General features: G+C 72.4%; 51 protein-coding genes and 1 riboswitch (2 of these 52 only partly in view). Of the genes, 23 read left to right on the plus strand and 28 right to left on the minus strand.

Annotated features, from left to right (window positions below):
- From ACIPAE_RS14775 to ACIPAE_RS14860, 18 genes are all read right to left on the minus strand, one after another.
- Positions 1-1,166 carry the 5' portion of an FAD-dependent oxidoreductase gene (locus ACIPAE_RS14775; protein WP_329370293.1) on the minus strand. Its footprint begins 91 nt before the window's first position, so only the first 1,166 of its 1,257 coding nucleotides appear in the window; its start codon is at positions 1,164-1,166; its stop codon lies off the left edge, out of view.
- Between the two features lie 280 nt (positions 1,167-1,446).
- Positions 1,447-2,361: a TIGR01777 family oxidoreductase gene (locus tag ACIPAE_RS14780; protein WP_329370295.1), complete on the minus strand. Its 915-nt coding sequence runs from the start codon at positions 2,359-2,361 to the stop codon at positions 1,447-1,449.
- A gap of 22 nt (positions 2,362-2,383) precedes the next feature.
- Positions 2,384-2,896 (minus strand): DUF4240 domain-containing protein, encoded by a 513-nt coding sequence (locus ACIPAE_RS14785; protein ID WP_329374368.1) that lies wholly within the window; start codon positions 2,894-2,896, stop codon positions 2,384-2,386.
- Positions 2,897-3,157: 261 nt separating this feature from the next.
- Positions 3,158-4,192: a GNAT family N-acetyltransferase gene (locus tag ACIPAE_RS14790; protein ID WP_366412254.1), complete on the minus strand. Its 1,035-nt coding sequence runs from the start codon at positions 4,190-4,192 to the stop codon at positions 3,158-3,160.
- A gap of 187 nt (positions 4,193-4,379) precedes the next feature.
- Positions 4,380-7,064: a pyruvate dehydrogenase (acetyl-transferring), homodimeric type gene (aceE, locus tag ACIPAE_RS14795; protein WP_329370299.1), complete on the minus strand. Its 2,685-nt coding sequence runs from the start codon at positions 7,062-7,064 to the stop codon at positions 4,380-4,382.
- Positions 7,065-7,327: 263 nt separating this feature from the next.
- Positions 7,328-7,966, minus strand: coding sequence for a GntR family transcriptional regulator (locus ACIPAE_RS14800; RefSeq protein WP_329370301.1), 639 nt, complete (start codon positions 7,964-7,966; stop codon positions 7,328-7,330).
- 196 nt (positions 7,967-8,162) lie between these two features.
- Positions 8,163-9,971, minus strand: coding sequence for a 2-oxoglutarate dehydrogenase, E2 component, dihydrolipoamide succinyltransferase (sucB, locus tag ACIPAE_RS14805; protein ID WP_402445337.1), 1,809 nt, complete (start codon positions 9,969-9,971; stop codon positions 8,163-8,165).
- A gap of 50 nt (positions 9,972-10,021) precedes the next feature.
- Positions 10,022-11,410: a dihydrolipoyl dehydrogenase gene (gene lpdA, locus ACIPAE_RS14810; RefSeq protein ID WP_329370305.1), complete on the minus strand. Its 1,389-nt coding sequence runs from the start codon at positions 11,408-11,410 to the stop codon at positions 10,022-10,024.
- A 247-nt stretch (positions 11,411-11,657) separates the two neighbouring features.
- Entirely contained in the window at positions 11,658-13,172 is a 1,515-nt protein-coding gene (locus ACIPAE_RS14815) for a leucyl aminopeptidase (protein ID WP_329370306.1), read from the minus strand.
- 325 nt (positions 13,173-13,497) lie between these two features.
- Positions 13,498-14,310: an adenosylcobinamide-GDP ribazoletransferase gene (locus tag ACIPAE_RS14820; RefSeq protein ID WP_329370308.1), complete on the minus strand. Its 813-nt coding sequence runs from the start codon at positions 14,308-14,310 to the stop codon at positions 13,498-13,500.
- A 42-nt stretch (positions 14,311-14,352) separates the two neighbouring features.
- Complete coding sequence (locus ACIPAE_RS14825) at positions 14,353-14,934, minus strand: exonuclease domain-containing protein (protein WP_402445339.1); 582 nt, start codon at positions 14,932-14,934, stop codon at positions 14,353-14,355.
- Positions 14,935-15,074: 140 nt separating this feature from the next.
- A complete protein-coding gene (locus ACIPAE_RS14830; protein WP_402445341.1) occupies positions 15,075-15,716 on the minus strand; it encodes a DUF1707 domain-containing protein in 642 nt (213 codons plus the stop codon).
- Between the two features lie 78 nt (positions 15,717-15,794).
- Complete coding sequence (locus tag ACIPAE_RS14835) at positions 15,795-16,679, minus strand: hypothetical protein (protein ID WP_402445343.1); 885 nt, start codon at positions 16,677-16,679, stop codon at positions 15,795-15,797.
- 151 nt (positions 16,680-16,830) lie between these two features.
- On the minus strand, positions 16,831-18,321 hold the full coding sequence (locus ACIPAE_RS14840; protein ID WP_366413446.1) for an arabinofuranosidase catalytic domain-containing protein: 1,491 nt from the start codon (positions 18,319-18,321) through the stop codon (positions 16,831-16,833).
- 235 nt (positions 18,322-18,556) lie between these two features.
- Positions 18,557-19,273 carry a response regulator transcription factor gene (locus ACIPAE_RS14845; RefSeq protein ID WP_329370318.1) on the minus strand — a complete coding sequence of 239 codons (717 nt, stop codon included), beginning with the start codon at positions 19,271-19,273 and terminating at the stop codon, positions 18,557-18,559.
- A gap of 9 nt (positions 19,274-19,282) precedes the next feature.
- Positions 19,283-20,725 (minus strand): sensor histidine kinase, encoded by a 1,443-nt coding sequence (locus ACIPAE_RS14850; RefSeq protein ID WP_402445345.1) that lies wholly within the window; start codon positions 20,723-20,725, stop codon positions 19,283-19,285.
- A 245-nt stretch (positions 20,726-20,970) separates the two neighbouring features.
- Positions 20,971-21,249, minus strand: coding sequence for a hypothetical protein (locus ACIPAE_RS14855; protein WP_402445347.1), 279 nt, complete (start codon positions 21,247-21,249; stop codon positions 20,971-20,973).
- 31 nt (positions 21,250-21,280) lie between these two features.
- Positions 21,281-22,075: a PspA/IM30 family protein gene (locus ACIPAE_RS14860; protein WP_329370320.1), complete on the minus strand. Its 795-nt coding sequence runs from the start codon at positions 22,073-22,075 to the stop codon at positions 21,281-21,283.
- Between the two features lie 195 nt (positions 22,076-22,270).
- Here ACIPAE_RS14860 and ACIPAE_RS14865 point away from each other — a divergent pair, with 195 nt between their 5' ends.
- The 3 genes from ACIPAE_RS14865 to ACIPAE_RS14875 all read left to right on the plus strand — a co-directional run bounded on the left by ACIPAE_RS14865 (position 22,271) and on the right by ACIPAE_RS14875 (position 25,102).
- Positions 22,271-22,861, plus strand: a complete 591-nt coding sequence (locus ACIPAE_RS14865) for a DUF3043 domain-containing protein (protein ID WP_329370322.1) — start codon at positions 22,271-22,273, stop codon at positions 22,859-22,861.
- Positions 22,862-23,130: 269 nt separating this feature from the next.
- Positions 23,131-23,862 (plus strand): class I SAM-dependent methyltransferase, encoded by a 732-nt coding sequence (locus ACIPAE_RS14870; protein ID WP_329374370.1) that lies wholly within the window; start codon positions 23,131-23,133, stop codon positions 23,860-23,862.
- 118 nt (positions 23,863-23,980) lie between these two features.
- Positions 23,981-25,102 (plus strand): S1C family serine protease, encoded by a 1,122-nt coding sequence (locus ACIPAE_RS14875; protein WP_402445350.1) that lies wholly within the window; start codon positions 23,981-23,983, stop codon positions 25,100-25,102.
- A gap of 134 nt (positions 25,103-25,236) precedes the next feature.
- Here ACIPAE_RS14875 and ACIPAE_RS14880 read toward each other — a convergent pair whose 3' ends face one another.
- Positions 25,237-25,467: a hypothetical protein gene (locus tag ACIPAE_RS14880; protein ID WP_328463108.1), complete on the minus strand. Its 231-nt coding sequence runs from the start codon at positions 25,465-25,467 to the stop codon at positions 25,237-25,239.
- Between the two features lie 211 nt (positions 25,468-25,678).
- Between ACIPAE_RS14880 and ACIPAE_RS14885 the strand changes: the two genes are divergently transcribed.
- Together ACIPAE_RS14885 and ACIPAE_RS14890 are read left to right on the plus strand one after the other, a co-directional pair.
- Entirely contained in the window at positions 25,679-26,902 is a 1,224-nt protein-coding gene (locus tag ACIPAE_RS14885) for a bifunctional adenosylcobinamide kinase/adenosylcobinamide-phosphate guanylyltransferase (protein WP_402445352.1), read from the plus strand.
- Positions 26,903-27,475: 573 nt separating this feature from the next.
- Positions 27,476-28,537 carry a nicotinate-nucleotide--dimethylbenzimidazole phosphoribosyltransferase gene (locus ACIPAE_RS14890; protein ID WP_402445354.1) on the plus strand — a complete coding sequence of 354 codons (1,062 nt, stop codon included), beginning with the start codon at positions 27,476-27,478 and terminating at the stop codon, positions 28,535-28,537.
- 81 nt (positions 28,538-28,618) lie between these two features.
- On the opposite strand, the gene ACIPAE_RS14895 is transcribed toward ACIPAE_RS14890, so the two are convergent.
- Positions 28,619-29,494, minus strand: a complete 876-nt coding sequence (locus ACIPAE_RS14895; protein ID WP_329370330.1) for a GNAT family N-acetyltransferase — start codon at positions 29,492-29,494, stop codon at positions 28,619-28,621.
- A 9-nt stretch (positions 29,495-29,503) separates the two neighbouring features.
- Positions 29,504-29,980, minus strand: coding sequence for a hypothetical protein (locus ACIPAE_RS14900; protein WP_402445357.1), 477 nt, complete (start codon positions 29,978-29,980; stop codon positions 29,504-29,506).
- A gap of 79 nt (positions 29,981-30,059) precedes the next feature.
- On the opposite strand from ACIPAE_RS14900, the gene ACIPAE_RS14905 reads away from it, so the two are divergent.
- Complete coding sequence (locus ACIPAE_RS14905) at positions 30,060-30,614, plus strand: PadR family transcriptional regulator (protein ID WP_402445358.1); 555 nt, start codon at positions 30,060-30,062, stop codon at positions 30,612-30,614.
- A gap of 204 nt (positions 30,615-30,818) precedes the next feature.
- Here the strand turns inward: ACIPAE_RS14905 and nadA are convergent, their stop codons facing one another.
- Entirely contained in the window at positions 30,819-32,012 is a 1,194-nt protein-coding gene (gene nadA, locus ACIPAE_RS14910) for a quinolinate synthase NadA (RefSeq protein ID WP_402445361.1), read from the minus strand.
- Between the two features lie 249 nt (positions 32,013-32,261).
- On the opposite strand from nadA, the gene ACIPAE_RS14915 reads away from it, so the two are divergent.
- Complete coding sequence (locus ACIPAE_RS14915) at positions 32,262-32,615, plus strand: iron-sulfur cluster assembly accessory protein (protein WP_328463099.1); 354 nt, start codon at positions 32,262-32,264, stop codon at positions 32,613-32,615.
- Positions 32,616-32,732: 117 nt separating this feature from the next.
- On the opposite strand, the gene ACIPAE_RS14920 is transcribed toward ACIPAE_RS14915, so the two are convergent.
- Together ACIPAE_RS14920 and ACIPAE_RS14925 are read right to left on the minus strand one after the other, a co-directional pair.
- The gene (locus tag ACIPAE_RS14920; RefSeq protein ID WP_402445363.1) at positions 32,733-34,304 is read right to left on the minus strand and encodes a hypothetical protein; all 1,572 of its coding nucleotides are present in this window, start codon (positions 34,302-34,304) and stop codon (positions 32,733-32,735) included.
- Positions 34,305-34,448: 144 nt separating this feature from the next.
- Entirely contained in the window at positions 34,449-34,649 is a 201-nt protein-coding gene (locus ACIPAE_RS14925; RefSeq protein WP_402445365.1) for a hypothetical protein, read from the minus strand.
- Positions 34,650-34,842: 193 nt separating this feature from the next.
- Here ACIPAE_RS14925 and ACIPAE_RS14930 point away from each other — a divergent pair, with 193 nt between their 5' ends.
- Positions 34,843-35,820, plus strand: coding sequence for a carbohydrate kinase family protein (locus tag ACIPAE_RS14930; RefSeq protein WP_329370339.1), 978 nt, complete (start codon positions 34,843-34,845; stop codon positions 35,818-35,820).
- 61 nt (positions 35,821-35,881) lie between these two features.
- Here ACIPAE_RS14930 and ACIPAE_RS14935 read toward each other — a convergent pair whose 3' ends face one another.
- Complete coding sequence (locus tag ACIPAE_RS14935) at positions 35,882-37,387, minus strand: aminotransferase class V-fold PLP-dependent enzyme (protein WP_366413435.1); 1,506 nt, start codon at positions 37,385-37,387, stop codon at positions 35,882-35,884.
- Positions 37,388-37,690: 303 nt separating this feature from the next.
- Here ACIPAE_RS14935 and ACIPAE_RS14940 point away from each other — a divergent pair, with 303 nt between their 5' ends.
- From ACIPAE_RS14940 to ACIPAE_RS14955, 4 genes are all read left to right on the plus strand, one after another.
- Positions 37,691-38,683, plus strand: coding sequence for a cytochrome c oxidase subunit II (locus tag ACIPAE_RS14940; protein ID WP_329370343.1), 993 nt, complete (start codon positions 37,691-37,693; stop codon positions 38,681-38,683).
- A complete protein-coding gene (gene ctaD, locus ACIPAE_RS14945) occupies positions 38,680-40,425 on the plus strand; it encodes a cytochrome c oxidase subunit I (RefSeq protein ID WP_328463090.1) in 1,746 nt (581 codons plus the stop codon). Before ACIPAE_RS14940 ends, ctaD begins: the two co-directional genes overlap by 4 nt.
- Positions 40,422-40,820 (plus strand): cytochrome c oxidase subunit 4, encoded by a 399-nt coding sequence (locus ACIPAE_RS14950; protein ID WP_328463088.1) that lies wholly within the window; start codon positions 40,422-40,424, stop codon positions 40,818-40,820. The genes ctaD and ACIPAE_RS14950 overlap by 4 nt, the downstream gene beginning before the upstream one ends.
- 136 nt (positions 40,821-40,956) lie before the next feature.
- Positions 40,957-42,297, plus strand: a complete 1,341-nt coding sequence (locus tag ACIPAE_RS14955) for an Ig-like domain-containing protein (RefSeq protein WP_329370345.1) — start codon at positions 40,957-40,959, stop codon at positions 42,295-42,297.
- Positions 42,298-42,368: 71 nt separating this feature from the next.
- On the opposite strand, the gene ACIPAE_RS14960 is transcribed toward ACIPAE_RS14955, so the two are convergent.
- Positions 42,369-42,788, minus strand: coding sequence for a hypothetical protein (locus tag ACIPAE_RS14960; RefSeq protein ID WP_329370347.1), 420 nt, complete (start codon positions 42,786-42,788; stop codon positions 42,369-42,371).
- Between the two features lie 177 nt (positions 42,789-42,965).
- Between ACIPAE_RS14960 and ACIPAE_RS14965 the strand changes: the two genes are divergently transcribed.
- The 6 genes from ACIPAE_RS14965 (at position 42,966) to ACIPAE_RS14990 (ending at position 50,307) form a co-directional block, all read left to right on the plus strand.
- A complete protein-coding gene (locus ACIPAE_RS14965; protein WP_328463083.1) occupies positions 42,966-43,586 on the plus strand; it encodes a heme-copper oxidase subunit III in 621 nt (206 codons plus the stop codon).
- Between the two features lie 108 nt (positions 43,587-43,694).
- Positions 43,695-44,504 (plus strand): cytochrome c, encoded by an 810-nt coding sequence (locus ACIPAE_RS14970; protein WP_329370349.1) that lies wholly within the window; start codon positions 43,695-43,697, stop codon positions 44,502-44,504.
- Entirely contained in the window at positions 44,501-45,565 is a 1,065-nt protein-coding gene (locus ACIPAE_RS14975; RefSeq protein WP_329370351.1) for a Rieske 2Fe-2S domain-containing protein, read from the plus strand. Before ACIPAE_RS14970 ends, ACIPAE_RS14975 begins: the two co-directional genes overlap by 4 nt.
- Complete coding sequence (locus ACIPAE_RS14980; RefSeq protein WP_402445369.1) at positions 45,562-47,199, plus strand: cytochrome bc complex cytochrome b subunit; 1,638 nt, start codon at positions 45,562-45,564, stop codon at positions 47,197-47,199. The genes ACIPAE_RS14975 and ACIPAE_RS14980 overlap by 4 nt, the downstream gene beginning before the upstream one ends.
- 172 nt (positions 47,200-47,371) lie before the next feature.
- Positions 47,372-48,439 (plus strand): anthranilate phosphoribosyltransferase, encoded by a 1,068-nt coding sequence (gene trpD, locus ACIPAE_RS14985; protein ID WP_328463075.1) that lies wholly within the window; start codon positions 47,372-47,374, stop codon positions 48,437-48,439.
- A gap of 158 nt (positions 48,440-48,597) precedes the next feature.
- A riboswitch (SAM riboswitch) is annotated at positions 48,598-48,715 on the plus strand.
- A gap of 272 nt (positions 48,716-48,987) precedes the next feature.
- Positions 48,988-50,307, plus strand: a complete 1,320-nt coding sequence (locus tag ACIPAE_RS14990; RefSeq protein WP_366413448.1) for an aminotransferase class V-fold PLP-dependent enzyme — start codon at positions 48,988-48,990, stop codon at positions 50,305-50,307.
- A gap of 152 nt (positions 50,308-50,459) precedes the next feature.
- Here the strand turns inward: ACIPAE_RS14990 and ACIPAE_RS14995 are convergent, their stop codons facing one another.
- Both ACIPAE_RS14995 and ACIPAE_RS15000 read right to left on the minus strand, forming a co-directional pair.
- Positions 50,460-50,741 carry an Lrp/AsnC ligand binding domain-containing protein gene (locus ACIPAE_RS14995; RefSeq protein WP_328463073.1) on the minus strand — a complete coding sequence of 94 codons (282 nt, stop codon included), beginning with the start codon at positions 50,739-50,741 and terminating at the stop codon, positions 50,460-50,462.
- Positions 50,738-51,517 carry a rhomboid family intramembrane serine protease gene (locus ACIPAE_RS15000; protein ID WP_402445372.1) on the minus strand — a complete coding sequence of 260 codons (780 nt, stop codon included), beginning with the start codon at positions 51,515-51,517 and terminating at the stop codon, positions 50,738-50,740. Before ACIPAE_RS15000 ends, ACIPAE_RS14995 begins: the two co-directional genes overlap by 4 nt.
- A 167-nt stretch (positions 51,518-51,684) precedes the next feature.
- Here ACIPAE_RS15000 and ACIPAE_RS15005 point away from each other — a divergent pair, with 167 nt between their 5' ends.
- The 5 genes from ACIPAE_RS15005 to ACIPAE_RS15025 all read left to right on the plus strand — a co-directional run.
- Complete coding sequence (locus ACIPAE_RS15005; RefSeq protein WP_328463069.1) at positions 51,685-51,945, plus strand: hypothetical protein; 261 nt, start codon at positions 51,685-51,687, stop codon at positions 51,943-51,945.
- Positions 51,946-52,320: 375 nt separating this feature from the next.
- The gene (locus ACIPAE_RS15010) at positions 52,321-53,619 is read left to right on the plus strand and encodes an NYN domain-containing protein (RefSeq protein WP_366413447.1); all 1,299 of its coding nucleotides are present in this window, start codon (positions 52,321-52,323) and stop codon (positions 53,617-53,619) included.
- 356 nt (positions 53,620-53,975) lie between these two features.
- A complete protein-coding gene (locus ACIPAE_RS15015) occupies positions 53,976-55,010 on the plus strand; it encodes an NlpC/P60 family protein (RefSeq protein ID WP_329370357.1) in 1,035 nt (344 codons plus the stop codon).
- 278 nt (positions 55,011-55,288) lie between these two features.
- Complete coding sequence (locus ACIPAE_RS15020) at positions 55,289-56,335, plus strand: NlpC/P60 family protein (RefSeq protein WP_402445374.1); 1,047 nt, start codon at positions 55,289-55,291, stop codon at positions 56,333-56,335.
- Positions 56,336-56,487: 152 nt separating this feature from the next.
- On the plus strand, positions 56,488-57,671 hold the 5' portion of the coding sequence (locus ACIPAE_RS15025) for a hypothetical protein (RefSeq protein ID WP_402445376.1). 58 nt of this gene lie beyond the right edge of the window; the window shows 1,184 of its 1,242 coding nt (coding positions 1-1,184); it begins with the start codon at positions 56,488-56,490; its stop codon lies off the right edge, out of view.

Below are 57,671 nucleotides of genomic sequence, written 5' to 3' on the forward strand. Positions count from 1 at the left end.
CGGTGGTCGCCGCAGACGTAGAGGCCGGCGAGGAGGCGGACGGGGCGGCGCAGGTCGTGGGGCGGCGGCATGGCGGGGACGGAGTGGGGCGTGGTGCGCAGCGAGAGGAGGTCCCAGCGGTCGGTGGAGGTGTCGTAGAGGTCGGCGAGGTGGGAGCGGATGGTCTTGTCGTCGGAGCCGTCCGGCGGGGGGCCGAGGACGACGGAGGTGACGAGGGTGCGGCCGGTGGGCGCGCGGGTGGGGTCGATGGCGGTGGCGGCGTAGGTGTGGGAGACCGGCCCGAGGCGGTCGGCGTCGAGGACGAGCACGGGTTCGCGCAGGGGCGCGGCGGGCGCGGCGTGGTGGACCACGGTGACCGGGTGGAAGCCGGGCACGCGCAGGCCCGGCAGGAGCGCGGCGGCCGCGTGGGCGTCGGTGGCGACGACCACGCCGCGGCAGGGGAGTTCGGCGCCGTCGGTGGTGTGCACGGCGTTCGCGGCGACATGGGCGGCGCGGACCCCGAACCGTATGGTGCCGGGCGGGAGCGTGGCCGCCAGCCGCTCGGGCAGGCGGGCGGCGCCGCCGACCGGCAGGCAGGCGCGGCCGCGGGCGAACCCGCGCAGCACGATGTCGGCGACCCGGCTGGACGTGCCGAGTTCGGCGTCGCACAGCAGCGCGGCGAGCAGCGGCCGCAGGAAGTGCTCGACGGTGCGGGGCGCGAAGCCGCGGCCGGCCAGCGCGAGGGCGGCGGTGCTCTCGGGGCGCGCGGTGATGCGGTGGGTGGGGGTGGCGGCGAGCCGGTCCAGCGCGGTGCCGAGCCGGGCCCGGTCGCGGGCGGAGCCGAGCGGTGCGCGCGCGCCGCGCGGGCCCCCGACCCGGTAGGCGTGCCCGCCGGAGCGGACGAGCGCGCCGGGGGCGAGATGGGCCAGTGGCAGGCCGCGCAGGCCGCTGGCGCGGCGCAGCTCGGGGTAGGCGGTGTTGAGCAGTTGGGGCCCGTGGTCGAGCCGGAAGCCGTCGACGGTGTCGGTGGCCATCCGCCCGCCGACGCGTTCGGTGGACTCCAGGACGGTGACGCTCAGGCCCCCTTCGGTCAGATGGTGTGCGGCGGCCAGGCCCGCCGGGCCCGCGCCGATGACGATCACATCCGTGGCGGCGGCCACGCCTTTCGGGCGTGCTGGTGAGAGCACGATGCCCCTCCCGAGGTCGGGTCCGGTCCCCGCTGGCGTCTGCGCGACGGGCGTGGCGGACCGGAGCGACGAGCGGGGGCCCTGATCCGTTGACGCACCGTCATATACCCACTGCGGCCAGGTGGTCGGCAGGTGGGCTCGGCTCGCGCGAAACGCTGCTAAAGGTCATGCCCTCATCAAAGGCAAAGGATGCGGGGCGGACCGGTCCGATCCGGCCCTTTCCGGTGCGTTTTCCGGCCGCGGGCCCGCCCGGACGGCGCCGGGGCCCTCGGGCCGCCCCTCAGACCCGGTTGCGCGGCGGCAGCGCCGCCTTGATCGCGTCGTCGAGGTCGGGGTGCGCGAAGGAGAACCCGGCGTCCAGCAGCCGCTTGGGGCGCACCCGCTGACTGCCCGTCACATCGCCGGCGAACTCGCCCAGCACCGCGCGCAGCGCGAACGACGGCACCGGCAGCACCGTCGGGCGGTGCAGCACCCGCCCCATCGCCTTGGTGACCTCGCTGTTGGTACGGGGCTCCGGGCCGGTCAGGTTCACCGGCCCCGACAGCTCCTCGTTGTCGATGGCGTACCGCAGCGCCGCGACCTCGTCCCGCAGCGAGATGAAGCTCCAGTACTGCCGCCCGCTGCCGAGCCGCCCGCCCAGCCCGGCCCGGAAGAACGGGAACAGCGCCCCCCACGCGCCGCCCTGCGGGGAGACCACCAGGCCGGTACGGGCGTGCACCGTACGGATGCCGGCCGCGCGCGCCGGGTCGGCCGCGGCCTCCCACGCCTGGACCAGGTCGGCGAGGAACCCCTCGCCCGCCGGGCTGTCCTCGTCCACGAAACGGTCCCCGGTGTCGCCGTAGAAGCCGATCGCGCTGCCGGCCACCAGCACCCGCGGCTTCGGGTCGAGCGCGGCCATCGCCTTCGCGATCGTGGCGGTGCCGTCCACCCGGCTGTCGAGGAGGACCTTCTTGCGCTTGTCGCTCCAGCGCCGCTCCGCGACCGGCGCGCCCGCCAGGTGCACGACCGCCTCGCAGCCGGCCAGCCCGTCGGGGTCCACGGTGCCCGCGGACGGGTCCCAGCGGACCTCTCCCGGGCCGTGCGGGCCGCGCCGGACCAGCGCGACGACCTCGTGGCCGTCGGCCGCCAGCGAGGCGGTGAGGGCGGAGCCGATCAGCCCGGAGGCGCCGGTGACTGCGATACGCATGCGGGCCATTGTGCCCGGTCGGGCCGCCGGCCTACCCGAAGCGCGCCCACAACTGGGGGAAGCGGGCCGCCATCGCCTGGTCGTCGTCGAACTCCGGGCGCTCGCCCTCCGGGCCGTCCTGCCGCGGCAGCTCCAGATCCGGCAGCCGCACACCCGTCAACTGCTCGTACGCCTCGTCGGCGGCGTACCCCAGGTCCTCGGCGTCGCCGTCCGCCTCCGGGTCGAACTCCGGTACCAGGAAGGCCAGGTCGTCGGGGGAGTGCAGGGCGCCCTCGAAGACGTGCCGGCCCTGGCCGATCAGCCAGCAGCGGAAGAAGTCGAACGCGTCCTCGTCGGCGCCGCCAAGCATGATGTCGGCGGCGCCCCACAGGTCCCACGAGAAGGCCCGGTTGAAGCGGGTCTCGAAGTGCCGGGCGAAGTCCAGCACGGCGTCCGGATCGAGCCCGGCCAGCCGCTCGACCATCAGGTCGGCGTGCTCCTCCGGATCGTCGTCCGACGCCTCGCGGGTGCTGTCGACGATCTCCCAGAACTCCGTCTCGTCCATCACGCGTACAGCTTCCCGCCCCAGGGTGCCCTGTGCAACGCGACCCCCCAGGGTGCTTGGTTGCTGTTCGGTTGCGGGACCGTCCGCCGATGGGTGGCTGGTCGCGAGGTCCCCCGCGCCCCTTGGCGGATGCCCCCTTTTTCGCGGAAGGAGCCGCGCGGAACCAGAGGCGCGGGGAACCAGGGGCGCGGGGAACCGCGCGACCGGCCCACCACCGGCCGCGAGGTCCCCCGACGTACAGAACCGCACCACCCCGGGGGGTTACGCCGGCAGCGTGAGCTGATACGCCACGGTGCGCCGTAGGGGGCGGAAGCCCAGCGCCGCGTTCACCGCCAGCATGTGGCGGTTGTCGTCGGCGGTGTTGGTGACGACCTCGGTCACCTCGGGGTGCGCGTCCAGCAGGTGCCGCAGCATCGCCGACTTCAGCCACAGGCCGAGCCCGTGACCGCGGTGGGCGGCCACCACGGCCGTGTCGAGCTGCTTCGCGCGGGCACGGGCGCTGCTCGCGTCCCCGGCCCCGCCGTCGCCACCCTCGTCCGCCTCGGCCGGCAGCGTCAGCTTCGTGTACCCGGCCACCGAACCGTCGGCCTCGCTGATCGCCGCGTGGTTCAGCAGCCGCTCACCGCGCCGGGCCGCCAACTCCGCGGTCATCCGCACCCGCTCGGCGTCCCAGCGGGTCCTGCTGACCTCCAGGCCGCCGCTCGGCATGTCCGCCAGGGCCGCCCGGGCCGCCGCGAAGGACTCCGCGAGGGCATCCGGCGGCGCGCCCTCCCAGGCCGCCAGCCGGTAGCCGGGGTGCGGCACGTCCGGCAGCTTCACGATCCGCTCCGGGATCTCGGCCAGCACCAGCCGCTGCCAGGTCAGCCGCAGCGCGGGTACGAACTCCCGGGTGGCGAGGAAGCTCTCCCCCGGGGTGCCGGCCAGCACTTCCGTCGACAGCCGGCGGCAGTCCTCCTCGGTCGCCGCGGCCACCACCGTGGCCAGCAGCCGCGACCCCATGCCCATCCTGCGGTGCGCGGGATGGACCGTCAGTTCCACCGACGCGAGGCGGCCACCGCCCTCGGCGGCCGGCAGCCGGAGCTTCGCCGTGGCCACGCCCTCGTCGTTCGCGCCGTGCACCAGCCACAGGGCTAAGCGACTGCCGGGACCGACGGTGGTCAGCGAGGCCCGCACATGGGCCAGGGTCGGCAGCGGGTCTCCCGGGCGGTCGTGAGCGAGCGCCGCGGACCGCACCCGGTGCCACGCGCGGACGTCGTCAGCGGTGGGGGAGGTCAGCCGCCGTTGTTTGGTAGGCATCCGGGGGAACTTAACCGGTTGGTGTAGCAGCCCGCAATCCCTTCCGGCGGGTACATTCCGCACGTCACGACGGCCGCCCCTCGGAACACGCCGTTCCGAGGGGCGGCCGCCGGACACGCCGCGTCAGGACCCGCGGCGGGGACTGCGTGAAGGCCCCGCCGCGAGCCCTGTCAGGACACTCGGTGCCTCAGAGCCCGTAGCGCTCCGCGGCCTCCTTCACCGTCTCCGGTTTGACCTCGCCGCGCCGGGCGAGCGCGGCCAGCGCCTGCACGGTGAGCGACTGCGGGTCCACGCCGAAGTGCCGGCGGGCCGCGTCACGCGTGTCGGACAGGCCGAACCCGTCGGTGCCCACCGACGTCCAGTCCTGCTCGACCCACTGCGCGATCTGGTCCGGCACCGCCCGCATCCAGTCGCTGACGGCCACCACCGGACCCGGCGCACCGGCCAGCGTCCGCGTCACGTACGGCACCCGGTCCTCGCCGCGCAGCCGCGCCGCGTCGCACTCCAGCGCCTCACGCCGCAACTGCGTCCAGGACGGCGCCGACCACACGTCCGCGGCCACACCCCAGTCCTCGGCGAGCAGCCGCTGCGCCTCCAGCGCCCAGTGGATCGCGGTGCCCGACGCCAGCAACTGCGCGCGGGGCGCGTCGGCGGCGGCCGGTGCCGCCTGCTGATAGCGGTACAGGCCCTTGATGATGCCCTCTTCCACACCCTCGGGCATGGCGGGCTGCACCTTCGGCTCGTTGTACACCGTCAGGTAGTAGAAGACGTCCTGGTCCTCGCCCTCGACGGCCGGACCGTACATCCGCCGCAGGCCCTCGCGGACGATCACCGCGACCTCGTACGCGAACGCCGGGTCGTAGGAGAGCGCCGCCGGATTGGTGGAGGCGAGCAGGTGGGAGTGGCCGTCGGCGTGCTGCAGGCCCTCGCCGGTCATGGTGGTGCGGCCGGCGGTGGCGCCGATCACGAAGCCGCGGCCCAGCTGGTCGGCGAGCGCCCAGAACTGGTCGGCGGTGCGCTGGAACCCGAACATCGAGTAGAAGATGTAGAACGGGATCATCGGCTCGCCGTGCGTGGCGTACGACGTGGCCGCGGCGGTGAAGTCGGCGAGCGAACCGGCCTCGGTGATCCCCTCGTTGAGGATCTGGCCGTCCTTCGCCTCCTTGTAGTACAGCAGTTGGTCGCGGTCGACCGGGTCGTACGTCTGCCCCTTGGGGGAGTACAGCCCGGCGGACGGGAAGAGCGACTCCATGCCGAAGGTGCGGGCCTCGTCGGGCACGACCGGCACCCAGCGGCGCCCGGTCTCCTTCTCCCGCATCAGGTCCTTCACCAGCCGGACGAACGCCATGGTGGTGGCGATCTCCTGGGTGCCGGAGCCCTTCTCCAGGGACTTGTACGCCTTCTCCGGCGGCAGCGGCAGCGGCGCCGCCACGACCTTGCGGGCCGGCGCCGGCCCGCCCAGCGCCGCCCGGCGCTCGCGCAGGTAGCGCATCTCGGGGGAGTCCTCGCCCGGGTGCCAGTACGGCACCACGTCGGCGTCCAGCGCGCTGTCCGGTATGGGCAGCTCCAGCAGGTCGCGCATGGTGCGGAACTGCGCGCCGGTGAGCTTCTTCATCTGGTGGTTGGCGTTGCGGGACTCGAAGCCCGCGCCGAGCGTGTAGCCCTTCACGGTCTGCGCGAGGATCACCGTGGGGGCGCCCTTGTGCTCCAGCGCCGCGCGGTAGGCCGCGTACACCTTGCGCGGCTCGTGGCCGGCGCGCGAGGTCTGGAAGAGCTCCAGCAGCTTCGCGTCGGTCAGCCGCCCGCCGATCGCGCGCAGCGAGGCGTCCGCGCCGAAGAAGTGCTCGCGCAGGTAGGCCGCGTCGCTGGTGGCGTAGGTCTGGAACTGGGCGTCCGGGGTGTCCCGCAGCCGCCGGATCAGCGCGCCGTCGGTGTCCTGGGCCAGCACCTCGTCCCAGGCCGCGCCCCACAGCGCCTTCACCACGTGCCAGCCGGCCGCGCGGAACTGCGCCTCCAGCTCCTGCACGATCTTGAAGTTCGGGCGGACCGGGCCGTCCAGCCGCTGGAGGTTGCAGTTGATGACGTAGGTCAGGTTGTCCAGGCCCTCGCGGGCGGCGAGCGCCAGGGCGGCGGTCGACTCCGGCTCGTCCATCTCGCCGTCGCCGAGGAAGGCCCACACGTGCGAGGCCGAGGTGTCCTTGATGCCGCGGTGCTCCAGGTAGCGGTTGAAGCGCGCCTGGTAGATCGCCGAGAGCGGGCCGAGGCCCATCGACACGGTCGGGAACTCCCACAGCCACGGCAGCCGCCGCGGGTGCGGGTACGACGGCAGGCCGTCGCCGCCGGCCTCCTGCCGGAAGCGGTCCAGGTGGGCCTCGGTCAGCCGCCCGTCGAGGAACGCGCGGGCGTAGATGCCGGGCGAGGCGTGGCCCTGGATGTAGAGCTGGTCGCCGCTGCCGGCGCCCTCCTTGCCGTGGAAGAAGTGCTGGAAGCCGGTCTCGTAGAGCCAGGCGGCCGAGGCGAAGGTGGCGATGTGGCCGCCGAGGCCGAGCTTGCTGCCGCGGGTGACCATCGCCGCCGCGTTCCAGCGGTTCCAGGCGGTGATCCGCGCCTCCATCGCCTCGTCGCCCGGGTACGCGGGCTCGGCGGCGGTGGGGATGGTGTTGATGTACTCGGTCTCCAGCGGCGTCGGCAGCGCGAGGCCGCTTTCGCTACCGCTCTCCAGGGTGCGGCGCATCAGGTACGCCGCCCTGTGCGGACCCGCGGCCTTGGCGACCGCGTCCAGGGACGCGCGCCATTCCGCGGTCTCCTCCGGGTCGACGTCGGGGATCTGGTCGAGCTGACTCGGCCGGGTACGGCCTACGGCGTCAGGCATGGGTGTGTGCCGCCTTCCAGACAACGGAGGGAGGGGGTGGGAAGTGTGAGTCGGGCACGACAGGTTGCTCCCCACTGACCGACGTTACGCTTCGATCGATGATCGATCAATGGCCCGCGGGCAAGTAACTGGAGGTCGGCACGGGGTGCCAGCCTTTAAGGCACCCAGTGACAGGCGGGCTTCGCCTTGGAAACGGTGGCGGAACGGGCACGGACCCGAGCCTACCGAAGGGCGGCGGGGCTCCCCGCGGCCCTTCGGCAGCCCTACACCTGCGGGGCGCAGCTCAGCACGTGGGACTTGATCAGCTCGCCGATCCGGGGGTCGCGGGCCGTGAACGCGTCGACCAGCTCCTGGTGCTCGTCGGCGTACGCGCGCGGCGCCGGGCTCAGCCACCGCATCGACAGCGTGGTCCACACCTCGATCCCGAGCGACTCCCAGACGTGCAGCAGCACGCCGTTGTCGGCCGCGCGGACCAGTTCGTGGTGGAAGGCGACGGTGTGCCGCACCTGCGCCTCGTCGTCGAGGGCGGTGTCGGCCGCCCGGAGCGCGGCCACCTCGCGCTCCAGCGCGCTCGGGTCCTCCGCGAGGGTGCCGGCCGCCAGCTCCGCCGCGACCTGCTCCAGGCCGGCCCGCACCGGGTAGCTCTCCTTGACGTCCGCCGCGGTGAGCCCGCGCACGCGCACGCCCTTGTTCGGCGCCGACTCGATCAGCCGCAGCGTCTCCAGCTCGCGCAGCGCCTCGCGTACCGGCGTCTGGCTGACCTGGAGCTCGACCGCGATCCGCCGTTCCACGATCCGCTCGCCCGGCTTCCAGCGCCCGCTGACGATGCCGTCGAGGATGTGCTCGCGGATCTGCTCGCGCAGGCTGTGCACGACCAGATGAGGGGCGGCGGCTTGGGCCATGGGGGCGCGCTCCTTCACTGTTGCGTGCCTATGACGATACGACGCGGCGGTGCAGCTGCCGCCCGCCGGGACGTATCCGGCTCCTACGCGGCGGCCGGGACCTGCCTGGACAGCGGCGGGACGCGCCGGCGCCCCCGCACCCGGTGGACGGGGCGGGGGCGCCGTTGACGCGGTACCGCTCAGGCGCGGGAGGCGCTCACAGGCCGAGCTCGACCTCGAACTCGCCCGCCTCCAGGATCTCCTTGACCGCCGTCAGGTAACGGGCCGCGTCGGCACCGTCCACCAGCCGGTGGTCGTAGGACAGCGCCAGGTACGTCATGTCCCGGACGCCGATGACCGTGCCCTCGGCGGTCTCCACGACCACCGGGCGCTTGACGGTCGCGCCGATGCCGAGGATCGCGGCCTGGTTCGGAGGCACGATGACCGTGTCGAACAGCGCGCCGCGCGAACCGGTGTTGCTGATCGTGAAGGTCGCGCCCGCCAGGTCGTCCGGGGTGATCTTGCTGGCCCGGACGTTGCCCGCCAGCTCGGCGGTCTTCTTGGCGATGCCCGCGATGTTCAGGTCGCCGGCGCCCTTGATGACCGGGGTCATCAGGCCCTTCTCGGAGTCCACCGCGATACCGATGTTCTCGGTGTCGAAGTAGGTGATCGTGCCCTCGTCTTCGTTGATGCGGGCGTTGATCACCGGGTGGGCCTTGAGCGCCTGGGCGGCGGCCTTGACGAAGAACGGCATCGGGGAGAGCTTCACGCCCTCGCGTGCCGCGAAGGACTCCTTGGCCAGCCCGCGCAGCCGCATGACCCGGGTGACGTCCACCTCGACCACGCTGGTCAGCTGCGCCTGCGAGTGCAGGGCCTTCATCATGTTGTCGCCGATGACCTTGCGCATCCGGGTCATCTTGACCGTCTGGCCGCGCAGCGGCGAGACCTCGACGGACTTCGCCGCCTTGGGCGCGGCCGCCGCCGGGGTCGCGGCGGCCTTGGCCGCCTCGGCCGCGGTGAGCACGTCCTGCTTGCGGATACGGCCGCCGACGCCGGTGCCCCGCACCGCGCCGAGGTCCACGCCGCTCTCGGCGGCGAGCTTGCGGACCAGCGGGGTGACGTAGGCGCCGTCGCCGGCACCCGCGGCAGCCGCCGGAGCGGCGGGAGCGGGCTGGGCGGCCGGAGCCGGAGCCGGAGCCGGAGCCGGAGCCGGTGCGGGAGCCGGGGCCTGCGGGGCAGGCGCCGGAGCGGCCGGAGCCGGAGCGGCGGCCTGCGGAGCCGGCGCGGCCGGAGCCGGTGCCGGGGCAGGGGCGGCGGGAGCGGGAGCCGGGGCCGCGGGGGCCGGGGCGGGCGCGGCAGGCGCGGGAGCCGCCGCCGGAGCGGCACCGGCCGCACCGATGACCGCCAGCTTCGCGCCGACCTCGGCCGTCTCGTCCTCCTGGACCAGGATCTCCAGCAGGGTGCCGGACGCGGGCGACGGGATCTCGGTGTCGACCTTGTCCGTGGAGACCTCGAGCAGCGGCTCGTCGGCGTCCACGCTGTCGCCGACCGACTTCAGCCAGCGGGTGACGGTGCCCTCGGTGACGGACTCGCCCAGCGCGGGCAGCACCACGTCGGTGCCGGACGCGCCGGAACCACCCGCGGCCGCCTGCGCGGTCGGGGCGGGGGCGGGAGCCGCGGCCTCGGTGGAGGGGGTGGCGGCGGCCGGGGTCGGCGCGGGCGCCGGCTCCGGCTCCGGGGTGGGGGCCGGCTGCGCGGCGGGGGCCGCGGGCGCCGCGGGGGCGCCCGAGCCGTCGTCGATCACGGCCAGCTCGGCGCCGACCTCGACCGTCTCGTCCTCGGCGACCTTGATGGACGCCAGGACGCCGGACGCGGGAGAGGGGATCTCGGTGTCGACCTTGTCGGTCGAGACCTCGAGCAGGGGCTCGTCGGCCTCGACACGCTCGCCCTCGGCCTTCAGCCAGCGGGTGACGGTGCCCTCGGTCACGCTCTCGCCGAGCGCCGGCAGGGTTACGGAAACCGCCATGGTTGCGGTTGCTCCTAACGATCTGTGCGGATGGGTGGCGTGTTCGAGGGTCAGTCGTGCGAGTGCAGCGGCTTGCCGGCGAGCGCCAGGTGGGCCTCGCCGAGAGCTTCGCTCTGCGTCGGGTGGGCGTGGATGAGCTGCGCGACCTCGGCGGGCAGCGCCTCCCAGTTGTAGATGAGCTGCGCCTCGCCGACCTGCTCGCCCATCCGGTCGCCGACCATGTGGATGCCCACGACGGCGCCGTCGCGCACCTGGACGAGCTTGACCTCGCCCGCGGTCTTGAGGATCTTGCTCTTGCCGTTCCCGGCCAGGTTGTACTTGAGCGTGACGACCTTGTCCGCGCCGTACACCTCCTTGGCCTTCGCCTCGCTGATGCCCATCGAGGCGACCTCGGGGTGGCAGTACGTCACCCGCGGCACACCGTCGTAGTCGATCGGCACGGGCTTGAGGCCGGCCACCCGCTCGGCGACGAGGATGCCCTCGGCGAAGCCGACGTGCGCGAGCTGGAGGGTGGGCACCAGGTCGCCCACCGCGGAGATCGTCGGCACGTTGGTGCGCATGTACTCGTCGACCAGGACGTAGCCGCGGTCCATGGCGACGCCCTGCTCCTCGTAGCCGAGGTTCTGCGAGACCGGGCCGCGGCCGATCGCGACCAGCAGCACCTCCGCCTCGAAGGTCTTGCCGTCGGCCAGGGTGACCTTGACGCCGTTGTCGGTGTACTCGGCGCCCTGGAAGAAGGTGCCCAGGTTGAACTTGATGCCGCGCTTGCGGAAGGCCCGCTCCAGCAGCTTCGAGCTGTTCTCGTCCTCGACCGGCACCAGGTGGGGCAGGCCCTCGACGATCGTCACGTCGGTACCGAAGGACTTCCACGCCGAGGCGAACTCGACGCCGATCACGCCACCGCCCAGGATGATCGCCGACTGCGGCACCCGGTCCAGGACCAGGGCGTGGTCGGAGGAGATGACGCGGTTGCCGTCGATGGTCAGGCCCGGCAGCGAGCGCGGTACGGACCCGGTCGCCAGCACGATGTGCCGGCCCTGGATGCGCTGCCCGTTCACATCCACCGAGGTGGGGGAGGAGAGCCGGCCCTCGCCCTCGATGTACGTCACCTTGCGCGAGGCCACCAGGCCCTGCAGGCCCTTGTAGAGGCCGGAGATCACGTCGTCCTTGTACTTGTGGACGGCCGCGATGTCGATGCCCTCGAAGGTCGCCTTCACACCGAACTGCTCGCTCTCACGAGCCTGGTCGGCGATCTCGCCGGCGTGCAGCAGCGCCTTGGTGGGAATGCAGCCCTGGTGCAGACAGGTGCCCCCGAGCTTGTTCTTCTCGATCAGGGCGACGTCGAGTCCAAGCTGTGCGGCACGCAGGGCAGCCGCGTAACCGCCACTGCCACCGCCGAGGATCACTAGGTCGAAAACAGTGCTGGCGTCGTTCGCCACGTCACGTCCTCCATGCATGGGTTCGCCGGAGCCGGTCCACCTAGACCGGACGGCGGCTTTGGTTCGGCCGCTTTGTCTCAAAGGGGGCCCTGTCGTGCCGACCCACATCTTCGCACTTGTTGGCGGGCGGTGAGGCATCGGGCCATGCGGTGTGACGTAGCAGGTACGGCCCCGGGCAGATCACCCAGGGCCGTACGTGACACATCTCACCCGGTCGGCCTCGAATTGCCGCCACGGGTCCGACTTGTCAGAAGAGGTTGCCCTCTGCCGCCGTGCGGGCGAGGCCGACCAGGGTGCGGACGGCCGTGCCGGTGCCGCCCTTGGGGGTGTAGCCGAACGGCGCGCCCTCGTGGAAGGCGGGGCCGGCGATGTCCAGGTGCGCCCAGGTGATGCCCTCGCCGACGAACTCCCGCAGGAACAGCCCGGCGATCAGGCCGCCACCGGGCCGCACCCCCATGTTCGCGATGTCCGCGACCGGCGAGTCGAACGTCTTGCGCAGCTGCTGCGGCAGCGGCATCGGCCAGGAGTCCTCGCCCTCCGCCAGCGCCACGTCGTGCACGGCGGCCCGGAAGTCGTCGTCGTTGGCCATGATCCCGAACCGGCCGTCGCCGAGCGCCAGCACCATCGCCCCGGTCAGCGTCGCCACGTCCACGATCGCGTCCGGCGACTCCTCCGAGGCGCGGGCCAGCGCGTCGGCCAGCACCAGGCGGCCCTCGGCGTCGGTGTTCAGCACCTCGACGGTCTTGCCGCTGTACATCTTCAGCACGTCGCCCGGGCGGATCGCGTTGCCGCCGGGCATGTTCTCGGCCAGCGCCAGCCAGCCGGTCACGTTGACCGCCAGGCCGAGCTTCGCGGTCGCCAGCACCGCGCCGAACACGGCGGCCGCGCCGCTCATGTCGCACTTCATCGTCTCGTTGTGCCCCGGGGGCTTCAGCGAGATGCCGCCCGAGTCGTAGGTGATGCCCTTGCCGACGAAGGCGAGCGTGCGGGTCGCCTCGGGGTGGGTGTAGGCGACCTTGACCAGCCGGGGCGGCGTCGCCGAGCCCTGGCCGACGCCGAGGATGCCGCCGTAGCCGCCCTTGGTGAGCGCCTTCTCGTCCAGCACCTCGACCTTCAGGCCGAACTCCTTGCCCGCCTCCTGGGCGGCCGCGGCGAACGCCTTCGGGGTGAGGTCGTTCGGCGGGGTGTTGATCAGGTCGCGGGCCCGGTTGACCTCGGCCGCGACCGCGACGGCGCGCGCGGCGGCGGCCTTGTGCTCCTTGTCGCGCGGCTTCGCGCCGACCACGGCGACCTCGCCGAGCGGCCCGCGCGCGTCCTTCTTGCTGTCGGAGCGGTACGCGGTGAAGGCGTACGCGCCCAGCAGCGCACCGGTCGCGACGGCCTCGACGTCGGCGGCGGTGGCCGCCGGCAGCGCGAAGACGGCCTTCTTGGCGCCGGCCAGGGTGCGGGCGGCGACGCCCGCGGCCTTGCGCAGGGCCTCGGCGTCGTACGGCTCGTGGTTCCCGGCGGGCTCGCCGAGGCCGACCGCGAGCACCACGGGCGCCTTCACGCCGTCGGGCGCGGGCACCTTGGTCGACTCGCCCTCGGCGCCGGACGCGCCCAGGTTCTCAAGGACGGCGGCCAGTTTGCCGCCGAACGCGTCGTCCACGGCGTCCGCTCCCGGCGCCAGGCGCGGGCCTTTTGGGCCTTTGGTCACGCCTACGACGACGGCATCCGCGCGCAGCGCTGCGGCGGAAGAGGCGCTTAGTGTCAGAGCAGTCACGGTGGGTGGGGTCCTAACGGTCGAAGGGGTGCGGGCCGCCACGCCGGCGGAGCGGCCCTCCAACGAGCCTACGCTGCCGCGTTGCGGCTCAGTGGCCGGGCGGGCGGACGTGTCCGCACCCGTCCGGGCGCACCCGCGGGCCCGCGGTCCGCGACGGCGGCAACCGGGCGCCGGTACGGGGCGGTTGCCCCGCCGCGGCCTTACCGCCCGAAGCACGGCAGGGATACGACGCGGAGCCGGCGCGCGACACCCGTGCGATGCATCGGTGGCGGCATCGGTGGCGGGCCGTCAGGACGGCGGCCCGTGGCGGCCGGTGGGCCGGGGGTCAGCGCAGCGACAGCACCAGCAGGGCGGCGGTGACGGCGGTCTCGCACAGCGCCCCGAACACGTCGCCGGTCACCCCGCCGAACCGGGCCCGGCACCTGCGCAGCAGCACCTCGGCCGCGGTCACGGCGACGGCGACGGCGAGCAGGAGGCGCAGCCAGGTCAGACCGTGGAAGCCCGCGCCGGCGAGCGCGGCGAGGCCGGCGCACCCCGCGGCCACGGCCCACGCCGTCCGGGCCGGCAGCACCCCGGCGACGGCAGCCCCGAGGCCGCCCGGCCGGGCCGCCGGCACCCCACGCCGGGCCGCGAGCGTCATCGCGGCGCGCCCCGCCACCGCCCCGGCCACCGCGGACGTGAAACCGTAGACCCACCCGTGCCCGTAGCACGCGGCCAGCGCGGCGACCTGCGCGAGCAGCACCAGCGTCAAGGTCACCACGCCGAAGGGCCCGATGTCGGAGCGCTTCATGATGTCCAGCGCCTGCGCGGGCGGCTTGCCGCTGCCCAACCCGTCGGCGGTGTCGGCCAGTCCGTCGAGGTGCAGCCCCCTGGTCAGTACGGCCGGCACGGCGACCGCGCCCACCGCGGCCAGCAGCGCGCTCGCCCCGGCCGCGCGCAGTCCCGCGCCGACCGCGCCCGCGCCGGCCCCGATCGCCACGCCCACCAGCGGCGCCGCCGCCATCCCGCCGCGCGCGGCAGCCCGGTCCCAGCGGGTCACCCGCACCGGCACCACCGTCAACGTGCCGAACGCGAACCGCAGCGCGTCGCCCGGCCGCGCCCTCGCCTCTGCCTGCGGCCCCGCCGCTGCCTCGTCCACCGCGTGAGGCTACCGCTCCCGCCTCCGCGACCTGCGCGGACCTCAGCGGGGCAGGGCCGGCCAGGCCCCTCGGCCGACCAGGTCGAGGACGAGCGCGGCGAGGTTCCACGCGTCGTCCTCACCGCTGTGATGGCGTCCTTCGAGCGGCAGCCCGGCGATCTGGAGGGCGCCGCTCATGCCCGGTTTCCGGCGCAGCCCGTGGGCGGTCGTGAACACGGCCTTCGCGTTGGTGTGGGAGCGCTCGGTGGGATGGCCGAAGGGGTACGCCACCGCGTCGGCCTTGCTCTGCCGGGCGAACTGCCTGCGGTCGTACTCGCCCCAGCTCGCCCACGGGCGTTCCTCCGCCGCGTGCTCCGCCACGAGCAGCCGGCACGCCTCCGCGAAGGTGACGCCCCGCGCCACCTCGGCCTGCGTCAGGCCGGTCAGTTCGGTGCAGAACGGGCTCACCGCGGAACGGTGGGGCCGCACCAGGATGCGGTGCCGCGACACCCGGCGCCTCGCCAGGAGGTCGACCACGGTGAGGCCGATCTCGATGATCTCGCTCACCGAGCCGGGCGGCGGTTGCCCCTCCCAGCAGGTGGCTTCCACGTCGATCACGTTCAGCAGGGCGGATTCGGCTCCCATCCGGCGAGCGTAGGGCGCCGCACCGGCGGCGGGCACCCGGTTTTCACGGCGGGCCGTACCGGCGCTCGCGCATGGAGGAGGCGAGCAGGACCGCGGGGCGGGCCGGCGCCGTAGCTTCCTGCCGCGGGTACTTGCCGCGGCTACTTGCCGCTTCCGAACATCCGGCGCAGCAGGCCCGGCCGGCGGGGCGGTCGCGGCGGCTGGATCACCACGTTGCCGCCGGTCAACTTGCCGGTGATGACGATCTGGTGGGTGATGGGGATGCCCTGCGGGCGGTCCTGCGCGTGGCGGTGGCGCACCGAGCCGCCGCGGATGTCGATCTCGTCGGCGTCCACGGAGTAGCCGTCCGGGACGATCAGCCGCAGGTTGCCGCCGCGCAACTCGACGTCCACGTGGGTGACCGCTCCGCGCACCGTCGCGGTGGAGAAGTCCAGCACCACGTTGCCGCCGCGTACCTCCGCTTCCAGGCGACGCGGTGCCACCCACGGGCCCTCGTACCGCAGGCTCGCGCCGACCCGCCGCACCCGTACGACGTCCTTCGTCCGTACCGCCTCCGCCGGCGTCACCGACGTCTGCCCGGGCAGGTCCGCGACCAGCGGCGCGAGGTCCCCGTACGTCCGTGCCCCGAAGCAGCTCTCCAGCCGCTCCTCCAGCTCCTCCAGGCTCAACCGGCCGTCGCCCGCGGCGACGCGCAACACCTCCGCGACCCGCTCCCGGTCCTCATGCGAGACCCGCTGGTCCAGCTTTTCCCCACCCGCCCACGGCACCGGCTCCTGAGTCATGTCCGGCACCCTATGACAGCCCACCCGCCCGCGCAGCCACCCCCGACTCACAGGGAACGACCGCGCGGGAACCCGTACTCAGCCCGTGGGTTCGTCGCCCCCGATGAAGATCTGCTCGGCGGTCCCCGCGGTCAGTGCCCGCTGGAACCACGCGCGCAGGAGGTCCGGGTCGCCGCATGCGGTGACGCGTGAGCGGATGGCGTCGTCGAGGAGACCTCGGGTCTTCAGCAGGAGAAGCAAGTCCTCCACGCGGCCCTCCGCGCGGCCTTCGTCGCGGAGCTTCTCCGAGGTCTCGGAGCGGAAGAAGGAGAGGTCGACGGCCATGAGGTCCTTCCAGATGTGTGCTGCCGGGCTGCTGCCCAGTCCGAGTTCGGTGAGCTCCCTGAAGATCGAGGCGGTGGACTCGTCGACCGTCTTCAGGGCGGAAGCCAGTGCCTCCAGCATCATATCTGCTTGGGGATGCTCACCGTGAGTGATCGCGGAGAAAACGGCCAGGGGGATGTCCTTGGCGGCGGCCTCCTTGTCGGTGATGACCGGCACGTTGTGGGGGCCGAGGACCAGGGGGCGGACGGTGAGACTGCGCCAGTGGGAGATCCCGAAGTGGAAGGGCCCCTTGGCCCAGCGTGCCGTCTTCTCGTCCTGGCAGGTGACCAGAAGGACCGGTGGCTTGCGGTACTTGGCCTGCAGGTAGGCCAGGTAGTACGCCCAACTGGCGCCCTTGTCCGGGTCCTTGCGGCTCTGCGCCTCGATGGCGAGCAGGTAGCTCTGGCCGTCGGCGCAGTCGATCTGGAGGAGGGTGTCGAGGCGCCGTTCGAGCGGTTTGAGCTCGGTGACGTCGGTGGGCAGGAGGGAGACCGCGACCGGGTCGGAGAAGGGGAGTCCGAGGCGGCGGAAGGTCCGGGCGAAGATGCCGGCGTCCTCATGGAAGATCCGGTGCATCGCCTCATGCGATGAGGTGACCATAAGCACGGAGCGTAGGTGGTCGTTTACGTGCAGAAACGATCAGTCGGTGGCATCTCCGCTTGGCCGAGCGAACGGACAACGGCCGGCCCGGCGCGCGCCCCGTGATGAGGGGCGCGCGCCGGGCCGATGGAGCAAGGGCGTCGTCACACGCTCAGTTGAGCGTGAACTTCTGCGCCGCGGACCCGTTGCAGTCCCAGATCCGCAGCCTCGTGCCGTTGCCGGTCGCGCCGTTGGGGGAGTCGAGGCAGCGGCCGGACTGGGGGTTGAAGAGGGAGCCGTCGGACTGCTGCTGCCAGACCTGGCCGCCGACTCCGTTGCAGTCCCAGAGTTCGACCTCGGTGCCGTTGGCCGTGCCGTTGCCGATGATGTCGAGGCAGCGGCCGATCGTGCTGAGGGAGCCGTTGGTGTGGTGGGTCCAGTACTGGTCCTCCGCGTAGGACTGGCAGTTCCAGAGCTGGACCGCGGAGCCGTCGGTGCCGGTGTCGTCGGCCGCGACGTCGACGCACTGCCCGCCCGGCCCGGTGATCGTGCCCTGGGGGCCGTTGGGGATGTTCGTCTCGCCGGAGTAGCCGACGGAGACGACGTTCGCCTGGACCGCGTCCTCGGCGGCGTCGGTCGGGTAGCCGGAGACCATCACGCCCTCGAAGAACGTCCCCATGTTCCGGTTGCTGTTGTCGCCGCCGGTGCCCAGGATGATGCCGCCCTCCTGCTGCATCGGCATGTAGCCGCCTCTGGTCGGCAGCGATCCGTTCCACCATGTCGACAGGCCGCCGGACTGCGAGTTGCCGCCCTTCAGGGCGTACGTCGTCTGCCCGTTGTTCTTCAGCACGGCGGTGACGAAGGTGCTGTTGTTCCCGGCGTTGGCGGTGTTGGAACCGTTGTCGCCCTGGAACATGCCGTTCTCCATGTCCGCCTCGACCCAGGGGCCCGAACCGGTGCACGGTGCGAAGTAGCAGGTGGTCGCGATGGACACGGCGTCCATGTGGCCGTTGCCGGTGTCGGCCGCGGTGGACTCCGCGTTGCCGTAGTCGAAGCAGCAGTCGGAGCCGACGTGGGTGCCGCTGGCCACCATGTACGCGCCCTCGGGCTGGCCGTTGACCGCGGTGCCGGACGCGGCGCCGTTCGAGCGGTAGCCGACGCCCGGTGAGATCCAGATACCGTACACCTTGTGGCCGCCCGCGGTGACGGCGAGTTCGCTCGCGTCGGCGCCCCGGTCCGCGCTGCCCGCGGTGCCGGCCGGCCCCGGGTCGAGGTCGTTGTGCCGGGGCGACTGGTCGTAGACCTTGCTGATGCTGCACGTGGTGTCCGCGCAGAACGAGTCCTGCGTGGCGGCGTTCGCGTAACCGCCCTGCGCCAGCAGCCCGACGTCGGTCCTGGCCCCGTCGGAGGCCCGGGTCACCTGGTACAGCGGGCCGTCGTACGAGGCGTAGAGGGCGCGGGTGGTGCTGTGCGCGGCCACGCACGGGGTGCCCGCGGCGGCGTAGATGTCGCACGGCAGCGAGTCGGCGGCGTGCGCCGACGTGCCGGGCAGGCTGATCAGCAGGCCGACCACGAGCGCGAGCGCGGCGACGGCCGACAGCAGGATTCCGCGCAACCGGGGGACATGTCCTCGTCCCACGGCCGCGGTTGGGTCAGTGTGCATGGCGCGCTCCTGTGGTGGGGGGTGGTGGGAGCTTGCTTCAACTTGACGCTACGGCAGCCGATTTCAGCCGCGGTCCGGCTTCCGGCGGCTCGCTGGGAAGGTACGCGCGCTGATTGGTTGGGTCAACATTTGTTGCTTTCATTTTTCTGAGAGCGCGTTCACCTGTCCGAATCTGTGCGTTTCCCGGCGGCGGAATTCCGCCGCGGTGCCCTCCCGGCGGCAACGTTCCGCGAGGTCAGGGGCGTTGGGGGCGGACCAGGCCGGATTCGTAGGCGGCCACGACGAGTTGGGCACGGTCGTGGGCCGCGAGTTTGGCCATGGTGTGGTTGATATGGGTCTTCACGGTGAGCGGGCTGACCCCGAGGCGGGCGGCGATCGCGTCGTTGGGGAGGCCGCCGGCGACCTCGATGAGGACCTCGCGCTCGCGGGAGGTGAGGGTGTCCAGCCCCGGCACGGTGCGCGGTTCGTCGTCGACGCCGTGCTGCTGGGCGACGAACCGGGAGATCAGGCTCCTCGTGGCGGCGGGGGAGAGCAGCGCCTCACCCTTGGCCACGGTGCGGATCGCGCTGAGCAGCTCGTCCGGCTCGGCGCCCTTCCCGAGGAACCCGGAGGCGCCGGCGAGGATCGCCCGCACCACGTACTCGTCCGCCTCGAAGGTGGTCAGCACCAGCACCGCGGTCCTGGCGAGTTCGGGGTCGGCGAGGATCTCCCGGGTGGCCGCGATCCCGTCGGTGCCCGGCATCCGGATGTCCATCAGCACCACGTCCGGCCGCTCGGCCCGCACCAGCCGGACGGCCTCGGCCCCGTCCACCGCCTCGCCCACCACGACCATGTCCGGCTCGGACTCCACCAGCATGCGCAACGCGCCCCGCAGCAACGCCTGGTCGTCGGCGAGCAGCACCTTCACGACGCCGAGCGGGGGAACCTCACCGTTGCCAAGGGTCGTCGCCATACGGCCAGGTTACGGGGACGGCGTCGCCGAACCGTGCGGGGGCACCGTCAGCGGCAGCCGGACCGAGACGCGGAAGCCGCCGCCGGGCCGGGCGCCGGTGCGGCAGACCCCGCCGAGCGCGGAGGCGCGTTCGTGCATGCCGAGCAGGCCGTGGCCGCCTCCCGCTCCTCCCGCGCCGCCCCCCGCTCCTCCCGCGCCCGTGCCGCGCGCCGGAGCACCCGCGTCCGCGCCGCGCGCCGCAGCACCCGCGTCCGCGCCGCCCGCCGCCGTACGCACGCGCTCCGGCGCCCCGCCGCGCGCCTCCTCCGGCCCGCCGCGGTCCCGCGCCACGCCGGCGTCCTGCTCCGGCACCGCCCCGCCGAACAGCGGCGACGCCGGCCCGGCCGCGGCCCCGGGCGCGCCGTCGTCGTCCACCACGACCCGCAACTCCCCGCCGGCCCGGCTGATCCGCACCACCGCGCCCGCCTGCGGCCCGGCATGCTTCTGCACGTTGGTCAGCGACTCCTGGATCACCCGGTACGCGGTCAGGTCCACGGACGCGGGCAGCGCGGGCGGCTCCGCCCCGTCCGGCCCCTGGCCCTCGCACTCGACCGCGACCCGCAGCCCCGCCCGCCGGAAGCCGTCCAGCAACTGGTCCAGCACCGCCAGCCCCGGCGCCGGCTCCATCGGCGCCTCGGGCTCGCCGGACTGCCGCAGCAGCCCCACGGTGGTGCGCAGCTCGGCCAGCGCGGTCCGGCTCGCCTCGCGGACATGGGCGAGGGCCTGCTTGGCCTGGTCCGGGCGGGAGTCCATGACATGCGCGGCCACGCCCGCCTGGACGTTGACCAGCGCGATGTGGTGGGCGACGACGTCGTGCAGCTCGCGGGCGATCCGCATCCGCTCCTCGGCGACCCGCCGCCGCGCCTCCTGCTCCCGGCTGCGCTCGGCCCGCTCCGCGCGCTCCTCGATCGCGGTGATGTACGCCCGGCGGCTGCGCACCGCGTCACCGGCCGCGGCCGCCATCCCGGTCCACGCGAAGACCGCGAAGTTCGCCTGGCCGTACCAGGGGCCGTTGCCGAAGGACATCGCGAGCGCGGTCAGCCCGACGCAGACCGCGAGACCGGTCAGCCACGTGGTGTGCCGGTCGGTACGGGCCGCCACCGTGAACAGCGCCATCGCCGCCGCCAGGATCACCGGGACCCGGCCGTCGGCCGGGCGCAGCGCGGTGAACACGGCGCACAACGCGCAGGTGAAGGCGAGCACCGACCACGGCGCGCGGCGGCGCAGGCTCAGCGAGGCGCAGGCGGGCGCGGCCAGGCCGACGTCCACCGGGCTCAGCTGGTAGGTGTCCGCGCCCAGCACGCTGCCCAGCAGGATCACCACGAAGACGGCTGCCGCCAGCCCGGCGTCGGCCGTGGTCTGGTGGGCCCGCAGCCACTGCCACGGCGCGAGGACTCCCGATGGGTACTGCACGGTAAGCAACGGTAATACCCCCCGCGGGGTGCCCGGCCGTCTTGAGCTCCTTCCGCGGAGGGAGCCGCACACACGCAGGGGCGCGGGGAACCGCGCGCTCAGCCACGTCGCGGCCCCCGCGGGTCGTCACCGACCCGAAGGGGCTGTCGCTGTCGTGTCCGGACCACCGGCCGGGGGCCGGTTGCCCGCGCAGTTCCCCGCGCCCCTGCTGGGCACTGTTGTGACGGCGGACCTGCCCGGAGGGGCTATCCCGGGATGAGGCCGTCGTCGTTGAGCATGTCGCGGACCGTCTCCAGGGTGGCGTCCGGGGCCGGGAGGATCAGCTCCGAGGGCATCAGGGCGTCGTCGGGGAGAGGTTCACCGAAGCCGCGGACGCCGTCGAGGAGGGCGCTGAGGGTTCGGCGGAAAGCGGGCTCGTCGCCGGACTGGACGGCGGCGAGCAGTTCGGTGTCGAGCTTGTTGAGCGCGGTGAGGTGGGAGTCCTCCACCCGCACCTGGCCCTCCCCCATGATCCGTACGATCACGACGGCTCCTCCGTAAGGCTCGGTAGGGCGACTAGTTCTTGTCGAACCGGGGCGTGTCCTGGGGCTGCCCCTGGGTGCCCTGGCCGCTCTGACCGCCCTCGATCGCCGGGGTGCTGCCACTGCCGCCGGCCAGCTCCGCCTTCATCCGCTGGAGTTCCAGCTCGACGTCGCTGCCGCCGGAGAGCCGGTCCAGCTCCGCCTGGAGGTCGTCCTTGGCGAGGCCGCTCGGGTCGTCCAGGGCGCCGGAGGCCATCAGCTCGTCGAGGGCACCGGCCCGCGCGCGCAGCTGCTCGGTCTTGTCCTCGGCACGCTGGATCGCCATGCCGACGTCGCCCATCTCCTCGGAGATACCCGAGAACGCCTCGCCGATCTGCGTCTGCGCCTGGGCCGCGGTGTACGTGGCCTTGATGGTCTCCTTCTTCGTGCGGAAGGCGTCCACCTTGGCCTGCAACCGCTGGGAGGCGAGCGTGAGCTTCTCCTCCTCGCCCTGGAGCTGGGTGTGCTGCGTCTCCAGGTCGGTGACCTGCTGCTGGAGCGCGGCCCGGCGGGACAGCGCCTCGCGGGCCAGATCCTCCCGGCCGAGCGCGAGCGCCTTGCGGCCCTGGTCCTCGTAGGTGGATGACTTCTTGTTCAGCTCGTTGAGCTGCAATTCCAGCCGCTTGCGGGACGTGGCCACGTCGGCCACTCCTCGGCGCACCTTCTGAAGCAGCTCAAGCTGCTTCTGGTACGAGTAGTCGAGGGTCTCGCGCGGGTCCTCGGCCCGGTCCAGGGCCTTGTTGGCCTTCGCGCGGAAGATCATTCCCATCCGCTTCATGACACCGCTCATGGGCCTCGCGCGCCCCCTTCTCGGCAACTGCTCCAGCACCTCTACAGACCCCAGCCTACGGGCCTTGGTTCCATTACCGCACTGTTCGGGATCGGATGCGGTCATCCGTAGGGACGATCACGGTTCGGTGACCTAGGGCCCAAGGAGTACGTGAGGGGCTGGGGTGCGGCGCCGGAACCACGTAACCTGGGAGATGTGTTCCGACGTCGTTCCCATGATGAGCAGGCCCAGAGTGCCAGTAACACGGCGCTGCTGGAGGACCAGTCGCGTGACCCGCAGGCTCCCAAGGGCCGCCCCACGCCCAAGCGAAGCGAGGCGCAGAGCCAGCGCCGTAAGGCGGTGAGCACGCCCACCGACCGGAAGTCGGCGGCGAAGCAGGCCCGGGAGGCCCGCAGGGTCGACATGGCCAAGCAGCGCCAGGCGCTGGCCGGGGGCGACGAGCGCTACCTGCCGCCGCGCGACAAGGGACCGGTGCGCAAGTTCGTCCGGGACTACGTCGACTCCCGCTACCGCGTCGCGGAGTTCTTCCTGCCGCTGGCGGTCGTGATCCTGGTGCTGAGCATCGCCGGCTCCATGCAGGACCTGTCGCTGCTGCTGTGGCTGGTCGTGATCGTGGGGATCGTGATCGACTCGGTGGTCACCAGCGTGCTGCTGCGCCGCCAGCTCCGGCTGCGGTTCGCGGACAAGAACACCAAGGGCGCGACCGCCTACGCACTGATGCGGACCCTCCAGATGCGGCGGCTGCGGCTGCCGAAGCCGCAGGTCAGCCGCGGCACCAAACTCTGACCGGAGGGCACGGGGGCCCGGCGGGGTACGACTACGGATACGGCGACGGCGCGCCCGGCGGTATGCCCGGCGGCGCCGCCGGATCGCATGGTGGGCCGGCCGGCTCCGGCGACGGGTCGGGGGCCGGCGACGGGTTCGCCACGGGCTTCGGCCGAGGCGGCGGGCCGGGGCCGGCACTTCCGGGCGGACCCGGCTCGGGCGGCTTCACCGGCGGCGCCGACAGCTGGCTTGCCGGGCTCGGCGGACTGCGGAACACCGTCCGCCAGGAGCTGGTCGCCCGCCAGCTCGACGAGCAGCTGGACGCGTGCTTCCCGCAGCCGGCCGGCGCGCACGCCCGGCGCCGGCTGCGGGTGCTGGACATCGGCCCCGGCCAGGGCACCCAGTCGCTGCGGCTGGCCCGGCTCGGCCACCTGGTCACCGGCCTGGAGTCCGACCCGGCGATGCTGGCCGCGCTCCACCAGGCGGTCGCGGCAGAGCCCGCGGACGTCCGCGAGCGCTTCGTGCTGCTGCGCGGCGACGGCCGCGAGACCGGCCGGCACTTCGGCCCCGCCTGCTTCGACGTGGTGCTCTGCCACGGCGTGCTGATGTACGTCCCCGACCCCGAGCCGCTGCTCGCCGCGCTGGCCCGCGTGCTCACCCCGGGCGGCCTGCTGTCCCTGCTGGTGCGCAACGGTGACGCGCTCGCCATGCGCCCGGGCCTGTTCGGCGACTGGACGGCCGCGCTGGGCGCCTTCGGCTCCGACGCCTACACCAACCGGCTCGGCCTGGCCACCCGCGCCGACCGCCGCGCGGCACTGACCGCGGTGCTCGACGGCATCGGGGTGCCGCTGCGCGCCTGGTACGGCGTGCGGATCTTCACCGACAGCGCCCCCGACCTGGCGCTGATCCCGCCCGACCCGCACGAGCTGGACCTGCTGCTGGCGGCCGAGGAGCAGGCGGGCCGGACCGACCCGTACCGCGCGGTGGCCGCGCTGCTGCACCTGTGCGGGGTACGGGGCTGACCGGGGTACGGGACTGAGCGGAGCGCCGCGCTGAGCTGCGTACCGCGCCGAGCGGTCATACGACCCGATTGGCGGTCCGGGCCGCGCCACGGGACTTCGCGAAAGCGACAATTCGGGCATGAGTCGATCGCGCAACGACCACCGCCGCCACCGTTTCCTGCTGCCCGCCACCGGTACCGCCGTGGCGTGCACCGCCGTCCTGCTCGCCTCCGGATGCAGTCCCTCGCCCCGCGCCGCCTCCGACGCCGGCCCCGGGGCACCCGTCGCCAAGGCCGCGGTGGACAAGGCCGGCTCCTCGGACGCCCTGCAGAACGCCTACCAGAGCACGGTCAAGAACGTGCTGCCCTCGGTCGTCCAGATCACCACCAAGCAGGACCTCGGGTCCGGCGTCGTCTACGACAGCAAGGGCGACATCGTCACCAACGCGCACGTCATCGGGAACGCCACCTCGTTCCAGGTGTCGCTGGCCACCGGTGGCAGCCCGCTGGCCGCCAGGCTCGTGTCGTCCTATCCCGCGGGCGACCTCGCCGTCATCCGGCTCTCCTCGGTGCCCAAGGGACTCAAGCCGGCCACCTTCGCGCCGGGCGGCACCGCCGCCGTCGGGGAGATCGTGCTCGCCATGGGCAACCCGCTCGGCCTGTCCAGCAGCGTCACCCAGGGCATCGTCTCCGCGACGGGGCGCACCGTCAGCGAGAGCGGTTCCGACGGCTCCAGCGGCTCCAGCGGCGGCACCGGGGCCACCATCCCCGACATGGTGCAGACGTCCGCGGCGATCAACCCCGGCAACAGCGGCGGCGCGCTGGTCAACCTCGACAACCAGGTGATCGGCATCCCCACCCTCGCCGCCACCGACCCCCAACTCGGCAGCGGCGCGGCGCCCGGGATCGGGTTCGCCATCCCCTCCTCCGCGGTCAAGCGGATCGCCGACCAGATCATCAAGAGCGGCAAGGTCACCGACTCCGGGCGGGCCGCGCTCGACGTGACCGTCCGCGGGGTCGTCGGATCGAACTTCCAGCCGGCCGGCGCGGCGATCGTCAGCGCGACGAAGGGGGGCGCCGCCGCGAAGGCCGGTCTGAAGGCCGGGGACGTGATCACGAAGGTCGGCTCCACGCCGATCACCACGGTGCAGTCGCTGACGGAGGTGCTGGCGGAGCTCAAGCCGGGCGACAAGGTCAAGGTCACGTATGTGCGGGACTCCGGCACGAAGACGGCCGAGGTCACCCTCGGGTCATTGACCTGACCTGACTGGACCTGACCTGACCCGCCCGGGTGCCCCGTCCCGCGCGTTCCGGGACCTTCCGGTGGGTGCGCGGCCGGCCACCCTGGGACCGGAAGGCCCCGGCACATCCGCAACCGGGCGACCCGGGGGGCCCGTTACGGCTCGTCCGTCGCCGCTTCGTCGGTTGGCGAGGAGAGGCTCATGGGGCCGTAGACGCGGGTGCCGTCCTCGAAGAGGGTGACCTGGTCGGCGCCGCCGGCGGCAAGCTCTTTCCAGACCTCGCCGACCCACGACTCGGCGTCGCCCTGGGTGGGGAACTCCTCCGGCTGCACCGCGGGCTCCACCTCGGTGCCGTCAGCCGCCTCGAACCGCCACGTCCACGCCATGTGCTTCTCCTCGGTCCGGGAAATGGAGGACAGTGCCCAGGAAGCGTATCTGCACGATTCGCCGGGGCATCGATGATCCTTCCAGCGCGCCCCGGAGCCGTCGAGAGGGCGCCCCGAAGTCGCCACGGGCCAGGGTGCCCCGGGCGTCGTACGGCAGCCGCTTGGGCGGCCCCCGCGCGCCCGCGCCCGGCGGGCGCGAGACGATCGTCCCGTGGAACTGACTCTGCTCGGCACCGGCGGCCCCGAGGGCCTGCCGGTGCCCGACTGCCCTTGTGCCGCCTGCGCTCTCGCCACGGGGGAGGGGGCGCGCGGTGCCACTTCGGTGCTCGTCGACGGCGTCGTGCTGCTCGACCTGGTCCCGGGGGCCGCGCTGGCCGCGGCCCGCGCCGGACAGACCCTCGGCGGGCTACGCCTCGTACTGCTGTCGCATCCGCACGACGGCCCGCCGGTGGAGATCCCGCCCGGGCTGCCCGCGCCGGCCCGGGTGCCGGACGGGCAGCGGCTGTCGGTGCTGACCGGGCACCGGGTGCGTGCCGTCGCGACCGACGCGCTCGGCACCGGGTACGAGGTCGAGTCGCCGCAGGGGCTGCGCGTGCTGTACCTGCCGCCGGGATGTGCCCCGGCGGGCCTCGCGGACAACGGCGACCACGGTGCCGGGGCGGACGCGGTGCCGTACGACATGGTGCTGCTCGACGTGGTCGGGCGGCCCGACGCGCTCGCCCGGCTGCGGGCGGTCGGCGCCGTCGCCGGGACCACCGACGTGGTGGCGGTCCACCTCGGCCACGACGCGCCGCCCCGGCCCGAACTCGCCCGCCGCCTCGCCGCGCTCGGTGCCCGCGCGGTGCCCGACGGCACGACCCTGGTCGTCGGCGACTACCAGAACGTCCCCGACCTGCCGCGCCGCACCCTCGTCCTCGGTGGCGCGCGCTCCGGCAAGTCCGCCGAGGCCGAACGGCGCCTCGCCGCCTTCCCCGACGTCCTCTACGTCGCCACCGGCGGTACCCGCGACGGCGATGCGGAGTGGGCCGAACGCGTCACCGCGCACCGTGCGCGCCGCCCCGCCGGCTGGCGCACCATCGAGACCTGCGATCTGCTGCCGCTGCTCGCTGACCCCGCGGGGGCGCCGCTGCTCGTGGACTGCCTCTCCCTGTGGCTGACCCACGCGATGGACGCGGCCGGCGCCTGGGACGACGAGACCTGGCACCGGACCGGGGCGGCGGCCGTCCAGGCCGACATCGACGCCCTGCGCGCCGCCTGGCGCGCCACCCGCCGTACGGTCGTCGCCGTCTCCAACGAGGTCGGCTCCGGCGTCGTCCCCGCCACCTCCGCGGGGCGTCGCTTCCGCGACATCCTCGGCCACCTCAACGCCACCCTCGCGGAGGAGTCCGAGCACGTCCTCCTCACGGTCTCAGGGCTCCCCATCCCCCTCCGCTGACACGCTGCCCCTGCCCCCGGGGTGCCCGATGCCGACGCACCCTTCCCCCGCGAGGAAGCCGCACCTTCCCCAGGGCCGCGGGGAACGGCGTGCGGTCGGGAACTGGACCGTGACCGAGGCGGCGCGTAGCCGAAGGGGCGCGGGGAACGGCGCGCTCAGCAGGCCGCCGGCCTGGGGCCGGGAACCGGACCGTGACCGAGGTGGCGCGTAGCCGAGGGGCGCGGGGAACAGCGCGAGCAACCCACCGCCGGCCTGGGGTCGGGAACTGGACCGTGCCCGAGGTGGCGCGTATCCGAGGGGCGCGGGGAACAGCGCGAGCAACCCACCGCCGGCCTGGGGTCGGGAACTGGACCGTGCCCGAGGCGGCGCGTAGCCGAAGGGGCGCGGGGAACGGCGCGCTCAGCAGGCCACCGGCCTGGGGCCGGGAACCGGACCGTAACCGAGGCGGCGCGTAGCCGAGGGGCGGGGAACTGCGCGAGCAACCACCACCGGCAGGTGGTCCCTCAACCGACAGAACACAGCAGCCTGGAGGGTCCGCGCAGCCAAGCGCAGCGGACCGGTACTGTTCGGCGGGTGAGTGGGATTGAGATGGACGACTTCGGGGCCCTGGTGGAGCGACCGGACGCGGGTGTGCGCCGGGACTCGCAGGAACGCTGGAGCGGGCTGGTGCAGCCGTCCGGCGGGCTGGGGAAGGTCGCCGAACTGGCGGACTGGCTCGCCGCGGTGCAGGAGCAGGTGGTGGCGCGCCCGATCACCCGGCCCCGCGCCCTGGTCTTCGCCGCGGACCACGGCGTCGCGTCGCTGGACGTGTCGGCGCGGCCCGCGGGCAGCACCGCGCAGCTGGTACGGGCGGCCCTCGACGGCACCTCGCCCGCCGCGATCCTGGCCCGGCAGTACGGCGCGGAGCTGCGCATCGTGGACATGGCGGTCGACTGCGACCCGGCGGAGCTGCCCGCACCGGTCACCGCGCACCGGGTACGGCGCGGCTCGGGCCGGCTCGACATCGAGGACGCGCTGAGCCCCGAGGAGACGGAGAAGGCGTTCCGCACCGGGCTCGCGCTGGCCGACGAGGAAGCCGACTCCGGTACGGACCTCGTGCTCCTGGGTGACCTCAGCGTCGGCGGCACCACGGCCGCGGGTGTGCTCATCGCCGCGCTCTGCGGCACCGACGCCTCCGTGGTGACCGGGCGGGGGTCCGGCATCGACGACCTCGCCTGGATGCGGAAGTGCGCGGCGATCCGGGACGGGTTGCGCCGCGCGCGGCCCGTACTCGGGGATCAGCTCGCGCTGCTCGGGGCGGTCGGCGGGGCCGACTTCGCCGCGATCACCGGGTTCCTGCTGCAGGCCGCGGTGCGTAAGCTGCCCGTCGTGCTCGACGGTGTGGTCAGCGCGGCCTGCGCGCTGGTCGCCCAGCGGGTCGCCTTCCGCGCGCCCGACTGGTGGGTGGCCGGGGCCGGCACCGGTGAGGCCGGGCAGGCCAAGGCGCTCGACCGGGTGTCCCTCGAACCTCTCCTCGACCGTGCCGTGGCCGTCGGCGGAGCCGCCGGCTCCCTCATGGCGCTCCCCCTCCTCCAGGCCGCAGCCGCGCTTTCCGCTGGGCTCGGACCCTCCGAAGAGCCCCAGCCCGTCGACTGAGGGACCTCGCGACCAGCCACCCACCCGCAGGTGGCCCCTGAGCCGACAGATCCGGGGCACCCGGGGGGTCAGGGGCGCCCCCTAGGGCAACGTGCGGGAGGGGATGGCCAGTTCGGGTGGCCGCAGACCCCGTAAGCAGAGGAAACCGTCGTTCGTGATGTCGAGCCCCGCGGCGACGGCCACGTCGAGCGCCCACTGGGACTCCGCCGAGACGTGGGTGACGCGGGCGGCCTCGCCGGGCGGGGTCGTGACGAGTGCCGCGGTGAGCAGGCGGGTCGCGAGGCGGCGGGAGGTCGCCGCGAGCGCCTCGACATGCCCGCCGCGGGAGTAGCAGTAGCCGCTGCCCGCGAGGTCGTCCACGACGAACAGGGCGTTGTGCCGCAGGAGTTCCTCGTGGTCGGGGCCGTGCGCCCCGCCCCGGGTGCGCCGGTCGACGGAGTCCATCAGATCGCGGTGCCGTTCGGTGCCCTGGTGGACGGCGCCGTCCAGCGGGTCGAGCCCGGCGGTGTCCACCCGCCCCGACAGCCGCAGCGTCGGATGCAGCGTCAGCCCCGCGCGCCGCAGCGTCCGCGCGGCCACCGGATCGCTCGGCGCGCACGCGATCCCGCGCAGGCAGGCCCGCCCGTAGTGCAGCGCCCGCGCCAGCAGCGCCTTGCCGACCTCCTTGCCCTGCGCGCCCGGCACGACCGCGAGCAGCGACAGCGCCCACGTGCCCTCGCGCCGCGACGACAGCACGGTGCCCACCGGCCCGGCCGTCTCGTCCTCGACGATCCAGCACCCGCCGGGGTCGCTCCTGGCCAGATGCCGCGTGCGGCTGTCCTGCCGCGCGGCCCGTGCCGCGCCGTCCGTGGCGGGCCCGCCGTCGTCCAGGGACCGCGGCACGCCGAACGCGGCCGCCGCGACCTCCCGTACGACCCCTGCGTCCTGCGCGTCATCGCGTACGGGGCGAAGAATCACCGTTCGACTTTACGACACGTCAGAGACCGCCGGTTCAGGGCTGTTCACGGCCGGCCGGCGCGGACGGAGCGCGCGGACCGTGGCCCGCGTGATCAGGGGCGTCCCCAGGGCCGCGGGCAGGACCCAGGCGACGATCGACCCCAGCCCCAGGTTCACGACGAGGAACGCCGTGACGAACGAGATGTAGGAACTGCACATCAGGTTGATGTGCCAGATCAGCCAGCCGCTGAAGGCCGCCCGCCGCACCCACCAGCCGGCCAGCGCCGCCGCCCAGGTCAGCGCGCCGATCACGCCGAGCCACCACAGCGAGGGCCGGTAGGCGACCAGGCCGAAGGCGCTCAGGCACAGCGCGCCGGTCAGAACCTGGTAGCTCCGGCCGAGTAGCGGATGGCGCCCCGGGCGCTTGGGCGCGAGCATCGCGGCCGGCCCCACCAGCAGCCCGAGGCTGCCGGACACGACATGGACCACCAACACGACAGCATGCATGAAAGCTCCCCCATATGCCACAGTGGACTGTGTCGACCAGACAAACACCGTCCACTGTGGACTGTCAAGGGAGATGTGTGTGACGCGGACCGACCTCAACCCGACGGCCGCCTCGCTGCTCGGCTTCCTGCACGCGGGCGAGGCGAGCGGCTATGAACTGCTGGGATTCGCCGAGGCGTTCATCGGGGACTTCTGGAGCCTGACGCGCAGCCAGGTGTACCGGGAACTCGGCGCGCTCGACGAACGCGGCCTCGTCGTCGCCGGAGCCACCGGGACGCGCTCGCGGCGCCCGTACACCCTCACGGATGCCGGGCGGGAGGCTTTCGCGGAGTGGATGGCGCAGCCGCCGGAGACCGAGCAGATCCGGTACCCGCTGCTGCTGACGCTCGCGTTCGGGGCGCATCTCGACACCGGCAGGCTGCTCGAGTACGTCGAGCGGCACCGCGCGGCCCACGAGCAGCGGCTCGCCGGATACCTCGACACGGAGAAGCAGGGCGGCCTCAATCCGTACCAGCGCGCCACGATGCGCTTCGGCATCCACTACGAGCGGGCCGTGCTCGACTGGATGAGCGAACTGCCGGACATCCTCGCGGAAGTGCCGGAAGCGCCGGAAGTGCCTGACACACGGCGCTGAACGCACGGCGCTGAACGTGCGGCGCTGAACGTGCGGCGCTGAACGTGCGGCGCTGAACGTGCGGCGCTGAACGTGCGGCGCTGAACGCGCGGCGCCGAGCGTGCGGCGGCCCCGGCGGCGGCGGAGGTGCGCCGGCCGGGGCCGTCGGGTGCTCGGGCCCGCTCGGGTGCGGGCGGGCGCGAGCGGGGGTGCCGGGCGGGTGCGTTACGGCAGGGCCAGCATCTGCTCCAGCGCCAGCTTGGCGAAGTGCTCGGTCTCCGCGTCGACCTGGATGCGGTTGACCAGCTTGCCGTCGGCCAGGGACTCCAGGGTCCAGACCAGGTGGGGCAGGTCGATGCGGTTCATGGTGGAGCAGAAGCAGACGGTCTTGTCGAGGAAGACGATCTGCTTGTCGGGGTGGGCGGCGGCCAGGCGGCGGACGAGGTTCAGCTCGGTGCCCAGAGCCCACGCGGAGCCCGCGGGCGCCTCGTCGAGCATCTTGATGATGTGCTCGGTGGAGCCGACGTAGTCCGCCGCGGTGACCACCTCGTGCTTGCACTCGGGGTGCACCAGGACGTTGACGCCGAGTATGCGGGCCCGGACGTCCTCGACCGACTCCAGCGAGAACCGGCCGTGCACCGAGCAGTGCCCGCGCCACAGGATCATCTTCGCGGCCCGCAACTGCTCGGCGGTGAGGCCGCCGCCGGGCTTGTGCGGGTTGTAGACCACGCAGTCGTCGAGCGACAGGCCCATGTCGCGTACCGCGGTGTTGCGGCCGAGGTGCTGGTCGGGCAGGAAGAGCACCTTCTCGCCCTGCTCGAACGCCCACTCCAGCGCGCGCCGGGCGTTGGACGAGGTGCAGATGGTGCCGCCGTGCCGGCCGGTGAACGCCTTGATGTCCGCCGAGGAGTTCATGTACGACACCGGGACCGTGGCATCGGCGACACCGGCGTCGGCGAGGACGTCCCAGCACTCGGCGACCTGCTCGGCGGTGGCCATGTCGGCCATCGAGCAGCCGGCCGCGAGGTCGGGGAGGATCACCTGCTGGGCGTCCGAGGTGAGGATGTCCGCGGACTCGGCCATGAAGTGCACGCCGCAGAAGACGATGTACTCGGCGTCGGGCCGGGCGGCCGCGTCGCGGGCGAGCTTGAAGGAGTCGCCGGTGACGTCCGCGAACTCGATGACCTCGTCGCGCTGGTAGTGGTGGCCGAGGATGAAGACCTTCCCGCCCAGCCGGGCCTTGGCGGCCCGGGCCCGCGCGACCAGGTCGGGGTCGGACGGCGCGGGCAGGTCGCCCGGGCACTCCACGCCGCGCTCGCTGCGCGGGTCGGCCTCGCGGCCGAGCAGCAGCAGGGCGAGTGGCGTGGGCCGGACGTCCAGCGGCTCCGTCGGGACAGTCGGCGTTTGTGTGGTGGTCACGGGCCCGTAGCCCTTTCTTCGCAGCGCGCAGACCTTCTCGTCTACTTGACGTTATCTATCATAACCTGTTCATGTCAGATTGACGATGCCGGTTTCGTCAGTGTGACGCATACCGCTGGTCATCCCTTGGGCGTGTGCGAACATGGAGGGACGAGTGAGGAAGAAGTCGCCACGGACCCGGAATGAATCCGAATAGGCGTCGGTTAGGCATCGATAGCCAGCAGTCCGTACAACCCGGGAGTGAAGCACATGACGGTTCAGGACGAGACCACCACGACGGACGGCATCCTCCTGTCCGACGCTGCCGCCGCCAAGGTGAAGAGCCTGCTCGAGCAGGAGGGCCGCGAGGACCTCGCCCTGCGGGTCGCCGTCCAGCCCGGCGGCTGCTCGGGCCTGCGCTACCAGCTCTTCTTCGACGAGCGGGCCCTCGACGGCGACGTGGTCAAGGACTTCGGCGGCGTCAAGGTCGTCACCGACCGGATGAGCGCCCCGTACCTGGGCGGCGCCTCCATCGACTTCGTCGACACCATCGAGAAGCAGGGCTTCACGATCGACAACCCGAACGCCACGGGTTCCTGCGCCTGCGGCGACTCCTTCCACTGAGTCGGTGAGCCGCTGAGTCGCGGATTCCACCGCGTCGCACAGCAGCGGTCGCACGGAAGCGGCGGCACCCCCCATGGGTGCCGCCGCTTCGTCGTGTCCGGCGGGTCGCGGGGCCGGTCAGCGGCCCGCGAGCGGCCGGTCGTTCGAGGCGTCCACCACCTTGCGGTCGCCCAACGGCGCCGCCAGCGTCACCTTCTGGCTCAGCGACCGGATGATCATCGGGCACACCGTCCCCTTCGGCTTCGGCGTCGCGACCACCGACACCCGCACCTGGCCGCTGCTCGCGCTCGCCGACGCCTGGTAGGTGTCGCACGCGCCGCCCTCGTAGACGAGCGTGAGGGTGCGGCCCGCGGTGGTGTAGGAGTCGATCGGCACGCGGTGCACGGTCCGGCCGCTCGGCGGGTTCGCCGGGTCCGCCGGGCTGGTGGGCAGGATCGGCCCGCCCGGGTTCAGCGACGGCGGGGGAGAGGCCGGGCCGGTGGGCGGCACGCTGCCGGGGCTGCCGCTCGGGCTCGCGATGTAGCGCGGGTCGACCGCGGTCTGCGCCACCACCGAGGTCCGGGTCGCCCCGGCCGGCGCGGTCTGGAAGAGCCAGGCGGGCACCAGCGTCTGGACGCCCGACACGTACTCCAGCGCGAGCCCGAAGGACGCGCCGCGCACCTCGGTCGACTGCCCGCCGCCACTGCTCGGCACGCAGGGCGACGAGGAGGCGCCGCCGGACGTCGTGGAGGTGGCGCCGGATTTCGCGCCGGACTTCGCGCCGGACTTCGCGGACGGCGCCGGTACGGCCCGGCACGGCACGATCCCGCCGTTCACGGCGCCCGGGTGCATGATCGTGGTCGAGGCGTTGAGCTCCTTGAGCGCGGTCGCCGCGCTCACCACCGGGTAGGTGTCGCCCTTCGCGAGGTCCGACAGCCGGCCGAAGCCGTTGCTGATCCGGCCGTCCGCGCCGATCTGCAGCGACGTGGTCCAGCCGTGGGTGGACATCCCGCCCACCCGCGGGTCCGCGCTCACCGTGCGGATCGGGCCGACCGCGGTCGAGGTGTCCACCTTCGCGCCGGACAGCCCGAGCCCCTTGAGCACCGGCGCCGCCACGGCCGCCGCCTTCGCCGCGGGGACCGGGGAGGTGTCGGAACCGCCGGTCCGCGCGCCCGTCGCGGGCGCGCCGCCGGAGGTGTAGGTCCAGGTGCCCGGCGCTGCCTTGCTCACCATGAGCGACGGCTTGGCGGCGCCCGCCTCGGCGCCCACCCGCCACGAGCCGTTCTCCGTGCGCACGCTGCCGGGCACCCCCAGCAGCCGGGCGAGGCGTTGCACGTCGGCGGTGGTCAGCGCGCCGGACGCGGCGTAGACCGCGGCCTTCTCCGGTCCCTGCGGCAGCGTGCCGGTCAGGTGGTAGAGGTCCGCGCCGCCGTCGGTCGGCCCCGAAGCGCCTGGCGCGGCGCCGTTCACCGGGGCGTCCATACGCAGCGGGCTGGGGTCGCCCGCGTTGCCGCCGCCTCCGCCGCCCGCCGCGGACGCCCACCAGGCGCCACCGCCGCCGACCACGAGTACGGCCGCCGCGACCGCCGCGATGGCCCACCGGGGTTTACGGGTGGGGCGGTCGCCGCTCTCCGGGCTCTCGGCGCTCGCCGCGGGCTGCGTGCCACGGGTGCTGCCTTCGTTGGCGCCGTCGTCGCGTTCCTTGCTCACTGGGTGCTCCTTCGGCTCTGTCGACCGTCAGGTGCACATGGGACGTGGCGGAGCGCGAAGCGGTTCCACCGTTCGGGTGAGGCTGGGGCGCGTGGGGCGCGAGAAGGCGCGAGGTGCGGAGGCGGCGCCCGGTCGGGTGCCTGGTCAGGCGCCGTACTCCGTCATGTCCCGCACGGCGGCGACGGACTTCGGCGGGACGTGGATACCCGGCGGGCGAACGTGCGCGGGCCGCGGCGCGGCCGGGGCCGAGTGGCTCCAGTGCTGCGCGGTGCGGTGGCAGTCGCCGAGCAGTTCCGCCATGCTTTCGGGGTTTTCCGTGTACGGGGCGGTGCGAGGAGTACTCATACCTCGACCCTAGGCACGTTCGCGGGGCGGACAAAGGGCTACCAACCGGTAATTTTCGGCCGTCCGCCGTTGTGGCCGGGATTGCCGTTGCCGGCCGGGGGACGGCCTGGCCACTGGGGGGAACCCGGCCATCCACTCCACGGGGACCGGTAGCGTGAGGGGACCTCACCACCGTTTCCCGGGAGTCGCCGTCGTGCGTATCGCCGTAACTGGATCAATCGCCACCGACCATCTGATGACCTTCCCCGGCAAGTTCGCCGATCAGCTCGTCGCGGACCAACTCCACACGGTGTCCCTGTCGTTCCTCGTGGACGCGCTGGACGTACGGCGCGGCGGTGTCGCCGCGAACATCTGCTTCGGCATGGGCCAGCTCGGCACGAAGCCGATCCTGGTCGGCGCGGCCGGTGCCGACTTCGCCGAGTACCGGGCCTGGCTGGAGCGCCACGGCGTGGACACCGACTCGGTGCGGATCTCCGAAGTGCTGCACACCGCCCGCTTCATCTGCACCACCGACGCGGCGCACAACCAGATCGGCTCGTTCTACGCCGGCGCGATGAGCGAGGCGCGGCTGATCGAACTGCACCACGTCGCGGAGCGGACCGGCGGCCTGGACCTGGTGTCCATCGGCGCCGACGACCCCGAGGCGATGATCCGGCACACCCAGGAGTGCCGGACCCGGAACATCCCGTTCGCCGCCGACTTCTCCCAGCAGATCGCCCGGATGAACGGCGACGACATCCGGATTCTGGTCGACGGCGCCGCGTACCTGTTCAACAACGAGTACGAAGCCGGGCTGATCGAGTCCAAGACCGGCTGGAGCGCCGAGGAGATCCTGGACCGGGTGGAGAACCGGGTGACCACGCTCGGCGCCAAGGGCGTGCGGATCGAACGCAAGGGCGAGCAGGACATCGTGGTCGGCTGCGCGCAGGAAGAGGCGAAGGTCGACCCGACCGGCGTCGGCGACGGCTTCCGCGCCGGGTTCCTGTCCGGCCTGTCCTGGGGCGTCGGCCTCGAACGCGCCGCCCAGGTCGGCTGCATGCTCGCCACCCTGGTGATCGAGACCCTCGGCACCCAGGAGTACGAACTGCGCCGCGGCCACTTCATGGAGCGGTTCACGAAGGCGTACGGCGACACGGCCGCCGACGAGGTGCGCGGGCACATCGGCGCCTGACCGTATCCCGCGGCACCGGCCCGGCCGTTGCCGCGGCACCGTACGTACGGGACGTCCCCTCTCAGCCGCGGCGCCGCACCAGGTAGGCGACGCCGCGCTCGGCGGGGCGCTCGCCGACGTACTCCTGCGCGCGCATCTCGCACCACGCGGGGATGTCCAGCCGCGCGGCCTCGTCGTCGGACAGCACCGTGACGAGGCCGCCGACCGGAACGTCGCCGATCACCTTGGCGAGTTCGATGACCGGGATCGGGCAGCGCTTGCCGAGCGAGTCGACCAGCAGGCCCTCGGCCGCCACTTCTGGCGCATCCGTCCCTGGCGTCTCCGCCTCCGCTGCCTCCACCCCCGCCGGCTCCACCTCTGCCGGGTCCTCGTCCCCGGCGCCAACGCCCGCTCCGCGTACGGCCGTCGGGGCGCCGAGCTGTGCGCGCACCTGTGCCACCACCTCGGGCAGCGCGTCGAGGAAGCGGTCGACGTCCGCCGGGGAGGTGCCGGCCGGCAGCGACACCCGGACGTTCCCCTCCGACAGCACCCCCATCGCCTTGAGCACATGGCTGGGCGTCAGGGTGCTCGACGTGCACGAGGACCCCGAGGAGACCGAGAAACCCGCCCGGTCCAGACCGGTCAGCAGCGCCTCCCCGTCGACGTACAGGCAGGAGAACGTGACCAGGTGCGGCAGCCGCAGCCGGTCGTGGCCGACCACCTCGACATCGGGGACCAGGCGCGGCACCGCCGCCCTGATCCGGTCCACCAGCACCGACAGGCGGGCCGCCTCGGCCGCCGCCTCCGCGCGCACCGCCCGCAGGGACGCGGCCGCGGCCACGATCGCGGGGAGGTTCTGGAAGCCGGGCGAGCGGCCCGACTCCCTTTCGTCGGCGGGCTCCTGAGGGGCGTACCGGGTGCCCTTGCGGACCGCGAGCAGCCCGACCCCGGGCGGCCCGCCCCACTTGTGCGCGCTCGCCGCCAGCAGCGACCAGGCGCCCTCCACCGGCCCCCACGCCAGCGACTGCGCCGCGTCCACCAGCAGCGGCACCCCGGCCGCGCGGCACAGGTCGGCGACCTCCGCGACCGGTTGGACCGTGCCCACTTCGTGGTTCGCCGACTGGAGCGCGGCCAGCGCCGTACCGCCGCCCCCCGACTCCGGCCCGGTCCGCGGCTGCCCCTCGCCCGCGAGCGCCGCGGCGAAGTCCGCCGGCCGCACCCGGCCGGTCCGATCCACCCCCACTTGTACGGTTTCGGCCCCCGCGGCCGCCTCCGCCGCGTGGAGTACCGCCGAATGCTCCACCGCCGAGACCACCAGCCGGCGGCCGACCCGGCGCCGCCCGGCGGCCGCCCCCGACACGGCGGAGTGCAGCGCGCGCGTCCCCGAAGGAGTGAACACCAACTCGTCGGCGCGGCAGCCCACCGCCTCCGCGGCGGCCTCGCGCGCCGCGTCGAGCAGCAGCCGCGCCTGGCGCCCCTCGCGGTACAGCCGGGCCGGGTCGGCCCATCCCTCGTCCAGCGCGGCGAGCAGCGCCTGGCGCGCCACGGGATGCAGGGGAGCGGCGGAGGCCGCGTCGAAGTAGGGCACCTCAGCACGCTACAACCCGCGCCGCCCGCCCCGGCGCGCCGCTCGGCGCGGCGTCAGAACACCCGCGGCGTGGCGCATTTCCGGGATCGGACCGGGCCTGATCCGCACCCGATCCGCACCTGATCCACCCCTTCGGGGAGCGCCCCGGCGCGTTGGCCCCCCTCCCCGCGAGACTCCAAATAGCGTCCAGTAGGGTTTGTGCCGCATAAACATCCACACCTACGCGCCCGCGCTCGGGCCGACCGACCAGCAGACGGCCGGAACACTCGGGACGCGCGGGCGAGACTCTCGGGAAGGCGCTACGTGAGTCCCAACGGCTCCGACCTCCCCCACGGCCAGGACGGCGTGGGAGGTACCCCATTGTCGCGGCGCCCGGTGCGGCGATGGCTGCCGCGGGCGCTGGCCGCGGGCCTGGTCCTGGCAACCGCTACGGGTTGCTCCTACAAGGACTACCCCCGCCTCGGTATGCCCACCCCGGCGACGGAACAGGCACCGCGAATCCTCTCCCTCTGGCAGGGCTCCTGGGCCGCCGCACTGGCGACCGGTGTACTGGTATGGGGCCTGATCCTGTGGAGCGTGATCTTCCACCGGCGCAGCCGGACCAAGGTCGAGGTCCCTCCGCAGACCCGTTACAACATGCCGATCGAGGCCTTCTACACGATCGTTCCGATCCTCGTGATCGCGGTGCTGTTCTACTTCACCGCCCGGGACGAGACGAAGCTGCTGGACACCTCGAAGAAGCCGCAGCACGTGATCAACGTGGTCGGGTTCCAGTGGAGCTGGGGCTTCAACTACCTGGAGAACGTGGACGGCAACCCCGCCACACCCACCAAGGTGCCGGCGGAGCTCAACGAGATCCCGCAGAACAAGCTCGACTGGCAGCCCGGTGAGGAAGGCGTCTACGACGTCGGCACCGCGGCCAGCAAGGACCCGGACACCGGGCTTCCCGGGCCGACCCTCTGGCTGCCGAAGGGCGAGTCCGTCCGGTTCGTGCTGACCTCGCGTGACGTCATCCACGACTTCTGGGTCATCCCCTTCCTGATGAAGATGGACGTCGTCCCGGGCCAGACCAACGACTTCCAGGTCACCCCGAGCCGGCTCGGTGACTTCAAGGGCAAGTGCGCCGAACTCTGCGGCGTGGACCACTCCCGGATGCTGTTCAACGTCAAGGTGGTCACGCCGGCGCAGTACGAGCAGCACCTCAAGGACCTGGCGGCAAAGGGTCAGACCGGTTTTCTGCCGTCGGGCATTGCCACCACGGGCAACGCGAAGAACTCGGAGCCCAAGACCACATGAGCATTCTCAACGAACCTCAGGGAGCGGCGGAGGCCGACGACTCCTACGAGGACGAAATCCCGGCCCGGGTCAAGAAGCCCGGCTCGATCGCGGTGTCGTGGCTCAGCACCACCGACCACAAGACCATCGGCACGATGTACCTGGTGACGTCGTTCGCCTTCTTCCTGATCGGCGGCGTCCTGGCGCTGCTGATGCGGGCGGAGTTGGCGCGCCCGGGCAACCAGTTCCTGTCCAACGAGCAGTTCAACCAGGCGTTCACGATGCACGGCACCGTGATGCTGCTGATGTTCGCGACGCCGCTGTTCGCGGGCTTCACCAACTGGATCATGCCGCTGCAGATCGGCGCGCCCGACGTGGCGTTCCCGCGGCTGAACATGTTCGCCTACTGGCTCTACCTGTTCGGCTCGCTGATCGCGGTGGGCGGCTTCGTCACCCCGCAGGGCGCGGCCGACTTCGGCTGGTTCGCGTACTCGCCGCTGTCCAACGCGGTGAACTCGCCCGGCGTCGGCGCCGACATGTGGATCATGGGTCTGGCGCTGTCCGGCTTCGGCACCATCCTCGGCGCGGTCAACTTCATCACCACGATCATCTGCATGCGCGCCCCCGGCATGACGATGTTCCGGATGCCGATCTTCTGCTGGAACGTGCTGCTGACCGCGGTGCTCGTGCTGCTCGCCTTCCCGGTGCTCGCGGCCGCGCTGCTGTGTCTGGAAGCGGACAGAAAATTCGGCGCGCACGTCTTCGACGCGGCCAACGGCGGCGCACTGCTATGGCAGCACCTCTTCTGGTTCTTCGGCCATCCAGAGGTGTACATCATCGCGTTGCCGTTCTTCGGCATCATCTCCGAGGTCATTCCGGTCTTCAGCCGCAAGCCGATGTTCGGCTACATCGGCCTGGTCGCCGCGACGATCTCCATTGCCGGCCTTTCGGTGACGGTGTGGGCGCACCACATGTACGTCACCGGCGGTGTGCTGCTGCCGTTCTTCTCGTTCATGACCTTCCTGATCGCGGTACCGACCGGTGTGAAGTTCTTCAACTGGATCGGCACCATGTGGAAGGGCTCACTGAGTTTCGAGACACCGATGCTGTGGTCCATCGGCTTCCTGATCACCTTCACCTTCGGTGGTCTGACCGGTGTCATCCTCGCGGCGCCACCGCTGGACTTCCACGTCTCGGACTCGTACTTCGTGGTCGCGCACTTCCACTACGTGGTCTTCGGCACCGTGGTGTTCGCGATGTTCGCGGGCTTCCACTTCTGGTGGCCGAAGATGACCGGCAAGATGCTCGACGAGCGGCTCGGGAAGATCACCTTCTGGACGCTGTTCTTCGGCTTCCACGGCACCTTCCTCGTCCAGCACTGGCTGGGTGTCGAGGGCATGCCGCGCCGCTACGCGGACTACCTCGCGGCGGACGGCTTCACCACGCTGAACACGGTCTCCACGATCAGCTCGTTCCTGCTCGGCCTGTCGATCCTGCCGTTCCTCTACAACGTCTGGAAGACGGCGAAGTACGGCAAGAAGGTCGAGGTCGACGACCCGTGGGGCTACGGCCGTTCGCTGGAGTGGGCGACCTCCTGCCCGCCGCCGCGGCACAACTTCCTCACCCTGCCCCGGATTCGCTCCGAATCCCCGGCGTTCGACCTGCACCACCCGGAGATCGCGGCCATGGACGCGCTCGCCCACAGCGGCGCCCCGGCGGCTTCCGCGCTGTCCGGCTCGGATGAGACGGAGGCCGGCAAGTGAAGGTCCAAGGCAAGATGTTCCTGGGCTTCGCCGTCTTCATCCTGGCGTCGGCGATCGTCTACGGGATCTGGTCCAAGGAAGCGGCCGGCACCACGGCGCTGTTCATGGCCTTCGCCCTGTGCACCATGATCGGCTTCTACCTGGCGTTCACCGCCCGGCGGGCCGACACCGGCGCGCAGGACCGGGAGGACGCGGACGTCGCCGACGACGCGGGCGAGCTGGGCTTCTTCAGCCCGCACAGCTGGCAGCCGCTCGCCCTGGGCATCGGCGGCAGCCTGGCCTTCCTCGGCATCATCTTCGGCTGGTGGCTGCTCTTCTTCTCCCTGCCGGTGATCCTGATCGGCGTGTGGGGATGGGTGTTCGAGTACTACCACGGTGAGGACCGCACCCAGTAGGCGGCGCAGGCGGCCGCTGAGCGGCCGCCGGCACGAGGGGCGGGTCCGGAGTACCAGTACGGTGCTCAGGACCCGCCCTCACCGTTTTGCAGGCGTCCACCGCGCGGAAACCGGCGGCCGTTCATAGCGTGAACGCATGAACCACCTTCCCGAGCGCCCCCGCCCCCGCCGGCTGATAACCGTGCGCCGCGCGATTCTCGCGGCGCCCCTCGCGATAGGGCTCACCGCCTGCGGCGGTGGCGGCAACCCGCTGGCAGCCTCCCCCCACGACGCCGCGGCCAAGGTCACCTTCGGTACCTCCGGCCGTGGCAAGGCCAACCCGGCCAAGCCCCTCAAAGTCTCCGTGCAGACCGGCTCGCAGATAACCGACGTCACCGCGACCGACTCGACCGGGCGCTACGTCAGCGGCCAGCTCAGTGCCGACAGCAGGCACTGGCACTCCACCACCCCGCTCGCCGCCGGCGCGCACTACACCGTTCGGGTGAGCACCGAGGACTCGGGCGGCCACCCCGGCCGTAAGACCCTCACTTTCGACACCACCGGAGCGGCGGCCGGCTTCCACGTCACCTTCGGCCCGAACGCCGGGACCTACGGCGTCGGCGAGCCGATCACCGCCACGCTCAGCGCCCCTGTCAAGGACAGGCAGTCCCGCGCCGTGGTGGAGTCCCACCTCCAGGTCAGCAGCAACCCCCAGGCGGCGAAGGGCTCCTGGTACTGGGTCGACGACCGCACCCTGCACTACCGCCCCAGCACGTACTGGCCCGCCCACGCCACGATCAGCGCCCGCAGCACCCTCAGCGGCGTGCAGATAGCCAAGAAGCTGTACGGCGGCGCGGACAAGCCGCTCACCGTGCACACCGGCGACCGGATCGAGGCGCTCACCGACGCGTCCACCGACGAGATGACGTTCAAGGACGACGGCAAGGTGGTCCGCACCCTCCCGGTCACCACCGGGAAGCCGGGCTTCGACACCCGTAACGGCATCAAGGTGGTGCTGGACAAGGAGTCGTTCGTCCAGATGAAGAGCTCCACCGTCGGCATCGCCGCCGGCAGCTCGGACTCGTACGACCTGCCCGTCTACTGGGCCACCCGGGTGACATGGAGCGGCGAGTACGTGCACGCCGCGCCGTGGTCGGTCGGCTCCCAGGGGTCCGCCAACGTCAGCCACGGCTGCACCGGCATGAGCACCGCGGACGCGGAGTGGTTCTTCGACCACGTCCGGGTCGGCGATGTCGTGCGGGTCGTCAACAGCCAGGGCCCGATGATGACGCCGTTCGACAACGGCTTCGGCGACTGGAACCTGAGCTGGGCCCAGTGGCAGAAGGGCAGCGCGCTGAACGGCGGTTCCGGCGGCGGCGCCGGCAGCACGCCCAGCACCCCCAGCGGTTCCGGGGCCGGCAGCACCGACCAGGACCAGACCACCCCGGTCGACGTCCCGGCCGGCACCCCCGCTCGCCTCACCCCGCAGACGGCTTGATTCCTGCCGCGATCCCGCCTCGCGTGGGCGCCGTCATCCCTTCACCCACCGACTGCCGTCGCTCACCGGTCCTACCGGTGGGCGACGGCCTTCGTCACGGGCTCCAGGCGGCGGTGCAGGAGGACCGTCAGGGCGTCGGTGAGGGCCACCGGGTCCACCGGATGGGTGATCGCGGCGTCGGCGCGGCTCCAGGTGGCCAGCCAGGCGTCCTGCGGGCGCCCGATCAGCACCATCGCCGGCGGGCAGCGGAAGATCTCGTCCTTCGCCTGGCGGCACACGCCCATTCCGCCGGCCGGGTTGGCCTCCCCGTCCAGCACCATCACGTCGATGCCGCCCTTCTCCAACTCGCTCAGCACCGCGGGCAGCGTCGCGCATTCCACGTACTGCACCGGGGGAAGGTCGGCGGAGGGGCGGGTGCCGACGGCGAGCCGGACCTGCTCCCGGGTGTTCGCGTCGTCGCTGTAGACCAGCACCGTGGCGGTCGCCTGCATCGTGGCTCCTCCTCGTGAAGGTTTTCTCAAGTGGCTCGGATGCTACTCCCGCCAGGGTGTTTCCGAGGAGGGGTCGCCCGATCGAAGGACGCCCAACTAGGCCGTGCGGGTCGCGGAAGGTGCTTGACACACCGAAGGGGGACCCCCGGAGTCAGCGCCGGATAAGGGACCGACATAATGTCGGACGTGGCGACAGCAACAGCAGTAGAAACCGGGCACGCGCACCCGTCGGTCAACCGGCCGAACCTCACCAGCGTCGGGACCATCATCTGGCTGAGTTCCGAGCTGATGTTCTTCGCGGCCCTCTTCGCGATGTACTTCACCCTTCGGTCGGTCACTGGTGAGACCTTCTGGAAGGCCCACGCCGACGCGCTGAACGTGCCGTTCTCCGCGACGAACACGACGATCCTCGTGCTCTCCTCCTTCACGTGCCAGATGGGCGTGTTCGCCGCCGAGCGCGGTGACGTGAAGAAGCTGCGCTCGTGGTTCATCGTGACGTTCGTGATGGGCGCGATCTTCATCGGCGGGCAGATCTTCGAGTACACCAACCTGGTCAAGAAGGACGGGATCTCGCTCAGCTCCGATCCGTACGGCTCGGTGTTCTACCTGACGACCGGGTTCCACGGGCTGCATGTGACGGGTGGTCTGATCGCGTTCCTGATGGTGCTGGGCCGCACGTACGCGGCCAAGCGGTTCACCCATCAGCAGGCGACCGCGGCCATCGTCGTGTCCTACTACTGGCACTTCGTCGATGTCGTCTGGATCGGCCTGTTCGCCACGATCTACCTGATCAAGTAGCCGGTACCGCGCGGTCGGCGCAGCGTCGCACTCCGGACGGAGGACGACGGCCCGCCGACGGCACAGCCAGAAGCATCGACACAAGAGATCCTGACACCGGGGTAATCCGTGAAAAAGCTCTCCGCACGACGGCGCCATCCGCTGGCGGCGCTTGTCGTCCTACTCTTCGCGCTCGCGGCCACCGGGGGGCTGTACGCCGCGCTCGCGCCGGCGCCCAAGGCGCAGGCTGACTCCTCGCAGTCCTCCCTCGCCATCGAGGAGGGCAAGAAGCTCTACCAGGTCGGCTGCGCCAGCTGCCACGGCATGTCGGGGCAGGGCAGTTCAGACGGCCCGAGCCTGGTGGGCGTCGGCTCGGCCGCGGTGGACTTCCAGGTCGGCACCGGCCGCATGCCGGCCAAGCAGCCCGGCCCGCAGGTCGAGGCGAAGAAGAACACCTACAGCCAGGGCGAGATCGACCAGCTCGCCGCGTACATCGCCTCCCTGGGCCCCGGCCCGGCGACCCCGACGAAGGACCAGTACAGCCCGGCCTCCGCCGACGTCGCCAAGGGCGGCGAGCTGTTCCGGACCAACTGCACGCAGTGCCACAACTTCGTGGGCAAGGGCGGTGCGCTGACGCACGGCAAGTTCGCGCCGAGTCTCAAGGGCGTCTCGTCGAAGCACATCTACGAGGCGATGCAGACCGGCCCGCAGAACATGCCGTCCTTCCCGGACAGCACGATGCCCTCCGACGCGAAGGCGAACATCATCGCGTACCTGAAGGCCGTGGACAGCGCGCAGAGCCCGAACCCCGGCGGCTTCACGCTCGGTTCTCTCGGCCCGGTGTCCGAGGGTCTGTTCGCCTGGGTCTTCGGCCTCGGCACGCTGATCGGTCTCACGACCTGGCTCGCTGCACGGACGACTAAGGCCAAGAAATCATGAGCGACGAGACTGGATCGCACAACGACGTGCCAGAGAACCTGCCGAGCGAGCGGGGCGGCCACCACGGCGACGAGGTCGCCAAGCCCGACCCGTTCGCCGACCCCGGGCTGCCGCCCCACGAGTACCGGCGCCAGGACATCGACGAGAAGGCGGCCAGGCACTCCGAGCGAGTGGTGGCCGGCCTGTTCACGCTGTCGATGCTCGGCACCATCGCGTTCATCGCGTGCTTCGTCATCTTCCCGGTCGACAAGATCGTCTACATCTTCCCGTTCGGGCACGTCAGTGCGCTGAACTTCTCGCTCGGCCTCACCTTGGCCGTGGCGCTGTTCGGCATCGGCGCGGGCGCCGTGCACTGGGCCCGGACGCTGATGTCGGACGAGGAGGTCGCCGACGAGCGGCACCGTATCGACGCCGACGACGAGCTGCGGGAGAACGTCCGCCAGCAGTGGATCACCGGCGCGAAGGAGAGCGGCTTCGGCCGCCGCAAGCTGATCCGCAACACCATGATGGGCGCGCTCACCATGGTGCCGCTGGCCGGCCTGGTGATCCTGCGCGACCTCGGCCCGCTGCCGGAGAAGAAGCTCGACCACACCATGTGGGCCAAGGGCAAGCAGCTGATCAACACCAACACCAACCAGCCGCTGCGTCCCGAGGACGTCGTCGTCGGCTCTCTGACCTTCGCCCAGCCGGACGGACTCGAAGAGAGCCAGGAGGACTTCCAGGAGCAGATCGCCAAGGCCGCCCTGATGATCATCCGGCTCAAGCCGGACGACATCAAGGACAAGCGCGAGCGCGACTGGAGCCACCAGGGCATCGTTGCCTTCTCCAAGATCTGCACCCACGTCGGCTGCCCGATCAGCCTGTACGAGCAGCAGACGCACCACGTGCTCTGCCCGTGCCACCAGTCGACGTTCGACCTCTCCGACGGCGCGCGGGTGCTCTTCGGTCCCGCGGGCCACCCGCTGCCGCAGCTCCGGATCAGCGTCAACAGTGAGGGCAACCTCATCGCCCTCGGCGACTTCGAGGAGCCCGTCGGCCCGGCATTCTGGGAGCGCTCATGAGCACCACGACCGATGCACCGACCCGGCGTGGCCGCCCGACGAACCCCGGTGAGCGGGTCGCGGAGTGGACCGACGGCCGGCTCGGGCTCTACAAGCTGGCCAAGTCCAACCTGCGCAAGATCTTCCCGGACCACTGGTCCTTCATGCTCGGTGAGGTCTGCCTCTACAGCTTCGTGATCCTCATCCTCACGGGTGTGTATCTGACGCTGTTCTTCCACCCGAGCATGAACGAGGTCGTCTACAACGGCCCGTACGCGCCGCTCGACGGCCAGCGGATGTCCGAGGCGTTCGCCTCCACGGTGCACATCAGCTTCGAGGTCCGCGGCGGCCTGCTGGTCCGGCAGATCCACCACTGGGCCGCGCTGATCTTCATCGCCGCGATGATCGTGCACATGATGCGCGTCTTCTTCACCGGCGCGTTCCGCAAGCCGCGCGAGCTGAACTGGCTCTTCGGCTGGACCCTGCTCTTCCTGGGCATGTTCACCGGCTTCACCGGCTACTCGCTCCCGGACGACCTGCTGTCCGGCACCGGCGTGCGGTTCATGGAAGGCGCGGTGCTCTCCACGCCGATCGTCGGCACCTACCTGTCGATGTTCCTGTTCGGCGGGGAGTTCCCCGGGCACGACTTCGTCAGCCGGTTCTACTCGGTGCACATCCTGCTGCTGCCGGGTCTGATGGCCGGTCTGCTGGTGGCCCACCTGATCCTGGTGTTCTTCCACAAGCACACCCAGTTCCCGGGTGCCGGCAAGACCGAGAAGAACGTGGTCGGCTCGCCGCTGCTGCCGATCTACACCGCGAAGGCGGGCGGCTTCTTCTTCCTGGTCTTCGGTGTGATCGCCGCGATCGCCGCGATCGCCACCATCAACCCGATCTGGGCGATCGGCCCCTACCGGCCGGACCAGGTGTCCACCGGAGCCCAGCCGGACTGGTACATGGGCTTCTCCGAGGGCCTGATCCGTGTGATGCCCGGCTGGGAGATCAGGGCCTGGGGCCACACCCTGGTGCTCGGCGTCTTCATCCCGCTGATGGTCTTCCCGCTGGTGATGATGGCCATCGCGGTGTACCCGTTCATCGAGTCCTGGGTCACCGGGGACAAGAGCGAGCACCACCTGCTGGACCGTCCGCGCAACCGTCCGGTGCGCACCGGGTTCGGCGTCGCCTGGCTGACGCTGTACTTCGTGCTGCTGATCGGTGGCGGCAACGACCTGATCGCCACGCACTTCCATCTGTCGATCAACGCGATCACCTGGTTCGTGCGGGTCGCCTTCTTCCTGGCACCACCGGCCGCGTTCTGGGTCACGAAGCGGATCTGCCTCGGGCTCCAGCGCCGCGACCGCGACAAGGTGCTGCACGGGCGGGAGAGCGGCATCATCAAGCGGCTGCCGCACGGCGAGTTCATCGAGGTGCACGAGCCGCTGTCGCAGCAGCAGTTGCACGTGCTCACCGCGCACGTCCAGCCGCAGCCGCTGGACCTCGGACCCGAGACCGACGAGAACGGTGTCGCGCGCAAGGTCAGCCCCGTCGCGAAGGTGCAGGCGAGGCTCTCCGAGGGGTTCTACGGCGAGCACAGCCAGATCCCGAAGCCGACGGTCGAGGAGTACGAAGAGATTACCAGCGGCCACGGCCACCACTGAGCCGTCGACACGCTGCCAAGGCCGCCCGGGTACGCCCGGGCGGCCTTGTCGTTCCCGGGCGCACCCCGGGCGTACCCCCGGTGCGCGGGAGGACCCCCACGCGCCCCTGCGGAGCACACCCCACCGATAGGGTGCGGTCAGACGTGTTGCCGTATTCCAGGAGCGTGAAGCCATGAGCGTTGTGCACCCCGCCGGAGGCGAACCCGGGGCCGCGCGCTCGTGGCCGGACATCCTCGGCGCCCTGATCCGCAGGGACGACCTCAGCTCCGCGGAGACCGCGTGGGCGATGGACTCGATCATGAGCGGCGAGGCCACCGACGCCCAGATCGCCGGCTTCGCGGTGGCGCTGCGCAGCAAGGGCGAGACGGTCGCGGAGATCGCCGGACTGGTCGAGGCGATGTACGCGCATGCGACGACCATCGAGGTGCCGGGCCCGACCGTGGACGTGGTCGGCACCGGCGGCGACCGGTCGAACTCCGTGAACATCTCCACGATGTCGGCGATCGTGGTGGCCGGCACCGGCGCCCGGGTGGTCAAGCACGGCAGCAGGTCGGCGTCGTCGAGGAGCGGCGCGTCCGACGTGCTCGCGGCGCTGGGCGTCAACCTCGACCTGTCGCCGCAGCGGGTCGCCGAGGTGGCGCAGGAGGTCGGCATCACCTTCTGCTTCGCCGTCAGGTTCCACCCGGCGCTGCGTCATGTGGCCACCGCCCGGAGCGAGTTGGGGGTGGCGACTCCGTTCAACTTCCTCGGCCCGCTGACCAACCCGGCCCGGGTGAAGGCACAGGCGACCGGGGTCGCGGACCTGCGGATGGCGCCGATCCTCGCCGGGGTGCTCGCCGAACGCGGCTCGTCCGCACTGGTGTTCCGCGGTGACGACGGCCTGGACGAGCTGACCACCACCGCGACCTCGCAGGTGTGGGTGGTCGGGGACGGCAAGGTCGAGCACGCCGGCTTCGACCCGCGGGACGTCGGTCTGGAACTGGTGCCGGTGGAGGCGCTGCGCGGTGGCGAGGCGTCGTACAACGCGGACGTGGCCCGGCGGCTGCTCGCCGGTGAGCGCGGGCCGGTGCGGGACGCGGTGCTGCTCAACTCGGCTGCCGCGCTGACCGCGTTGACGCCGGCAAGCGGCGGCACGCTGGAGGAGCGCATCATCAAGGGCCTGGAGCGGGCCGCGGAGTCGATCGACTCGGGTGCGGCTGAGGCCGTGCTGGAGCGGTGGGTGGCGGCCACCCGCGGCTAGCGGCGCGGCGCGGGCACCGGAACGTACGCGGGCGCGTACCACCGGTGGGCGCGAAACGGGCATATCGGTACAGAGCGTGCGGGCGCGGGCGTGCGGCGCCGTCCACTGAGCGGACGGCATCTTGCGCCCGCGTCGCCGTATGGCACAATCTTGTTCCAGGTCACGAGTGACAGCGCAAAGGCCCCGGCTCGCTGTCCGGCAACCCTCCGTCCGAGGCGGGGTGCCCCGGGTGATGACCAGGCTGTGATGCAGCGAGGCTCACAGCAAGCCGGACTGGGGAGTTCTTTCATGAGCAAGCGAATGCGTTAGGGCCAGTCGGCCCCGGTTCTGCAACCAGCAATTCCGCCCGATCTTCATGCTCCGCGCCGCCCGCGCAGTCGCTTTCGGCTGCACGCTTCGTGGTGCTTTCGCCTGCCTTCCGCCGGGAGTTCGCCTTGACCGTCACCACCAGCACCACTGGTACCACCAGCACCACTGGCGTCAGCGCCGCCGCTCGCCCCGCCGCCGGCGCCGCCGCCACCGACTGCCCCGCCTGTACGACCACCCCGCTGCCCGTGCTCGGCCGTGACGTGCGGGTGCCGCTCGTCACCGGCGGGGAAGTGGGGTACGCCGCCCTCGACTACGCCGCCAGCGCCCCCGCCCTCCAGCGGGTGTGGGACGACGTCGCCGCCTACGCGCCCTACTACGGCAGCGTGCACCGCGGCGCCGGCTACCTGTCGCAGCTGTCCACCGACCTGTTCGAGCAGAGCCGCGAGACCGTCGCGGAGTTCCTCGGCTGCCGCCCGGACGACGAGCTGATCTTCACCCGCTCCACCACCGACTCGCTCAACCTGCTGGCCTCGGCGCTCCCGGCCGGCACCCGCGTCTTCGTCTTCGACACCGAGCACCACGCCGCGCTGCTGCCCTGGCAGCGTGCCGAGGGCGCGCGGGTGGAGTACCTGCCCGCGCCGCGCACCCCCGAACAGGCCGTCGCCTCCCTCGACGTGGCGCTGCACGGCGCCCCCAAGGGCCCGAAGCTGGTCTGCGTGACCGGCGCGTCCAACGTCACCGGCGAGATCTGGCCGGTACGGGAACTGGCCGCCGCCGCGCACCGGCACGGCGCGCGGATCGTGCTCGACGCCGCCCAACTCGCCCCGCACCACCCGGTGGACATCACCGCGCTGGACGTCGACTGGGTCGCCTTCTCCGGGCACAAGCTCTACGCGCCCTTCGGCGCCGGGGTGCTCGCCGGCCGGGCCGACTGGCTGCGGGCCGCCGAGCCGTACCTCGCGGGCGGCGGCGCCACCCGCAAGGTCGCGCGCTCCGGCGACGGGCTGTCCGTCGAATGGCACTCCGGCACCGCCCGCCACGAGGCCGGGTCGCCGAACGTGATCGGCGCGTACGCCATCGCGTCCGCGTGCAAGGCGCTCACCGAGGCCGGCTTCGACTCCCTTGTCACCCGTGAGCGTGAACTCCTGGCCCGGCTGCGGGACGGGCTCGCCGAGCTTCCCGAGGTCCGCGTGCTCTCGCTGTTCGGGTCCGGCTCCGCCCGGGTCGGCGTGCTCTCCTTCGTCGTCCGCGGCTGGAACTCCTCGCACTTCGCGGCCGCGCTCTCGGCGGAGTACGGGATCGGGGTGCGGGACGGGCTGTTCTGCGCGCACCCGCTGGTGCGGACCCTGCTCGACACGGAGCCGGACGAGCCGGGGGAGTGCGGGGCGCCCGACGCGGCGCCCGGCGAGCGCTCCCTCAACGCCGTGCGGGTCAGCTTCGGGGCGGGTACGCCCGAGGAGCACATCGAGCGTTTCCTCGGGGCCGTCCGGACCCTCGTCCGCGACGGTGCGGCGTGGCGCTACCGCACCGAGGCCGGGCGGTGCGTGCCCGTACGGTGACGGGACCGCCCGGGCTGCCCGTCACGCGTCCCCGGCCGGTGGCTGCTCGCCGCGGAAGAGGTGCGTCACCAAGGGGCGCGGGGAACCGCGCGACCAGCCGAAACGGACCGGATGGTCGGACCGGACCATCCGGGGGCAGGACCTGCGGTTCGTCAGGAGTCCAGCCCGATGGAGAACGCGGCCTCCAGGTCGTGCTGGGAATACGTGCGGAACGCGACGTGGGTGTCGGTCACTTCCACCCCCGGGATCTTGGAGATCTGCCCGGGGATGATGTCCGCGAGGTCGTCGTGGCGAGCCACGCGTACCAGCGCGACCAGGTCGTACGTCCCGGTCACCGAGTACACCTCGCTGACGTGGTCCAACGCGGCGATCGACTCGGCGATCTCGGGGATCTGGTCCACTGAGGTCTTGATGAGCACGATCGCGGTGATCACGGCTGGACGTCTCCTTGGGTGGGTCCGATGACGACGCTCACCTTACGCCGTGGCCGGTAGCAGACCCACGCCCACAGGAAGCCGAAGGCGAAGCCGACCACGTGGGCGAGGTAGGCGACGCCGGGGCCGCCCTGCGCGGTCTGAGCGGCGAGCCACTGCAGGACGAACCAGAAGCCGAGCACGACCCAGGCCGGGAACCGCAGCGGCACGAAGAAGAGGAAGGGGAAGAGGCTGGTGACGCGGGCCTTGGGATAGAGGTAGAGGTAGGCGCCGAGGGCACCCGAGATCGCCCCGGAGGCGCCGACCAGGCTCTGCGTGTCGTCGGTGTTGGCGAAGGCGAAGCCGTACGTGGCGAGGTAGCCGGCCGCGAGGTAGAAGAGCGCGAAGCGGACCCGGCCCATGCGGTTCTCCACGTTGTCGCCGAAGACGTAGAGGAAGAGCATGTTGCCGATCAGGTGCAGCCAGCCGCCGTGCACGAACATCGAGGTGAGCACGGACAGGAACGGCACCTTGGGGAACGTGCCCGGGGTCTTGCAGCCGGCCGGCAGGTCGAGCTCGCCGACCGGGAGCCGCCCGTGGAACAGCTCGCTGGGGATGACGCCCCAGCGGTCGAAGTAGACCGTCTGCGCGCACTGGAGCGCGGGCCCGCTGCCGTGCAGCCGGACGAAGCCGGAGAGCGGGCTGAGCAGGAACACCACGGTGCAGATGCCGATGAGGGTGTAGGTCACGACCGGCGGGCGGCGGACCGGGTTCTTGTCGTACACCGGGATGACCATGCACCGATCATGACGGAACGGGACCAACCGGCAAGGACCGCCTCGCCGCAGCGCGCCGGACCTCCGAGGCCGTAGGGTGACCGGGGCACACACGCCCCTCACGTTGGGTATGGGTGAGCCATAGTCCGCCTAGTAGACGCACCGAGACGAGAAGAGGTGCGGAGCCGATGACGGTTCCCCTGCCGACCGCGACCACCCGGTGGCGCTGCACGCTGTGCGGCAATCTGACCAGGTTCGACGTCACCCGCTCGACCCGCGTGGTCGAGTACGTCCACCTCGATCTGGGCGGTGAGCCGCGCACCGAGGAGACCGAGGTGCTCAGCGAGACCGTGGAGTCCGTGCGCTGCCGCTGGTGCAACGCGGTGGACCAGGTCGAACTGGTGGACCGCCCCGGCAAGGACGTGACGGACGGTTCCGCGACGGGTTGAGCTCTGTTACGGGGACAATGGAAGCAGCAGGCGGCGGCCGGAGGGATCGAAGGGGGCCGGGAGGGCGCCGAGGAACCCGACAGGGAGTGACTGGTGGATGGTAACGGCGGCCTACCGCTGCCCGACGAGGAGAGCGGGCCGGGCGCCGGAGCGGCGCGGGACGCCGAGCCGGTGGAGCACGCCGTGCCCGCGGACGGCGGCGCGCCCGCCGACCGTACCGGCCCGGCCGAGCCTTCCGCCGAGCATGCCGCGGAGCACACGGACGCGGCGGGTGAGGACGAGGCGGGTGAGGACGGGGCCGGCGGGGACGCGGCGGCTGACGACGCGCGCGGCGCGGAGCAGGACGGCGCGGTCGAGTCCGCGCTCGACCGGCCGCTGCCCGAAGGCGTACGCCACCGGGTGGTCGCCATCGCCGCCGACGCCTTCGGCGGGTTCACCTTCCCCGAACTGCCGGTGTCGCTGCGGCCGTATGCCCGTTTCACGCCGTCCCGCCGGGTGAAGTACGCGGCGACCGCGCTGGCCGCCGCGCTGGAGTCGGACCCCGGCTTCCGGCTGAAGGTCGCCGGGCGGCTGCGGGAGGCGCAGCCGGAGCTGACCGGGGCGCTGGACTCCGGCACCCCGCCGCCGGCCGCCGACCCGCTGGACGTGGCCGCGGCCGCGTATCTGCTGCGGCCGGAGGGGTGGGCCAAGCTCGTGGCGACCGCGGGCGAGGAGGCCCAGCGGGCCGACGCCGAGCGGGTCGACGAGGAGACGGTCCGCGAACTCGCCCGGCTGCGCGAGGAGGTGGTCGCGCTCCAGGCCCAGGCCCGCGCCGACGCGGCCCGCGCCCGCGGCGAACTCGACGCCGTACGCAAGGACGGCGACGCGCTGCACCGCAAACTGCGGGCCGCGCACAGCGACGTGAAGCGCGCCGAGGCCGCGCAGCGCAAGCTCCAGGCCGAGCTGGACGAGGCCCGGGCGGCCGCCGCGCGCGAGCGTGCCGCGGCCGAGAGCGAGGCGCGCCGGCTGCGGACCCGGCTGACCGAGGCCGAGGCGGTGGTGGAGGCCGGCCGGCGCGCGGTGCGCGAGGGCCGCAGCGTGGAGGAGGTCCGGCTGCGGCTGCTGCTGGACACGGTGCTCGACGCGGCGGCCGGGCTGCGCCGCGAGCTGGCGCTGCCGCCGCGCGACACGCTCGGGGTACGGCCCGCGGACACCGTGGACGCGGTCGCGCCCGGGGCGTTCAGCGCGCGGGACATCGCCACCCGGGCGCTGTCCGCGACCGACCCGGCGCTGCTGGACCAACTCCTCGCGCTGCCGCAGGCGCACCTGGTGGTCGACGGCTACAACGTCACCAAGACCGGTTATCCCGCGCTGCCGTTGGAGAAGCAGCGGCTGCGGCTGCTGGGCGGGCTGGCGGCGCTGGCCGCGCAGAGCGGCGCGGAGGTGACCTGCGTCTTCGACGGGGCCGACCTGGACATGCCGGTGCTGCTCGCGCCGCCGCGCGGGGTGCGGGTGCTGTTTTCCAAGGCCGGTGAGACCGCGGACGAGTTGATCCGCCGGCTGGTGCGCGCGGAGCCGCCGGGGCGGCAGATCGTGGTGGTCTCCGCGGACCGCGAGGTCGCCGACGGCGTGGCGAAGGCCGGGGCCCGCCCGGTCGCCTCGGTGCTGCTGCTCAAACGGCTCGCCCGGGTGTGAAACGGGCACAGCGCCTGACAGGCGTACGGACGGTGCGAAGCGCGTGGGAGGTTTCCCGCGCGCTCTGTGGTGGTGGCGTGAACTCACCGGCTCTTTCCGGCCGTTCGACGGCGGCTTGTGTTCACGAGCGCACGACCGCCAACGCAGTGTCCTCCTGCCCTCACCCCGGGTACAGGGCGCGTAAAGAATATGCGAAGCGGTCGAGATTTTGCCTGCAAGGATTTGAACCGATCACAGTTCGGTCACTAGGGTCTGGGCTCGTACCTCCGCGCAGTCGATCATCCAACCCGGATGGCGCTCGGAGGCCGCCCGCCAGTGAACCGGTAGGCGGCTGAAGGAAGAAGGAGACCGCCTTCGTGGCGTCCCACCGTCGTCCCAAGCCGACAAGCCGCGTGCGCGTCACCGTGCTGACCGCCACCGCGGCGGCAGCGGTCGCGCTGTCCTCGCAGGCTGCCAACGCCGCCGCCCCGGCCAAGGAGTCCGTCAAGGACGCCAAGACCAAGGTCGACGCGCTCTACGACCAGGCCGAGCAGGCCACCCAGAAGTACGACGCGGCCAACGAGAAGCTCAAGTCGTTGCAGAAGGACGCGTCGAACCTCCAGGACCAGGTCGCCCGCCAGCAGGAGCACCTGAACAAGCTGCGGGACAACATCGGCGCGATCGCGGCCTCGCAGTACCGCAGCGGCGGCATCGACCCCTCGCTCCAGCTCTTCCTCTCCTCCAACCCGGACGACTATCTGGACCAGGCGAGTTCGCTCGACCAGATCACCTCGCTCCAGGCCGGTGCGCTCACGCAGCTGGAGAACGCGAAGCAGACGCTGGACCAGGAGCGGGCGGAGGCCACCGCGAAGCTCGCGGAGGTGCAGAGCACCCGCACCGACCTGGCGAAGAACAAGAAGGACGCGCAGGCGAAGCTCGCCAAGGCGCAGTCGGTGCTCAACGGACTGACCGCCGCGCAGCGCGCGCAGATGGCGCAGGACGACGCGGCGGCGGCCAACCGGGCCAGCTCCCGGGTGGACCTCGGCAACACCAAGGCCGCCAGCGCCCGCGCCAAGAACGCGTTCGACGCCGCCGTCTCGAAGATCGGCTCCCCGTACTACTACGGCGCCTCCGGCCCCAGCCAGTTCGACTGCTCGGGCCTGACCTCGTGGGCCTACGCCCAGGCCGGCGTGACCATACCCAGGACCTCGCAGGAGCAGGCGAACGCGGGCACCCGCATCTACAACGCCTCCCAGCTCGAAGTCGGCGACCTGGTCATCTTCTACGGCGACTTCCACCACGTCGGGTTCTACGCGGGCGGCGGCCAGGTGCTGCACGCCCCGAAGCCGGGCGCCGTGGTGCGGTACGAGGCGATGAGCGACATGCCGTTCGAGTTCGGCGTGCGGATCTGACGCACCCGCGCGGGGCGGAGTGCCCCGGCTGATGACCTGGCCCGGGCGGCCGCTCCGTTGAGGGGCGGCCGCCCGGCGCGTTCGCGGGTACCCGTTCGTTCGTATGACGGCCGGTGTCGACGGTGACGCGCCCGACTCCCGTACGGCGGACGGGTGATGAACACCTTGCCGAGAGGGCCGACGGCGGGCGTGTGACCTGCGGTTCACGGTCGCGGTCCGGATTCGGGCGGCCGCGGATCTTTGAACCGTGCGCCACGGCGCGATTACTGTCAGCGTTCGTGGCTTCCCATCGACGCACCCCGCAGCCGGGACTCGCTTCCCGTACCACCAGGGTCACCGTGCTGTCGGCGGCGGCAGCGGCGACCGCCGCGCTGTCCGGCGGTGCCGCCCAGTTCGCGGCGGCCGACCCTGCCGGTGGCACCGCCCCGGACGCCGCGACCCGGCTGGACCAGCTCTACCAGCAGGCCGAGCAGGCCACCCAGAAGTACGACGCCGCGCAGGAGACCGCGAAGCGGCTGCGCGGCGAGGTGGCCGACCTCCAGGACCGGGCCGCGCGCGGCCAGCAGCGGGTCAACGCGCTGCGGGACGACCTCGGCGCGGTCGCGGCCTCGCAGTACCGCGAGGGCGCGATGGACCCGACGCTGGCGCTGCTGCTCTCCGACCGGCCGTCCCAGTACCTCGACCAGGCGACCGCATTGGACCGGCTCGGCGCCCGGCAGGCCGCCCGGCTCGGCGAACTCCAGGAGGCCGAGCGGACGTTGCGGCAGGAGGGGGACCAGGCGACCGGCAAGCTCGCGGAGTTGCAGAGCACCTCGCGGCAGCTCCAGCAGCGCAAGAAGGAGGTGCAGCGGGCGCTGGCCACGGCCCAGACCCTGCTGCACGCGATGCCGGCGGCCCAGCAGGCCGCTTTCCGCGGGGGCGGTGACCGCGCCTCCCGCGACCAGGTGCTGCCGCCCCTGCTGGACCTGCCCGCGTCCTCCGGGCGCGCCGCGGTCGCCGTCGCCGCGGCCCGCCGGATGCTCGGGAGTCCCTACGTGTGGGGCGCCACCGGGCCGAACTCCTTCGACTGCTCAGGGCTGATGCAGTACGCGTACGCGCAGGCCGGGGTGGCGCTGCCGCGGACCTCGCAGGAGCAGATGAACGCGGGGCGGCATGTCTCGCTGGACCAGGCCCGCCCGGGTGACCTCGTGATCTACCGTTCCGACGCCAGCCACGTCGCGATGTACGTCGGCGGCGGCCAGGTCATCCACGCCCCCTACCCGGGCGCCCGGGTCCGCTACGACCCGGTCACGATGATGCCGATCACCGCGATCACTCGTCCGTGACGGTCCGCCCGGTCCGCCCCGTCCTGTCGGCCCCCGGCGGGTGGTCCGGCGACTCGTCGCGGGGGGCTGGGCCGGCGGGCCCGGCGCGCCTCGGGGAAAGGTGAGCACCGTACGATCACTGCGTGCACGATGGGGCTCGATCACTTCGGACGGTGCGGCTCATCCGCGGAGCGCGCGGGGTCGCACTCGGCGTGTGCGGGGTGCTGCTGGCCGGGGGGTGCACCGGGTCGGGTGGGACCGCGGCGAAGAAGACCTCCTCGGTGGACGCGGCCGCGCGGGCCCTGCTCGCGCGGCGGGCGACCGCGGTGCTGCACCACGACCGCGCCGCCTTCCTCGCCGGGATCGACCCGGCGGCCACCCGCTTCCGCACCCAGCAACGCGAGGTGTTCACCGATCTCGCCGACGTGCCGCTCGCCGCGTGGTCGTACCAACTCGTCCGCACCGGCGCGTTCGCGCTGCCGCCGACCGCCGACGGCAGCAGCCGCACCGCCGCCGAGGTGCGGCTGAGCTACCGGCTGCGCGGCTACGACAGCAGCCCGGTGGTCTCCACCGCCTACCTGACCCTCGCGCGGCACGGCACCCGCTGGTACCTGGCGGGTGATGACGACGGCGACGCGAGCGGCCACCGCACCGCCGTACAGATCTGGGACCAGGGTCCGGTGCGGGTGGTGCGCGGCACGCACAGCCTGGTGCTGGGGCTCGGCAGCGAGAAGACGCTGCGCGGCTACGCCGACGACGCGGACAAGGCCGTGCCCGAGGTGCGGCACGCGTTCGGCTCCGGCTGGCCCGGCAGCGTGGTGATCGAGGCGCCGTCCACCCTGGACCAGATGGCGGCGCTGCTCTCGGCGAAGCCCCCCGACTACCGGGGCATCGCCGCCGTCACCACCGGCGAGGGCGGCGGCAACGCGGCGGCGCCCGCGGACCGGGTGATCCTCAACCCGGCGGCGTTCGGCGAACTGTCCGCGTTCGGGCGGCAGGTGGTGCTCACCCACGAGACGACGCACGTCGCCACCCGGCTGTCCACCACCGCGTCCACCCCGCTGTGGCTGTCCGAGGGCGTCGCCGACTGGGTGGCCTACCGAGACTCCGGCCGCACCGCCCGCGAGATCGCGCCCGAGCTGGCCGCCGACGTCGAGGCCGGCCGTACCCCTGCCGCGCTCCCCACCGACGCCGACTTCCGCTCCACCGCCAAGGGCCTCGCCCAGGCGTACGAGGGCGGGTGGCTCGCCTGCCGGATGATCGCCGACCAGTGGTCGCCGGACACGCTGACCACGTTCTACCGCGCGGTGGCGAAGGGCGGCACACTCGACTCCCACCTGCGCGCCTCGCTCGGCAT

This window comes from Streptomyces sp. NPDC087270 (genome assembly GCF_044744625.1).
Lineage (GTDB): Bacteria > Actinomycetota > Actinomycetes > Streptomycetales > Streptomycetaceae > Actinacidiphila.

Coding starts and splice junctions, on each gene's coding strand:
- ACIPAE_RS14790 (WP_366412254.1), bottom strand. CDS start 4,192: ATGCCTACCAAACAACGGCGGCTGACCTCCCCCACCGCTGACGACGTC.
- ACIPAE_RS14880 (WP_328463108.1), bottom strand. CDS start 25,467: ATGGCGTGGACGTGGCGGTTCGAGGCGGCTGACGGCACCGAGGTGGAG.
- ACIPAE_RS14925 (WP_402445365.1), bottom strand. CDS start 34,649: ATGAGTACTCCTCGCACCGCCCCGTACACGGAAAACCCCGAAAGCATG.
- ACIPAE_RS14975 (WP_329370351.1), top strand. CDS start 44,501: ATGAGCGACGAGACTGGATCGCACAACGACGTGCCAGAGAACCTGCCG.
- ACIPAE_RS14840 (WP_366413446.1), bottom strand. CDS start 18,321: ATGCACACTGACCCAACCGCGGCCGTGGGACGAGGACATGTCCCCCGG.
- ACIPAE_RS14915 (WP_328463099.1), top strand. CDS start 32,262: ATGACGGTTCAGGACGAGACCACCACGACGGACGGCATCCTCCTGTCC.
- ACIPAE_RS14845 (WP_329370318.1), bottom strand. CDS start 19,273: ATGGCGACGACCCTTGGCAACGGTGAGGTTCCCCCGCTCGGCGTCGTG.
- ACIPAE_RS14980 (WP_402445369.1), top strand. CDS start 45,562: ATGAGCACCACGACCGATGCACCGACCCGGCGTGGCCGCCCGACGAAC.
- trpD (WP_328463075.1), top strand. CDS start 47,372: ATGAGCGTTGTGCACCCCGCCGGAGGCGAACCCGGGGCCGCGCGCTCG.
- ctaD (WP_328463090.1), top strand. CDS start 38,680: ATGAGCATTCTCAACGAACCTCAGGGAGCGGCGGAGGCCGACGACTCC.
- aceE (WP_329370299.1), bottom strand. CDS start 7,064: ATGCCTGACGCCGTAGGCCGTACCCGGCCGAGTCAGCTCGACCAGATC.
- sucB (WP_402445337.1), bottom strand. CDS start 9,971: ATGGCGGTTTCCGTAACCCTGCCGGCGCTCGGCGAGAGCGTGACCGAG.
- ACIPAE_RS14830 (WP_402445341.1), bottom strand. CDS start 15,716: ATGACTCAGGAGCCGGTGCCGTGGGCGGGTGGGGAAAAGCTGGACCAG.
- ACIPAE_RS15005 (WP_328463069.1), top strand. CDS start 51,685: ATGACGGTTCCCCTGCCGACCGCGACCACCCGGTGGCGCTGCACGCTG.
- ACIPAE_RS14875 (WP_402445350.1), top strand. CDS start 23,981: ATGAGTCGATCGCGCAACGACCACCGCCGCCACCGTTTCCTGCTGCCC.
- ACIPAE_RS14900 (WP_402445357.1), bottom strand. CDS start 29,980: ATGCATGCTGTCGTGTTGGTGGTCCATGTCGTGTCCGGCAGCCTCGGG.
- ACIPAE_RS14860 (WP_329370320.1), bottom strand. CDS start 22,075: ATGAGCGGTGTCATGAAGCGGATGGGAATGATCTTCCGCGCGAAGGCC.
- ACIPAE_RS14965 (WP_328463083.1), top strand. CDS start 42,966: ATGTCGGACGTGGCGACAGCAACAGCAGTAGAAACCGGGCACGCGCAC.
- ACIPAE_RS14785 (WP_329374368.1), bottom strand. CDS start 2,896: ATGGACGAGACGGAGTTCTGGGAGATCGTCGACAGCACCCGCGAGGCG.
- ACIPAE_RS14800 (WP_329370301.1), bottom strand. CDS start 7,966: ATGGCCCAAGCCGCCGCCCCTCATCTGGTCGTGCACAGCCTGCGCGAG.
- ACIPAE_RS15000 (WP_402445372.1), bottom strand. CDS start 51,517: ATGGTCATCCCGGTGTACGACAAGAACCCGGTCCGCCGCCCGCCGGTC.
- ACIPAE_RS14960 (WP_329370347.1), bottom strand. CDS start 42,788: ATGCAGGCGACCGCCACGGTGCTGGTCTACAGCGACGACGCGAACACC.
- ACIPAE_RS14835 (WP_402445343.1), bottom strand. CDS start 16,679: ATGGTCACCTCATCGCATGAGGCGATGCACCGGATCTTCCATGAGGAC.
- ACIPAE_RS14955 (WP_329370345.1), top strand. CDS start 40,957: ATGAACCACCTTCCCGAGCGCCCCCGCCCCCGCCGGCTGATAACCGTG.
- ACIPAE_RS14825 (WP_402445339.1), bottom strand. CDS start 14,934: ATGGGAGCCGAATCCGCCCTGCTGAACGTGATCGACGTGGAAGCCACC.
- ACIPAE_RS14780 (WP_329370295.1), bottom strand. CDS start 2,361: ATGGCCCGCATGCGTATCGCAGTCACCGGCGCCTCCGGGCTGATCGGC.